Below are 41,293 nucleotides of genomic sequence, written 5' to 3'. Positions count from 1 at the left end.
CGGTCTGTTATTGGGTGCTTACAAAGCTATCAATCAATTTTCCATTACAATTTAGTAAAAAATAGGAGTTGAGGTAAACTAAATTAATCCTCAACTCCTATTTTACTACTTTTTGTATATTTAACTTCTAACCACTTTTTTAATTAATTCGGGATCAAAGTTTCCGCTCTTAAGCATGGCAATTTCCAGTTTATATGGAGAATGCTTCTTACCATCTTCGTCCTTAACTAAGGGCGTTTCAAGAATTTTAGGAACCTTTTGCAAGGCTGGAAAATTTGCAATATAGTTTAAAGCATCAAATCCAATGGTTCCAAAACCTAAATTATCATGGCGATCTTTATGGCTACCCATCTCATTTTTTGAATCATTTAGATGGACTACGCCGATTCGTTCAATGCCAATTACTTGATCAAATTCTTCAGCTACCTCATCAAAATGGTTTTTGACATCATAACCAGCGTCGTTGGTATGACAAGTGTCAAAGCAAACTGAGATTTTATCCTTTAAGTTAACCCCATCAATGATTTGCTTAATTTGTTCAAAGCTAGTTGCAACTTCAGTTCCCTTACCAGCCATGGTTTCGAGTGCAACCTTGACTCGTTGTTCAGGGATCAAAATTTGATTTAACCCCTTAACAATCGAATCAATCGCAGCGTCTACTCCTGCTCCAACATGAGCACCCGGATGCAGTACCAATTGTGATGCACCTAAAGCATCCGCCCGTTGAACTTCACTTTTTAGGAAATTAACTGCAAACTCAAAGCTTTCTGGTTTAAAAGTATTCCCAAGATTGACAATATAAGGTGCATGCACCACGGTATCCTTAAAGTTGAACTCTTTAAGCAACTTTTGCCCCTCATCAATTCTTAGTTCCTCAATTGCTTTTCGACGGGTATTTTGGGGAGCACCCGTGTAAATCATTAAAGCGTTGGCTCCATTTTCAACGCTTGTTTCTGCAGAACCTAAAAACATTTTTTTACCACTCATACTAACGTGTGATCCAATAATCATTTTACGATTCCTCCATATCCCACTTTTTGAATAACCTGCTTAGCAGCCGTCCCCTTCTCCCAACTGACAAACCGTTCGGCAAATTGATTAAACCGTTTAGGATCCGGTTCTTTAAAATCCGTTTTAACTAAAGATCTTATCTGTTCTAGAAGTTCATCCTCATTTTGAACAATTGGACCGGGTAGCTCTGTGTAATAGTCAAAATAAAAGCCACGTAAATCGTCACGATAATAGTCCAAATCGTACGCGAAAAAAAGCATTGGGCGTTTAAGGATTGAAAAATCAAACATGACAGAAGAGTAATCCGTAATCATTACATCCGTAATCAAATAGATTTCATTCATATCTGATTCAGAGTCAATGATTACCCGATCTTCGAAACCACTAATATCAATCTTGTCCGTCACTAAATAGTGTGGTCGGATTAACAAGATTGTATCATCTGGAAGAGCGTTCATTATTTTTTCTAATCTAAAGTGCCAACGAAAATGATAATGGCCCACGCTGATAAAATCATCCTCTCGCCAAGTTGGCGCATATGTAATTACCCGTAAATTTGGATTACCAACCATCCGTCTTTTTAGATTTTTGACATCAGTGGCGGTGTTTTTTTGAATTAACACGTCATTTCGTGGATATCCTGTTTCTAAAAATACATTCTGAAATTTAAACGCGCGTTTAAAAATCGTCTCGGAATATTGATTTGCAGCGATTAAATAATCCCACCGTTGGGCTTCTTTAACGAATTCCGTCAGATACTTTTCACGACTATTTCCGGGCAGCTTTACCTGTTCCATGTCCAATGCAAGATGTTTTAGCGGTGTTCCATGCCAGGTTTGGACATAAACCGTTCGCTTGTTTTTTTTCCACCACGTTGGCATTCTTGAATTAAAAATCCAAAACCTAGCCGTTGCTGAAATCCATATCCATTTCAAAGACCATCTTTTTACTATTTTAGCCTCGGGATATTTCCGAGTTAGATCACCGTATAGCTGTCCTTTAACACCCCAAAATAATTGTCCCGTGGCATCCGGAAAATCGTTAACCATCTGATCATAAATTGCCTTGGGATTATCCGTTAGTCCCTTCCCATTAAAACTTTCAAATAAAACCCGTTTCTCGTTAGTCGGAAGTAATGTGAGAATACTATTTAAACCGATTAAACCGTACCTAATCCAAATTTTAATCGTTTTTTTTAGACTATTCATTTAGTATCTCCTTAATTTGGCGAATTAATCGCGCACCCGATTTTCCATCATTAAGTGAATTCCAGTTTTGATTTAACTTTCGGATAACATTTTTAGCCGAACTATCGCGTTGAATAGCATAATTAAGCTGCGTAACATTTTTAACTAATTTATCTGCAAAAGCACGCTTAAAGTCTTGTTGAATTCCAACACTTCGTTCAAATTCATGTAAATCGTATGTAAAGAAAATCACAGACTGAGCATTTTTTAAAAGACTAAAATCAAAAGCAATTGAAGAATAGTCAGTAACCAAAGTATCTGTCACACACAGCAATTCTTGAGTTGTAATCGAATGCGGTAGTGTTACAACTCTTTTGGGAGCTAAGGATGCAATTTTTTGTTCGATCTGCTTTAAATGCGGATGTAGTCGAAGCACTAAAATTGCATCCTCCGGAACAACTAGTTCATCCCAATCCTCTGGCAGAGTGTACGTAACGTTTTTTCGATAAGTTGGTGCATACAGTATGACGCGCCGCTGATTAAGCTCAGGACAAACACTTTGAATTCGTGATTGTGATTTTTGAATCCATTCTTGATTGAAATATTTATCAGTTCGAGGATAGCCAATTTGATCAATCTTTTTGGAATCAACGTGCCAGCTTTTTTGAAAAACCTGCCCCATCTTTTTTGATCCAACTACAATTTGATCAAAACTATCATATACTTTTTGAAACCGATTTTGATCCTCCTTGGCGCGGTGATAAGTACTTGGATCTTCCCAGCCAAACGCCTTAATTGCACCATTAGCATGCCAAATCTGAAAGAAAAACTTACCACTCCTTTTAAAAATAGCACTCAGCTCTGGATAATAATTATCAAAAATTGCCACCCGCGACAACTGAACGCCTTTGACAAAATTAACTATTTGATATTTTTTAAACTCAATAGCATTAACAATGGTTCCAGCATTTTTCATCCGTGCAATATTGCTCTTTAAACCAGATTCATAAACGATTAATACTTGATCTGCTCCGAAGGTCGCACTTAGTTCTTCTAAAAAATCTTCATTGCCAGCAAAGCTCATAAAATAGGCCACTTTAAAAGGATTTTTTTTAAAACTAAAAACTAAGCTTACCAGTCGAACCAACAATAAATATATTCTTTTCAAAATTAAAGCTCCTTACAACGTTGGTTCATAAAAATGTCCCAAGATTCTAATTGTATCCGTGATACTTACGAAAGCATGTGGATCAGATACTTGCATTGCTGTTTCTAATTCCGGCATTTCATAGCGTGAAATAATCGTGAATAATACCGTTTTTTCCCTATGGTTATAGGCTCCCTCGGCTCCATGAACAATTGTTATTCCCCGCCGCATATTATTCTGAATACTATCAATCACACTTTTAGGTCGATCAGTAACAATCATGACCTGCATTTTTTGCTGTCTTGTATAGGTCATATCCATAACTTTAGCGTTAACAATTAATCCGATTGTTGAATAAAAGGCATACGGCCATCCATACAAGAAACCAGCGGCAGCGACAATTAATATGTTGAAAGCAATATTAATACTTCCAATACTGTGTCCGGTTTTACGTAAAATGGTAATCCCTAAGATATCTAACCCACCGGTTGAAATCCCATTTTTAAGTGCTAATCCAGTTCCGTACCCATTAACTGCACCACCAAAAATAGCGCAAATAATTGGATCCGTCGTTAGCGTCATTGGATGAATCACTTTCATCATGATACTAGCTAAACCAACTGAAACAATTGTAAAAACTGTAAATCTTGGACTGATTGCTTTCCAAGCTAAGACAAATAAAGGAACATTTAAAACAAATAAAAGTATTGCAACTGACACATTTAAGGACGCAAATCTTCCTAATACGGTTGAAACAACCTGCGCAGCTCCAGTGATTCCAGACGCATAGATGTGACCCGGAGACCAAAAAAAGTTCATAGCAATTGAAACAAGTATTGCATAGATAAATGATGTCGATATTCTAGCAAAATATTGGTGACGTTTTACAATTTTTTTTATTTGATGATCCAATTTATTATCAATCTCTTTCTTAGTTTATTTGACTTAATTAATATAACATTTTAAACACTAGGAAATGAAGTTTTCAGCTGATAAATCTTATTTTCCTTAAAAACTTTTCGATTATTTTTTACCAAGTTAGTGTTGTACTTTTCGGTTTAAGTCCAAGAAAAAAACATGAATCTGAGATTAGATTCATGTTCCTTTACCGTTAAACCCAAAGTATTTTAGTCTTCTGGTTTACGAATATCAATATCTAATGATAATTCTTCTAGTTGTTGCTCAGAAACCTTGGTTGGTGCTTCTGTCATTGGTTCAGAAGCCCTTGAATTCTTAGGAAACGCAATAACATCACGAATATTGTCTCGTTTCGCAAGAAGTCTAGCGAAACGGTCAAGTCCAATTGCTAATCCACCATGTGGTGGGAAGCCATAGTCTAACGCTGTTAAGAGATAGCCAAATTGATCATTCGCCTTTTCTAAACTAAATCCTAATGCTTTCAACATTTTTTCCTGTAATTCGCGTGTGTTAATTCTAATCGATCCCCCACCGAGTTCAAGACCATTTAAAATAATATCGTAGCTTTGCGCATGCGCTAAATGAGGATCCTCACCATCATTTAAATAATGCACATCTTCTTCATTTGGCATCGTAAACGGATGATGTGCTGCCACCCAGCGTTGATCGCCTTCATCGTAATCGAATAATGGCCAATCAACGACCCAGAGGAAGGCAAATTGATCCTCATCGATTAGATTAAATCTTTTCGCTAGTTCAACTCGAAGATATCCCAAAGTGTCACTAACAACTTTTGCTCGATCAGCCGCAAATAATAGCAAGTCGCCTACTTGGGCCCCAGTTTGTTTAATAACTTCCTTCTCAGTGTCCTCATCAAAGAATTTGGCAACTGGTCCGCTAAATCCGTCAGCAGTTATCTTGAGCCAAGCAAGTCCTTTAGCTCCGAAACGTTCCACATACTTACCCAGTTTATCAATATCTTTACGTGACATATTCGCTGCGCCATCCGGAACCGCAATAGCCTTAACAGTACCACCATTTTTAATTGCGCCACTAAAAACTTTAAAGTCTGAATCAGCAACAATCGAACTGATATCCTTCAATTCCATCCCAAAACGAACATCTGGTTGATCTGTACCAAAGCGATTCATTGATTCTTGCCATGAGATCCGTTTAAAAGGCAATTTAACGTCTATATCCAGTGTATCTTTCATGACCCGCGCGATGAGGCCTTCTGTAATATCTTGAATCTCTTCAGCGGTTAAAAAGCTTGTTTCTAAATCGATCTGAGTAAATTCTGGCTGACGATCTCCCCGCAAGTCTTCATCACGGAAACAGCGCGCAAGTTGATAATATCGGTCAATTCCCGCACCCATTAACAATTGTTTAAAGAGTTGTGGTGATTGAGGAAGTGCGTAAAAGTGTCCTGGATAAACTCGTGAAGGGACGAGATAGTCTCTAGCACCTTCTGGAGTTGACTTAGTTAGATCGGGTGTTTCAATATCTAAAAATCCCTGCTCGTCAAGATAACTGTGTACGGCTTGCGTAATTCGGTTACGAATTTTTAATCCCTTTAGCATTTCTGGACGACGAAGATCCAAATAACGATATTTCATCTTCAGCTCATCTGATGCGCTTACTCCATCCTCAATGTCAAAAGGAGGCGTTTTAGCAGTATTTAATATTTTAGCTTCTTGAACTTCAACTTCAATTTGTCCGGTCTTCATCTTGGGATTGACGTCTTTTTCTTGGCGCTGCTTAACCAATCCGGTAACTTCGATGACGTATTCATTTCTGAGTTGATCGGCCACTTTTAATGCTTCCGCCGAAAATTCGGAACTAAATACTAGTTGAACGATTCCTTCGCGGTCCCGAAGATCAATAAAAATTAGTTGTCCAAGGTCCCGTCGCTTTTGAACCCATCCCTTTAAAGTAACTTTTTGTCCAGTATATTGCTGATCCACTAGTCCAGCATACGTTGTTCTCTTCATTGATTTCCCCTCTTATTTAAGTAAATCTTTTAAAGTACGAATTTCTTTTAGTGCAATTGTTTGTTCGTCACCAGTCATCATGTTTTTTAGTTTGAAAACATGATCATTCATTTCTGATTCACCAACGGTTACCACAAATTTAGCGTTTAACTTATCGGCCGACTTGAATTGTGCCTTGGGTTTACGATCCAGATAATCTTGTTCTGTTGCGAATCCCATTTGACGTAGTTCATGCACAATTTTAAGTGTTTCATTTTGAACTGCATCACCAATCCCAACAACGTAAAAATCTAATTGCTTAGTCTGTAACATGTCTTGCGTTTCTTCATTTAGTAAAAGAAGCAAGCGCTCGACTCCTAAACCAAAACCAACCCCAGGTACTTCTGGGCCGCCCAGTTCTTCAACCAAACCATTATAGCGACCACCGGCACAAATTGTTACTTCTCCTTTGCCCAGTGGTGAATTTGCAACCATAATTTCAAAAATAGTGTGATTATAATAATCCAGCCCACGAACCATAGTCGAATCCACGATATATTCAATTCCGAGCGCTTCTAGTTGGTTTTTAACGCTCTCGAAGTGTTCTCTAGCGTTATCAGTTAGATAATCCAGAATTTCGGGTGCGTCTGCGACAAATTTTTGATCATTTTTATCCTTGCTATCTAAGACGCGCAATGGATTTTTATGTAAGCGTTCTTTAGAATCATCACTTAACTCATCATAGTGAGGTTCTAAATAATCAATTAGCGCCTGACGGTAATTATCACGGCTTTCTTTATCACCAAGTGTATTGATAACAAGTTTCAGTCCCGTTACCTTAACTTTTTTCAGAAAATCCATGGCCATGGCAATCGTTTCTACATCCATTTTAGGACTTACGCTCCCAAATGCTTCCACTCCAATTTGATGAAATTCGCGTAAACGTCCTGATTGTGGGCGTTCATAACGAAACATTGGACCCATATAGTATACTTTAACCGGTTTTTGATGTTCTGGACCATATAGTTTATTTTCAACAAAGGCCCGAACTACCCCAGCCGTTCCTTCGGGGCGTAATGCAATGTGTCGACCACCCTTGTCGTCAAAATCATACATTTCTTTGGTCACAATGTCTGACGTGTCTCCAGCGCTTCGTGAAAAAACTTCAAAACTTTCAAAAATGGGTGTCCTAATTTCATCGTAGTTATATAATGCAAATGTTTCCCGTGCATTTTTTTCAACAAACTGCCACTCGTTTGAATATGGTGGTAAGATATCGGCCGTTCCTTTTGGCTTTTGATATTTCATTTTCATTCACCTCAAATTTTTTTAAAGAAAATAATAAAAGACGCCCTTGCATTAACAAGGGCGTCTTTACGCGGTACCACCTTAGATTTTATACTCTACAGCACGTTTAAAGGGTGCCAACCAATCTCCGAGGTGTCTTCAATACGACCCATGTACTCTTTTTCATCAACCGAGTTCTCTGAAACATGTAATCAATATTTAATAGTCCTTTTCACCGATTTATATTAACTTTAGTATAAAAGTACTAAAAAAAATTCAATTAGTCAAGGCTGATTCTTCACAAAAATCCCCCATTATCTTTGATATAATGATTAACAGATATAAATAAATAAGTGAGATTAAATATGAATAAAGAAATTATTTTAAATTTTATTAAAAGAAATGTAATTCAAATTATTATTTCAATAGCATTTATAATTATTGCAGTTGCCTTGGTCACGCCGCTTTTTAATTCCAAAAAAGTTTATGTTGGTTTAGACCAAGTAGCCATTCGTTCATCAGCTAGTCGAACTTCTAAGAAGATTGGTGTTCTTGATCAATACCAAAGCGTCAGCGTTTTATCAGAAACAAATAACTGGTATCGCATTCGATATGATGATTCTAAAATTGGTTGGATTCCCTCGTGGATCACAAATCGATCATTTGCCAAGGGACAAAAGCAGACCCCACTTTCCGAATCGATTATCGTTATCGATCCCGGACATGGCGGGACGGACTCCGGAGCTCTAGGAATCGATCAGTCACATGAGGAGAAAAATTACACTTTAAAGACCTCTAAAGCGATCGAAACTAAATTAGATCAAGCCGGAGCAAAAGTTATCATGACCCGTAATAATGACAGTTTTGTGGATCTTGCTCCTCGTCCTCAAATTGCTAATAAGTCTAACGCAGATGCATTTATCAGTATTCATTATGATTCTTCGAACACAAACAACTCGGGTACCGGAGATACTACATATTATTACCATGACAATGGTTCCATTCAGTTGGCCCAAGCCATTAATAAGCAGCTGATTAACTATATACCGCTCTACAATCGAGGAGTTAAATTTGCCAATTATCAAGTTTTAAGGGACAACAAGCGTCCGGCAATTTTGATTGAAGGTGGATATATCAATACTGACTCTGATTTCAAGGTTCTTTCAAGTTCATCTTATCCTAAAAAAGTTTCAACGGCCGTCTATAAGGGTCTAACTAATTTTTTAACAAATAATTAGTGATTTCTAAAAATGTGGTTGCTTCAAACTCCGGATGACTGCTTACTTCAATTATTTGATCTGGATCAAAGAGGATTCCTTTAATACCAGCATTATGTGCGGCATCGATATCTAAGTTTCGATCGCCAATCATATATGCTGTTTTTTTATCAACATCATTACGTCGAATTAAATAATCGAGTGATGCTGGGTCTGGTTTCCGAGGGAATGTCATGTCCCCAGTCACAAAATCCGTGAATAACTCCTTCAGTCGAAATTGATCTAATAGTTCAATTGCCGCTTGATTACGGTGCGTCAATAAATAATTGCGGCCGCCGGTCTGTTTTACTCTCGATAATAATTCATCGACATACGCGAACGGTCGACTTTTTACGAGGATTTCAGACTCATGGTGGCGGAAAGCCTTTTCTACAATTACCTGGTCGACTCCATTTTCTTTTGAAAAAATTTTCAAAGCGTGCCCTAAGGAACCCTGACGCATTTGCCTGTACACTTGTTTTTCGTCAACTCTGACGTCAAATGTTGAAGCCATGGTGGCAAAAGCTTCAACCATTGCTGGGTATGTATCAAAAAGTGTTCCATCAAAATCATAAAAAATGTCCATTTATGTATTCCTCCATAATAAAAAAGCCGAGAATTAACCATCTCGACTCAAATTTTTATTCCTTATTTTGCGTATCTAAAAGAATCGTGACCGGTCCGTCATTAATTAATTCAACCTGCATATCCGCACCAAACTTGCCTGTTTGAACATTCAACCCTGCCTTCTGAACACTACTATTAAATTCATCAAATAATTCAGAAGCTCGTGCAGGGTTACCAGACTTGGTAAAACTAGGACGATTTCCTTTTTTGGTTGAAGCAAACAATGTGAATTGTGAAATTGACAGAATTGATCCCTCAACATCTTTGACAGAAAGATTCATTTTACCATCCGCATCTTCAAAAATCCGCATATTCACAATTTTGTGAGTTGCGTATTCAATGTCTGCAGACGTATCGTCATCATTAAATGCGACCAGGAGCATCAAACCCTGTTCAATACTTCCACTGGTCTCATTTGAAACTGAGACACTTGCTCGTGACACCCGTTGGATAACAACTTTCATAACAATTAGACCTCCGTTATTAATGCGTTGGACGTTTAACCACGTAGACGTCCTTCACGTTTTTAAGACTATCCATAACTCTTTCCAAATGAGCTAAGTTACGGACTCCAACAGTCATACTGATAACGACCATTCGATTATGATCTAATTTTCCGTTGACAGATGATAGTGTTCGAGTAGAGTTATTAACCGATTTTAATACATCATTAAGCATGCCGTTTCGATTATACCCTTGAACTTCAAGATCAGCTGAGTAATTTCCAGTTTCATCATCGGGATTTTCCCAACTAACTGAAATAATTCGTTCGCCTTGTTCCTCGGCATGTCGGACGTTAGGACATTCCGTTCGATGTACAGATACTCCACGACCTTTGGTAATATAACCAACAATCTCATCACCAGGAACAGGATTACAGCAATGGCTTAAGCGTACCAGTAAGTTATCTGCACCCTCGATGATAATTCCTTCCGAAGATGACTTCTTTTTCTTATTCCGGTTTTTGTTTTCATTTGAGATGGTTTCGTGGCTTTCCAAAAGTTGTTTTTGGGCCTCTCGTTGACGGTCTTCTTCAGCCTGTTTTCTGACATCCTTAGTTAAACGATTAGCCACCCCCACGGGCGCCAAATCTCCAAAACCAACCGCCGCAAGTAAATCGTCGACTTGTGAAAAGTTCAATTTATCTGCGATCACTTTTAAATGTGGTTCATCCATTAAAACTGCAGGATCATACCCCGTTTGTTCCAATTGTCGGGTTAAAATATCGCGACCCTTATCCACATTTTCCTCGTGATCTTCTTGACGGAAAAATTGCTTAATTTTATTTCGTGCTCGTCGCGTTGAAACGAGTTTTACCCAGTCTCGGCTAGGTCCGACGGAGCTTTTTGAGGTTAAAATTTCCACAATATCACCATTTTTGATGGTGTAGTCAAGTGGAACAATTTTTCCATTTACCTTTGCCCCAGTCGCGTGGTTCCCAACCTCGGTGTGAATTGTATAGGCTAAATCAAGCGGTCCGGCTCCCTTTGGCAACTCATAAACATCACCTTTTGGAGTGAAAGCATAAACTCGATCCCCAAACAAATCACCCTTGACGCCTTCCATAAAGTCGGAAGCATCATTACTCTCATCCTGAAGTTCAACAATTTCTTTAAACCAATTCAACTTTGCATCAGTGGAATTTTGTGACAGTTCATCAGTAATACCTTCTTTGTAGGCCCAATGTGCTGCAACACCATATTCTGCGACCCGATGCATTTCTTCGGTTCTAATCTGAATTTCAAGTGGTCGCCCTTCCGGACCAACAACCGTTGTGTGTAATGATTGGTACATATTAGCCTTTGGCATCGCAATATAATCTTTGAAACGACCGGGGATTGGTTTCCATTTAGCATGAATGGCGCCTAAAACGGCATAACAGTCCCGAACCGAATCCGTAATTACACGAATCGCTAATAAATCGTAAATTTGGCTAAATTGCTTATGCTGATCAACCATTTTGCGATAAACAGAGTAAATGTGTTTTGGTCGACCATAAATTTCGGTGTGTTCCAGCTGTAAATCTTTAATAGCACTTTTTAATTCGGTAATTGCTGAATTAATATATCCCTCTCGTTGATTACGCCGTGAATTCATGAGATGAACAATTCGATAATACTGTTGCGGATTCAAATATCTCAGTGAAATATCTTCTAGCTCCCACTTAATCGTACTAATTCCCAAACGTTCAGCTAACGGCGCATATATCTCTAAAGTTTCATTTGAAATGCGACGCTGTTTATCCGGTCGTAAATGTTGTAGTGTTCGCATGTTGTGTAAACGATCGGCTAATTTAACAATGATTACCCGAATATCACGCGACATTGCTAACAATAACTTTCGATGATTTTCAGCTAATTGTTCCTGATTTGACTTATACTTAATTTTACTAATTTTTGATACACCATCAACGATTACGGCAACATCTTTGCCAAATAGTTCCTCAATGTCACCGAGTGTGATCAACGTATCTTCCACTGTGTCATGTAAAAATCCAGCGGATACTGTTTCCGGGTCCATTTTTAGGTTAGCTAAAATGCCGGCTACTTGGATCGGATGCATAATGTAAGGCTCGCCGGATTGCCGATACTGATCCTTATGGACATAAGACGCAAAGTCACATGCCTTTTGCACAAATGCAATGTGTTGATCATTCATATATTGACGACACATGTTCATAACATCATTTGCTGATAGTACTGGTTCTTTGGACATTAAAATCACCACCAACCTTTAAATACAATAAAAGCACGAAATCAAATGACTACGTGCTTAACTTTTATTAAATTTAAGTATACTTTTATTACAACTTAATTGCAATATTTAGCTGTTTGAGAGGTTATATGACAATAACTCGATACAAAAATAAACAATCGTAAAGTAATATGAATATCTTGGTAGGATGATGATTGCCCCAATCAAAAACAAAATTGGAAAAACAAATAAAAACAAAAAGTGTAGTCCATTTGATTTGATTAGATTACCAAAAGCATAACTGGCTAAAACATTAAAAACAATTAATAACCACAACACAATCATTACCGATGGTGTGTGACATAATTTTAAGATAATCGGTAATACCACTCCAATTAAAAATGCAAACAAAATATAACGCCAATGGGCTGAAAGAGCCATCACATTTAACTTTTTCATAATCATTTTCTCCACTATCTTAATTCAAATTGGTATGACAATGTTGCCATTACATACATTGGTGCCGTCTCGGCACGCAGAATTCTGGGACCGAGTCCAGCTAGGGTAAAACCACTTTGGGCGAATTTATCAACTTCTTCTTTAGAGAAACCGCCCTCTGGTCCAAAAACAGCTACTAATCGATCGCCTGGTGCAAGATTCGAAATAACTTTCTTAAAATTTGATTGTTCTCCTTGCTTAGCCGATTCTTCATAGGCAACCAAACGGTCATCAAAATCCATTTCAAGGAGTTGACTTTCTTCAACAATCTCAACGGTTGGAATCATTTGTCGATGCGCTTGTTCGGCGGCACTTTTAGCAACTTCCCCCAGTCGCTTTAACTTGCGTGCAGTTTTTGACTTAGCCCACTTAGCAACCGAATATCGTGACTCAAAAAACAAAAAATGTTGAGCGCCCAGTTCCGTCGCTCGTTTGATAATTTGTTCATTTTTATCACCTTTTGAAATTCCACAAGCGATGGTTACTTCAATTGGTAATTCGACAGCTTTGGTAATATCTTTAGTTGCCGTCAAAATTGTATTCGTCTGAATGTCAACAACCTTAGCTAAAAAAACGTGTCTTTTTGAATCAACGATTTCAACTTCATCCCCAATTGAGGAACGCAGCACTTTCACTAAATGATGCGAATCGTCAGAAGCCATCTGAAATTCATCATTGACGGTCAACGGGTGATCAATAAAATATCTTTGCATAACTTTTTAATCCTCTCGCCGATTGGTGGCAATGACCCCGCGCCATTCACCATAATATAAAACTTCCTCAACTTTAAGCCCATTTTCCTGAACGGTCTGTAAAATCAAATCAAGTTTATCATCAATAATTCCAGACATAATTAAGTATCCGTTTTGATTCAATAAATTTTTAGATTGCGGAATTAGCGGTACCAGTACTTCTGATAGAATATTTGCAACGATAACATCAACTGAACGACTAATCCCTTTTAATAAGTCATTTGGTCGCACAAGAATATCCTTTGCAATCGGATTTAAATCAAAATTTTCTTGGGCGGATTGTACTGCTACATCATCGACATCAAAGGCCTCCACCTCTTTTGCACCAAAATGCTTAGCTGCAATGCTTAAAACGCCGGATCCGGTTCCAACATCATACACACTTTCCTGACCTCGTAAATACAGTTCCAATGCTTGTAGACAAAGCCTGGTCGTCGGATGGGTTCCAGTTCCGAAAGCCATTCCAGGATCCAAACTGATAACTTTTTCATCCTGATCAACCGGTTTATAGTCACTCCAACTGGGCTTAACGGTTAAATATCGAGTGAGACGCACCGGATGGTAGTACTTTTTCCAAGCCGTCGCCCAATTATCATCTTGAACTGCGACCGTTGTCACACTTGCTTCACCAATATCGAGTCCGAAAGACTTTAATTCTTGAACTTTATTTTTTAATTCAGTGACAAGGGCTTTAATATCTGTCGAGTCGGGATAATATGCAGAAATAATGGCTCCTTCTGTAATATGTGGAATATCTTTTAATTCAAACAATTCACTTGGATTGCTCGCACGATAGTTTTCAAAATCTAAGGCGTCCTCAATTTTTACACCAACGGCACCGAGGCCGTCGAAAATGCTGCTTATTGCTTCGACGGCCTCGTTGGTTGTTTTAACGTTTACTTCGGTCCATTCCATGTGAAATCAGCTCCTATAAATATCTCATGTTAGATACTATGATACCATTTCAACGAAATTTTCGAAAAGTAAATTATTTTTCACTTAAAGCTTGTTGTGGGAGAATCAAGTTTAGAGCCACTCCCAACACGGTTGCCACGGCTAGTCCCGAAAAACTTAAGTTTCCAACATTGAAACTAGCATTACCAATTCCAATCACAAGAATTGATGCAGCAATCATTAAATTTCTTTTCTTATTAAAATCAACTTTTTCATCAATTAAAATTCTTAATCCATTAGCGGCAATTGTTCCAAATAGTAAAAAGCTAATTCCACCAATTACTGGGCTGGGAATGCTTTGGATCAGTGCGCTTAATTTACCAACGAAACTGAAGATAATGGCACTAACAGCTGCACCCATTAGAACGTAGACACTGTGAACTCTAGTCACAGCTAACACACCGATATTTTCACCATAACTCGTAACTGGCGGTCCTCCAATGAATCCGGCTACAATGGAAGCTAGTCCATCACCCGAAAGAGTTCGATGAAGTCCCGGATCTTTAAAGAAGTTACGATGCGTCAGAGTGTTTAAAACCATTATATGTCCCGTATGCTCGGTCATCGTAACAAACGCCAACGGCATCATACTAAGAACCGCACCGATATTAAAATGTAACTTATAATTTATAAATGGAATTTCAAATGCCGGAGCGGTTAGCCATTTGGCCTGCTCAACGCCTGATAGATCGACCACTCCCATCATTAATGCAAACAAATACCCCACTATTAGACCAAGTAGGATTGGAATTAAACTAATAAATCCTTTAAGGTACATGTTAAAAGCAATTGTTACTAGCAACGTAACCAATGCAATCATAAAGTATTTAATATCATAAACACTAGATTTACCAACTGTACGCATCGTGGCATCTGTGGCTGCCGTACCGGCTAAAGAAAGACCTATCACCATGATTATTGGTCCCACCACAATCGGTGGTAAAATTTTATCCAGCCAATCTGATCCCAATTGACTAATAACCAAAGCCACAACTAGGTAAACAACCCCAACTGAAATTGTTCCTTGAGCGATCCCTTCGTACCCTGTCGTTTTCATCAGCGCCATCATTGGAACGATGAATGTAAAACTTGATCCCATGTACGCGGGAATTTTAGCTTGGGTAATCAATATGTATAGTAACGTTCCCACCCCTGAACTAAATAATGCAATTCCGGGGTTTAACCCAACTAGGATTGGAACCAAAACCGTTGATCCAAACATCGCAAACATATGCTGGATGGACAACCCTAATAAATGCGGGAACGTCGGTTTATCATGAATATCCAATATTGCTTCTGGATTACGGTATTCCTCATGCTTTGACATAAATTTCGCACTCCTTTTCATAAATAAAAGCCTCTCAGATCGAATGTGATCCAAGAGGCTTCAGTAATCCCAGTTTTTTCGTTTATAAAACGAAATCTATACCGAACAATGAGCCTTTTGGCCTCACGGGACCAGCTTAAGGTTTCTTTAACTAATAATGATACTCATTATATTTAAGACCGTCAACAGTTTTATTTTACTTTTTGGTCTTCTTCGAATGATGCTTGCGACGACGTGTGATATTTGTCACGCCGTCTTCTTCGGTTAGATGTTTCTTTAAATATGTTAATAAATCACTTTCACGATGAAAAATTCGAGGGTGCTTTTGTTTATGCAAGCGTAAATCAATTTCATTAATTTTAATTCGTCCAGTCCACGTATGCGTATAATTAATGATAATTCGATTATTTAGTTCATCCTTGCCAAATTTAAAAACATAAACACTCTCTGGTGTCATCATTGGTCGAATATATTTTTTACTATATTGGAGCTGGTTACTCCTTAAAAATTGTTTTGTTTTTTTTAAAATCTTCAATCACCTCGACTTATTCAATCTATTAATTCCGCTATGTATGATTATTAATTCTATCCCATTCAATCATAAAAGTAAAATTAATTGACGCCGATTTAACAGTTATTATCTATCTTTTTAAACCCGTTAAAAAGTCCACAAAAAATGGTTATCGGTAACGGATTAAATTTCTTTAAATGCAATAATAATTCTTTTTTTATCTAAAATTCCTATTACATAAATAACGTTACAGTGGTCGCTTCATTGAAAAACTTTCACCAAGAGTGGCATAGTTAGGTCCCGCGATCCGAGCAAGTGGATTTAATTGTTTAATATTAACGTGTAAACTTTCTTTATCCAATATCTTTTCGTCGAAATAAAAATCAGTTATACGCATAACCAATAAATCCGTCATAATTCGAGCTTCTTCATCTTTAATTGGGAAATGGTCATACAGTTTTGTTTCAAATCTAACCTTCGGCTCCACCATAGCCGGAACTTCAATAGTATTACTTTTAATCAATGACAAATTGATCAAATCCAGCTCACTTTGATCTTTTTCTAACGTAGCTGCCGTTTGATTCATCGGTTGTGCCAGCTCCTCACCGACTAGATGAATCACCGCTTCCTTACGATCTATCACGTTTTGAGCGGTATCTTTAGGTTGTTCGTCGGCTTTTCTTCCGATAGCTAACGTGACTAGAGGAATTGAAGTTGGCATTGTTGAAAAATAGCTAAAAGGTGCAACATTTAAAATGTCCTTTCTTGATAAGGTATTGACCCAGGCAATTGGTCTAGGAACCAAGCTTCCTGAAATTAGTTTGTAATTTTCGGCCGGCGTCAAACTGTCGCTCTTTAAATGAATCATAATTAACTTGTCTCCGTAAAATTTTTTTGTAAAAAGATTTTGAATAACTGTAGCATTCGAGCATCACTTCTTTGCTGCATTTCTGGATGCCATTGATAAGCCGTGATCTTTTGGCTGTCATTTTTAAAAGCTTCAACAACCCCATCAGCGGCAACTGCCGTTATGGTTAATCCCTTACCGATCTTTTTTATCGCTTGATGATGTAACGAATTCACTTTAGTCGAATTTCCTAAAACTGATTGTAATTCTTCATCAACTATTTTAATCATATGACTAGGAATCTCGTTTTTTATCGCAAGTCGAGTTTGATCGTGCTCAATGCGAACTTTGCCTTTAATTAGTGACTCATCTTGATAAAGTGTTCCGCCAAAATAAACATTTACTAATTGTGCACCTCGGCAGATAGCAAATATCGGCTTTTTTTGTTGAATAGCAATTTCAATTACTTTTAATTCAAAGCTGTCCCTCGATGCTGAGGTCACCCCCAACAAATCACTTTCAGGTTCTCCATAAAGTTTAGGTTGAACATCTTGTCCTCCTGGTAAAATCAATCCATCAACCTGGGACAAATACTGAGTTGCATCTCCGGGATCCGTAATTGGAATTAATATCGGTAACGCCCCTGACTCAATAACTGCGGCTACATTTCCCTGCATCGTATACGTTAACTCTTCATTAGCAAATGCCGGCTCTTTCTTTAAAAAACGATTTGCAACAATTCCTATCCTAACTTTCTTCATACTCAACGCCTCACTCATGCTTTGCTATTTTTATCGTTCCGGCTATTATAGTATGTATTTTTGAAAAAAGCACTCGGAAACGATTTAAAGAGGCGTTGGATTACGCTCTATTTTATGATCTTGCCGCTTCTAATAAAAATGTGACCTAAATTAAAGGCAAGTTACCATGTACATTCATTATATTAAATTTTTTAGTTTGCAGATAAAACTAAAAATATTAATGCGGTTAAAATTATTTTACCCTTTTAGTACTCGAAAAATTTGTGCCATAAATCCATTGATCAAGACGATTTAGCGTACATAACTTGTAAGAATAAATAATTTTCACAAACTACTTAATAATTTGGTACGTATATTGATATAATGTTAAGATAACATTCATTTAATTCAGCGATTCAAACCCCTTTTAATTTTGTTTTTTGGTTTAAACATTCGGATACACGAATGAATACATTGTTAAAAGCATTTACCCTACGACCAAACTCTGATCGTCGTTAAAAGCTGTACATATATTTTGGAGGAATTATTTATGAGTAAGAAAATCAAAGATGAGAACGGAAATGTTTACGTTCAGAAAAAACCGTTCTACAAACGTGTTTGGTTTTGGATTTTAGCAATTATTGTAGTTATTGGTGTTGGTGGAGCCATCGGCGGAGGTACAGATGATAATGGCGGTACAAAGGTCAGCTCTTCTAAAACAAGTAGTAAAAAAGCCACGCCTAAGTATTATAAGCTTGGTGATACTGTTAAAGTTGGAGACGTAACATACACACTTAAGTCTGTTGAAACAACTCAAGAGCGTAACGAGTTCGAGGATGAAAAACCGGCTAACGTCATTAAAGTTGTGTATCATGTTAAAAATAATAGCGATGATGATTTGCCTGTAGGCGCTGATTTAGATGCTTATGATGCAGATAACAATAAAATGAAGACTTATCCTGTCGATGGTGTGACCATGGACGCCGTTGCAGCTGGAAAAGAAATGGATGTCACAGAAGGATTTGGATTGAAAAAGTTAGGAAAAGTTGAACTACAATTTGCTCCACTTGTTTCAATCAAAAAAGCGGCTAAATTTCAGATTGATGTAAAGTAATTCAATATACATTTGAAGGAGTTATCCATGTTTAATTTTTCAGTTAGTATATTACTCCTTCAGATTTAAATTCATGTAAAAATAGATTCACGTTTTAATAAGGCCAAAATTCCTAATGTTGTTTTTTGATATATTCCACCGGGTGTTGTTAGAAACAGTACCTGGTTAAAAAACGTTTTGGACGTTGGAATCGATTCAAAATTTAGGGTTTGGCCTTTACTTATTGCCTTCATTTATTTTAATGATATCCGTACCAGACTTAAAACGTCCTGCAGCAAAAGAAAATAATTTATTATTACTCTCGTTCGTCTTGGCAACAAGATTAATACGACCAAACTTATCTGATCGTCGTTAAAAGCTGTACATATATTGGAGGAATTATTTATGGAAACTTTCTTAGCTTTTACATTTTTGGGAGGATTAATCGTACTACTAGTTGGAGCAATTATATTCTTTATTGATTATGCCCAAAAAAGAGAGAAGAAAAAATCATTAACTATTGTTGTAGTCGGCATGGCTTTGACCGTCCTATCTTTTGGCGGTGAGGCATTAATAATTCAACACAACACTAAAGTCGCTCAAGTGCGAAAAGATGAACTGCTGGTAGAGAAAAAGAAGAAGGATAAAAAGTTTAAAAATACCGCATCAGATTTGCTGGCTAAATACTACGTCATATGGGGAGATTCAGAAGATTTAGGCAATTCCGTTAATAAAGACTGGGAAAACGCCATTGACGATGATCCTGAAGGTTTTGATGTTGAAAAAACTATTGATGATATCGAGAATAAGAACGATGATAAAATCACCGCAATTAATGATGGCATAGATGAATTAGATACATATTTAGATATACTAAAGAAAAATGACACTGGAAGGTATAACTATAAAGACTTTGAAAAAGCCAACGATAATATATCCACTTTATCAGATTTGGTAACCTCTCCCTCTGGAAGTTATTCGAGTTTCGGAACTAAATTTTCAGATGATGATGATGCAGTATCTAAAAGTTTCGATGATATACAAAAAATTGTTGAGCAATGATTAGTAATTAATAGTCATCCTATCTCACCTCAGTACCAAGGTAGAGTTCGTCACTGTGGTTTAGTGGTTGTTTCCAAAATAGAAATAACCATAAAAAGCACATTCTCATCCCCGACCAAAGTTTTGAGAGGTGCTAACCCAATAAAAATAGCCTAACACCTTGATACGACAGGTGTTAGGCTGTTTTTATAACTAAGTTGCGTTTTTCATATTACCTTCTAATAACATACAAATAAGGAGAGTACAGGATTTGAACCTGCGCGCCGGTATTAGCCGGTTCGCCGGATTTCGAGTCCGGTGCATTACCACTCTGCCAACTCTCCATAACAGAATAATTTTAGCAAAAAAAATTACATAATGCAATATTAACCGTAATTTCATCGCAAAATTATTGTGCAAATTTAACTTAGTATTCCATTAGTCGCAGCATATCATAGTCTTTAATTTTTTCGCGACCATTTAAATCTTTTAGTTCAATTAAGAAGGCCGTCCCTACAACAATTCCTCCCAGCTGTTCTACCAAACGAATCGTTGCGGCAATTGTTCCCCCAGTCGCCAATAAATCGTCTGTAACAAGTACCTTTTGGCCAGGTTTAATGGCATCCTTTTGTAGATATAGTGCAGATTCGCCATATTCTAAATCATACGTTGCTTTAACCGTTTCACGAGGTAATTTACCTTTTTTTCTGGCCGGTGCAAAACCTACCCCTAACGCATAAGCGACTGGACATCCAACGATAAATCCACGTGCTTCAGGTCCTACAATCATCTCAACGCCCTTATCTCTTGCAAACTTAATAATTTCATCGGTTGCTTGATGATAAGCCTCACCATCCCCCATTAGAGGTGAAATATCTCGAAAAGTAACACCCTTTTCTGGAAAATCTTGGATACTTGCAACATAGTCACGTAAATCTAATGCCATTTCACGACACTCCTTTGTTATCAAACATTAATCAGTTGCTCCAGGATGGCCGAAAGCTCATTGCCATTACTATAAAGTAACTTCTCCTGGGTTTTAATTAATTCTTCTCGCTTCTTATATGCTGGTGCCTCATCCAATTGATGTTGTTGCACATCACTATTCACAAAAAGAAGTCCGTTTTCTATTTTAACAAAATTCAACTCAAAAAACACTTTAATCATAAAGTTGACTTTTTCTTGATTGATTTTCAATTCACTACCTAATTTTTTTACCGCTTCTTGGCTTAGTTTCTGCGTTGAAATGAGAGCAAAAACTTGCTTGAACTCGGTTCTAGACGGCATCCCGTCCGCATAAAAGTCGATTTGGTGAAAAAAATATGCAACAATTTGCTGCGGTTGATTGAATTTAATTACCCGGCTTAATTCTTCAAAGTTTGAAGGACAATCCACCAACGTAATCGCATCGTTTTTCTTTATGTCATCTGAATCAAATAGATACAAATTCCGGTCAATATCCTGATTTTTGATTAACTGCATCAACTTTTGGTTAAAAAATACGTATTGAGTATCTTTTTCGAAGAGATTTTTGTTTAAATTTGATGTTCGCTTATCAATCACCTGTAGTCCTTTGATTTTGATATCATCTGCCATAAATTGAAGAGAAACATTTCCTCGCCACTCATTCGTATTAACCGTCCCTGCAATACTTATCGGGTTTGAAATATTGTTTAAAATGTCCGTTATTTCGCCCCGCTTAAATGCTATTGCGTTAATGGTTTCCGCACCATCAGCAACGGTAAATTTTAGATGGGAGGAATCTTTTCCAATCGCTTTTGCTTCTTTAACACGAACTTCTTCCAATTCAAACCTCGGAATCGGATTGTTGGTGCCAAAGGGGCCAATCGTTTTAATTTCCTCAACTAACTCTTTTGAAAAATCACTAATTTGAGCTTTTACATCGATTAAAAATTCGGGTTGATCTCTAAAATTAAGCTTATTTTCTAATGCGGCCTTTTCGAGCTGATTTTCTAATATCACTAGTTCATCGCCCTTGATTGTGATTCCGATCGCCATGTGATGCCCACCAAAGGCAATAAATTGTTCTCGCACGGGATTAATAGCTTGAAATAGATTCAATTTTTGAACACTCCGCCCGGAACCCTTATAGACTTCGTTATGCTCCTGATCACTTAAAACAATTGTAGGCTTATTTGTTAGTTCAACAATTCGACTTGCGACGATTCCCAAAACACCTTGATGCCAATCGTGTCCAATAATCACAAGCGTTTGGCTTTTGGCATGATCTTGATCTTTAGCAATCTTTACGGCAGAATCAAAAATTGCACTAACCAATCCTTGTCGTTCAGAATTAACATCATTAATTTTTTTAGCAAGTTGTGTCGCTCGATCTTCGTCAAAGGTTATAAGCAATTCGACCGCCTGATTGGCATCTCCTAAACGTCCAATGGCATTAATTCTAGGCGCAATCGTAAAACCAATATCCTGTTCATCAAAGTGGACCGGATCGACACCAGAAATATCAATTAATTTTTGTAATCCAATTCTTTGAGTTTCTGGAATTAAATTAAGCCCCGCTTTAACCAGGAAGCGATTTTCATCAGTCATTGACACAAGATCGGCAACAGTTCCAATTGCGTATAAGTCCAAAAACTCTTCAGGAATTTCTTCTAAAAGCGCTGTTGCAACCTTAAACGCCACTCCAACCCCAGATAAGTCACCAAACGGATAATCTCCTTGTGGATGGCGTGGATGAACGATTGCGAACGCATGAGGTAACTCTGCTGGTAATTCATGGTGATCAGTAACGATCACGTCAACCCCATTCTCCTGGGCATAGTCAATTGCTACGTTTCCAGCGACACCGTTATCAACGGTTACAATAACTTGCACGCCTTCACCAATAAAGTGTTGATACTCTTCCAGATTAGGCCCATAACCATCTTTAAACCGATCTGGAATAAAATATTGAACGTTTGCACCAAGCTGATCTAATGTTTCAAACATAATGGTTGTGCTTGTTACTCCATCGGCATCATAATCACCATAAATCAAAATCTTTTCATCATTTTCAATTGCCTTAAAAATCCGATCAACCGCTGTTTGCATGTCGTGAAGTAAAAACGGGTCGTGAATAATTTGAGGATCATCATTAATAAAATTTAAAATTTCATCTGCCGATTTCATGCCACGAGCAACCAATATTTTAACTAAAACCGGGTTTATTTTTGTTTCAGTAGCAAGCTCCTCGATATCCACGTCAGATGTATCTTTAATTTTCCAATTATACCTGTTATCTTTCATTAACTACTCCGTTATTTTCGATTTATTAATGGGCTATTAACAATTTGATCACCCAATTTAGGAAAAAGGGTATATAGAATTGATCCAATTGCCATAATTTTCGGTACGTTGATTTCTCGAATATTTTGATCTACAGCTTTGACCGACAACGCGGCTACCTTTTCTGAACTTATAATAAATTGTTGAATTCCTTTTAAGTACTTACCGCTAGGATCCGCAATATTAAAGAAGTTTGTATCCATTGGGCCTGGATTAATAGTATGAACATTAACGTTTCGATCTTTAAGCTCCAACCGAAGCGCGTTTGAAAAACCAACAACCCCGAATTTTGCTCCGGCATAGGTTGTGGTTTTTGAAGTGGCTATTTTCCCCGCAATTGAAGCAATATTTATAATATCCGCCGCTTGTCCAACATGGTCCAGCATTAACGGTAACATGAGCCGCGTAAATTTGATCATGCCCGTTAAATCCGTTGCAAATGTTCGATTAATTTGTTCAAAACTTTGATTCAATAATTCTTCAAAATAACCCAATCCTGCATTATTTACGAGTAAATCAACCGATTTCAAATGTGAGGTAATCCAGGCCCCCGTTTCATATATTTCTTCATCCTGGGTTAAATCGCACATTAAACAGTAGACGCGTTTGGCTCCTTTTGAAAAGCACTCTCTGGCAGTCTGGTTTAGCCTTTTAGAATTTCTACCAATCAAAACAATGTTATCGTACCGAGTGCTATTTAGAATTGCAACTTTACGTCCCAATCCACTTCCCGCACCAGTAATTACAGCGGTTGTCATCATCATCACTCCTTCTAAGGTAATGGAATATCAACTATGTCAAAATCTCGAACAACTTTTGTTTGTGGAAATATTTCACGCGCCTCTTTTTCAAGTTGATGCTCCAACTTTCCCGTGTAACGCGCCGAAATATGAGTTAGTAATAACTGCTTAGCATGAGACTTCCTAGCGATTCGGGCGGCTTGAACATTAGTAGAATGATAATAATTTCGCGCAAGATTGCCCTCCTGCTTTCCAAAAGTACTTTCGTGAACTAAAGCATCTGCGTCTTTAGCTAATATCTCAATGTTATTTGTTTGCCGTGTATCACCGAGTATTGTAACTACTCGGCCAGGCTGTGGCCGGCCGATGAAATCTTTACCTTCGATAATCGTCCCATCCGCAAGGGTAACTTGTTTGCCTTGTTTAATTTCGCCATAAATTGGGCCCGATGGAATTGCTAATTCCTTTAACTTTTCGACTAGTAGTTCTCCTGGATGGTCTTTTTCGCTCACCCGAAATCCGTAACTTTTAATTCGATGATCAAGTTCTTTCGCTTTTACAATGTAATTTTCATTTTCAAAAATTATACCATCTTTAATGTCGATAAAGTTTATCCGATATGATAATTTAGTTTCTGAGACACGTAAGGAAGTCATCACGAAATCCTTAATGCCTGTTGGACCATAAATCGTCAATTCCGAGTTTCCGCCTTGGTTAGAACGGCTACTTAAAAAACCAGGCAATCCAAATATATGGTCACCATGTAAGTGGCTAATAAAGATTTTATCAATCTTTCTCGGCTTAATATTTGTTTTAAGAATTTGGTGTTGCGTTGCCTCACCGCAATCAAAAAGCCATATTTCATTGGTCTCATCTAACAGTTTTAATGCTACGCTAGTAACATTCCGGAACTTACCTGGGCTACCTGCTCCAGTTCCTAAAAATTCAAGTTGCATATTTCCACCTATAATTATATCCTAGCAATTAATTCACACCGGCTTTTATTGTACCACTAGCGCTAGTTTTAATTCTAAGATATCCTTGTTTGTATACATATTCATTGAGAAGGTGATCCTTTGAACCTAAAAAATTTTATAAAATCAACAGCAGAACTTGATCCAAGCCTAATTTTAAAAGGCGATCAGGATCAAGTTAGTTTTATTTCAAAAATTTTGGTTGACTCAGAAAACCAAATTATTTTATTGACTTTGTCATTAACAAAGCCCACTTCTCCATTAAGACTTTTTGATTTACGAAAGCAAACCTCCAGTGCACCCTCTGGATTTAAATTTTATCTTTTTAATCCTCAAAAACAGCAAAAGACCTACACTTTCGGTTACTACCTTCGTGATCAATATTTAGTCATTAAGTAAAAAAATCAGTGATTATCCAGAATCATATTGATGAATCATTTTTCTGATCATATCACTGACTTTTATTCAATTATTCAACAAATTCAAACACAAAATCTAAGATTTGAACGCTGTCTCCATTTTTAGCACCTAGTCGGCGGAGTTCATCATCAATTCCCATTCCGCGCATCTGGCGTGCAAAGCGAAGTAAACTTTCGTCATGCGTGGTGTCCGTCATCTTAAATAATTTTTCAATTTTTTCACCGCTGATTACCCAAACATCATCAACATTTTCGATGCTGAATTCCTTATCAGTATTAAACTCATAAGTTTTTTCGGTTTCCTCATCCATAGCAACCAATGAATGTTGCGGAATTTCTTCTAAAACGTCTACCGTTCTGGAAATTAGTTTTTCTAGCCCATTATGCGTAATTGACGAAATTGGGAAAATTTCAAAATTTGCATAACGGTCGTCTGCAGAAACTTTCTTTTCAAACTCCTCAAGTTGTTCCTTTGAACCTGGTAAATCCATTTTAGTTGGCACAATGATTTGACGCCGTTCCATTAATTCAGGATTATATTTTTTTAATTCTTCATTAATCTGAATAAAGTTTGTAAACGGATCTTCTTCTGTTAATCCACTCATGTCCACTAAATGGAGTAATACTCGTGTTCTTTCCACATGTCGAAGAAATTCAAATCCCAATCCAACACCTTGTGAGGCTCCCTCAATCAATCCTGGAATATCAGCAATAACAAAATCGCGTCCATCATCAAGCTGAACCATTCCAAGGTTAGGAACTAGCGTTGTGAAGTGATATTCTGCGATTTTAGGTTTTGCACTAGTAACAACTGAAAGCAGTGTTGACTTCCCGACAGAGGGGAATCCTAACAATCCAACGTCTGCTAACACTTTAAGCTCTAATTGCAGCTCTACTTCTTCTCCAGGCTCACCATTTTCTGAAATTTCGGGCGCTGGGTTACGTGGACTAGCAAAACGCATATTACCGCGGCCGCCACGACCACCTTTAGCAACAATTAGTTCTTGATTATTATCGGTCAAATCCCCGATCACTCTACCCGTAGTTAGATTACGGACAATTGTCCCTCCCGGAACTGCAATCACTAAATCTTGTGAACTTCGACCTGTCATTTGCTTATTCATTCCATTTTTACCAGAATCTGCTTTAAACTTATGACGATATCTAAAGTCCATTAAAGTTCTGAGACCCGGATCAACCCGTAATACTACGTTACCACCGTGTCCGCCATCACCGCCGGCAGGACCACCATTTGGCACGTATTTTTCACGACGAAAGGCAACAATTCCATTTCCGCCATTTCCGGCCTTTACATTAATTTTAACCTGATCTACAAACATTATTTTCTCCTACATTTTATCTACTTTTATGTTTACCATTGTAAGTTTACCTTATTTTCCATGCACAGATAAGGAAACTTTGATCGTTTTTGCAACTTTTTCGGGAACCCCCGCTTTGATGATTTCTTCAACGCTTGCATCACGAATTTTGTTTAAAGACCCGAAAGATTTTAATAACTTGTTTCTGGTTTTAGGACCCACACCTTGAATTAAATCGAGTTGAGAAGCCAATGAATTTTTGGCATGTAACTGTCGATGAAATGTAATCGCAAAGCGGTGAACCTCGTCTTGAATCCTTTGGACCAGATAAAAGCCTTGACTTTTAGGGTCCAATTGAACCCGTTGATCCTGACTACCAAAAACTAAATCCGAGGTCTTATGCTTATCATTCTTGACCATTCCAGCAACTGGAATATGCAGACCTAACTCGTTAACTAATACGTCACGAGCTGCATTCAACTGAATATCCCCACCGTCCATTAAAATTAAATCCGGAAGCGATTGTTTCTCCTTTAACAGTCTAACATATCGTCTTCGAATAACTTCTCTTGTACTGGCGGCTTCATCGGCGTGATCAACGGTATTCAACTTAAATTTTCGGTACATTTTTTTATCTGGCTTACCATCCGTAAAAACAACCATAGCAGAAACCAAATCTGCTCCTTGAATATGTGAATGATCAAATGCTTCGATTCGATGTCCTTCGGGGATTCCAAGCGCGTCAGTTATTTCCTTCATTGCCCCAATGGTCTTTCCTTCATCCAATTCCATTAATCGGAATTTTTCTTCAAGCGTAATTTGGGCATTTTCTTTTGCCAATTCCAACAAATTACGTTTTTCACCACGCAATGGTGTTCGAACCGGAATGCCCAAAATTTCTGAAATAACTTTATTATCCAATCCTTTGGGTACCAATATTTCGTTTGGCAGTACTTTATTTTTATTATTGTAAAATTGTAAAATAAATGAAGATAATTCATCCACAGCATCTGTTGCAATTGGAAACAATCTCTTTTCACGTTTCATTAATCGCGATTGACGAATAAAAAAGATTTGGATTGAAAGCCAACCCTTATCTAAATAAAAATTAAAAAGGTCACGAGGTGTACTATCATTAGAAATAATTTTCTGCTTTTCAACCGTCACTTCGATGTAATGAATTTGATCTCGGATATCCGCCGCGCGTTCAAATTCCATCTCATTTGATGCCTTTTGCATCTTTTCTTGTAAAGTCTTCTTAACTTTAGAAACATTACCACGTAAGAAAGATTTAATTTTAACAATTTGACGATCGTACTCCTCTTTAGGAACGTCCCTAAAACAAGGACCTAAACATTGCCCCATATGATAATAAAGACATGGGCGTCCCTGGTATCCGTTACAACGGCGTAAGGGATAAACTTTTTCAAGGAAATGGAGGGTTTCTTCCGCAGCATAGACGTTCGGATACGGTCCAAAATAAAAACCCCCATCCCGTCGAACGCTGGATACAATTTCCATCTTAGGATCTTTTTCGTTAGTAATTTTAATATAAGGATACCCTGTACCCTTTTTTAACTTAATATTATAGTAAGGCTGAAATTTCTGGATTAAAGTAATTTCGAGTAAAAAAGCTTCCTTATCACTAGAAGTCACAATGTAATCAAAATCAGCAATTTCACTCACCAATTTGGCCGTTTTACCTTCGTGGCTGCTCTTAAAGTACGAACGGACACGATTTTTTAAGTTTTTGGCTTTTCCAACATAAATAATCTGACTGTTCAAATTTTTCATTTGATAGCAGCCAGGCTTATCTGGTAACAACGCTAATTTATGTTCAATATGTTCCGATGCCAAACCAAGCCCCTCCTAGTTTACATAATACCTCAATCCATTATACTCTGACATTACTAGTTTCATCAACCGAAATGAAAATACCCAATCATATTAGGATAACATAATAATAAAAACTCGCGAAACCATCTTTGAGATCACAAATTGTGACTATCCATCAACGATTCCCGAGTTCTATTTACTATTTAACAAGTATTTTAGATAAAAATTCTTTCGCACGATCAGTTTTAGGATTACTGAAAAAGTCACTAGGTGCCGCTTTTTCCTGAATATCAGCGTTATCCATGAACCAAATCTGATTTGAAACTGATTGAGCAAAACCCATTTCGTGCGTAACAACAACCATTGTCATTCCTGATTTAGCCAATTCACGCATTACGTCAAGCACTTCTCCAACCATTTCCGGATCTAAAGCAGAGGTTGGTTCATCAAATAACATAACATCTGGCTTCATTGCTAATGCTCTCGCAATCGCCACCCGTTGCCTTTGTCCCCCAGATAAATTATCTGGATATGCATCGGCTTTGTCTGATAGCCCTACCTGCTTCAATAATTCTAAGGCCTGCTTTTGGGCTTCATCTTCCGTTAGACCTTTAACACGAACAGGTGCCAATGTGATATTTTTCAAAACTGTCATATTCGGAAATAAATTAAAATTTTGAAATACCATTCCTACTTTTTCCCGAACATGTTCAATCTCTTTTTGGGTTTTTTTAGTCAGATCCTCTCCCTCAAGAAAAACGGTCCCAGTAGTGGGTTTTTCAAGAAGCGTTAGACATCTCAAAAACGTACTTTTTCCAGCTCCTGATGGGCCAATGATACTAATGATGTCACCATCATTTACCTCAGCGGAGATATCTTTAAGAATTGTATTTTCACCATACTTTTTTGTTAATTGATCAATTTTTAAAATTTCTTTAGTCATTAGTTAAACTTCCTTTCGTAAAACTTGAGCAAACGTGATAGTGAATACGTCATTATGAAGTATAAAATCATTGCTACAACAATTGGAGCGACTCCACGATACGTGTCTGATTGAACAATCTTTAGCTGATAAATCAAGTCCGTTACACCGATAATGGAAACAATCGAACTTTCCTTAATGAGCGAAATAAATTCGTTACCTAATGCGGGCCAAATGTTTTTCAACGCCTGTGGCATAATTACATAACGCATTCGATCTTTTTTATTTAGACCCAGACTTTCAGCTGCCTCTAGTTGTCCTCCATCAACAGAGTTAATCCCGCCACGAATAACTTCCGCAATATACGCGCCACTGTTTAGTGACACGGCAATCATTCCGGCCGTTAATGCAGGTAAGTTAACAAATAGTCCTAAACCAAAATAAACAAACATTAGTTGTACCATTAACGGGGTTCCACGAACGAATTCAACATATGCTGTTGAGATCATTCTTAGTATTTTACTATTACTCAAGCGAAGCAGTGCCAATAACGTTCCAGTAATAAAACCAAAGATTACACCAACTAGTGAGATTAAAATTGTGTAACCAACACCCATCGCAAAGTATTTCCAATAATGTAGCATTGAGGTGTTTGCCGTATTGCCTTTTAGATACGTTCCAGCTTCCTTTAAGTATTGCGGAATTAAATTTTTAGAATTGATTTTTGCAATCGTTCCGTTGATCTTTTTCTGAAGAACTGGTGAATTTTTAGGCATCGCGACGGCTGTGCTTGTTTCGTCATCATTCAATTCAAAGCCACCGTTAATAACTTTAATACCGCTATTATTTGATGCGTAAGCTTCTGCGGTTGGTTTTTCCATAACAACGCCATCCACTTTGTTCGTTTGAAGAGCTAAAATTAGATCCGTTCCTTTTTCAATTCCGCTAACTGTAGCTCCTTTAATTTGCTTTTTGGCTAAATTATATTGAATTGATCCCGTTTGCGCAGCGATCTTTTTATTTTCAAAAGAACTCTTATCTTTATAAATTCTAGAATCCTTTTTATTTATAATAATACTTTGTCCACCTTTATAATAAATATCCGAAAAGTCAACTGATTTTCGTCTAGCGGCACTTGGATTCATTCCGGATAAAACCATGTCGACCTTACCAGTTTGCAAAGCAACCAGTAGTGAGTCAAAATCCATGTTTTTAATCTTTAACTTAACACCCAGATCATCCGCAATATCTTTCGCTATACTTATGTCCATTCCAACGTCTTTACTTTTTCCATTAGACGTTGTTTGAAATTCATAGGGCGCATAATCCGGGCTCGTTCCAAGGACGATATACCCTCTTTTTACTATCTTTTCATATGTAGCATCTTTTTCATCAGCCTTAGTGCCTTCTTGTGCAAAAATAGTGCCAAAAGTCATTAAACTGACTAATACTATCAAAACTAAACTATATATTTTCTTCATGTTGCTCCCCTTTATTCAAGTTAATGTTAATAATATACAACATAAGACTCTATATTAAAAGAGTTTTACGTTAATTTTGAATTTTTATTCTGTATATGCAGTATATTCAAGTCGATAATGAATATTTTTAAATTCTGACAAATGTGTCTTTATTTGTTATGATAATTCTCAAAGAGGTGATTGATTTGGGACTCACAGTGAAAAGAACAACTGATCTTGAAAAGATGCTTGGTCAATTTACTACAAAAGCAACTAACGCCGATGAAGAAAAAAAGAAAAAAGATAAATTTTTAGCTAAAGATGGATCTAAAAAAGATCAAAAAAAATAACCATAATTCAACGGTTGAAAAACTGTTGGATTATGGTTTTATTTTTATTTAAAGTTGCCTGGATATCTTTTTTCTAAGGTTGTTATATTTTTTCGAGCCACATCATCAAAAGGAATGTCTGCCCATTCTGCAACTTGTGACAGATACCAGAGTACGTCGCCCATTTCTTTGGTCAGTTGTTCTTTATCAAGATCCGCTCCGCGAAAAGTGTAGTTCTTAACGAGATTAACCACTTGACCACTTTCTCCTGCCAAGCCGAGGGCACAGTTAGTTAATACTTGTTCATTACCAAATAAAGTTTTATTTGCAGTACGCTGATACTCGTTAAATTCCATCTACTCTACCATCCTATCTTCGATCCATTGCCAAATATTCTCTTTACCCATTTTAGTTTGAGCAGAGAACATTTGAAAGTCACTATCTTCATCAAAATTAAGAGCTTTCTTTATTTTGCTTTCATGCTGGTTCCATTTACCTCTAACAATTTTATCGCTCTTGGTTGCTACCACTAGAACCGGAATTTCATAGTATCGTAAATATTGATACATTGAAATATCATCTTCCGTTGGCTCATGTCGAGCATCAACCAGTGAAATTACGCCTTTAAGTTCTTTACGAGAGGTTAAATATTTTTCAATCATTTTACCCCATTTTTCGCGTTCCTTTTGAGAAACTTTTGCATAACCATAACCCGGAACATCAACAAAAAAAAGCTGATCTTCAACCCGATAAAAGTTCAATGTTTGGGTTTTTCCTGGCTGTGACGATGTTCTAGCATAAGATTTACGATTGATAAGTGTATTCGTCAAAGAAGACTTTCCAACGTTTGACCGGCCAACCATCGCAATCTCAGGATATCCTTGTTCAGGATACTGTTCCGGTTTAACAGCACTAATTTGTAATTCTACATTATGGACTTCCATAGTTCTCCACCTTTCAATTCCGTTTTTAATAATACCACGGATCTACAAAAAAAGAACCAGACATTGTCACCATCTGATTCTTTTAATTTAAAAATTATGATGCTTGCTCACTTATCAATTTTACTTCAGGTTCATCTCCATTAGTTACCGTTCTCTTGTTAACCGTAACTTTTGCCACGTCATTTCGAGATGGTATCTCAAACATAATATCACGCATTACATTTTCAATAATCGACCTCAAACCTCGTGCACCTGTATTTCGGCTAATTGCCTGATTAGCAATTGAATGCAGTGCCTGTGGTGTAAACCTTAATTCAACTCCATCTAAGTTCAAAAGAGCCTCATACTGCTTAACTAAGGCGTTTTTAGGTTCAGTTAAGATGTGCACCAAATCTTCCTCAGTTAACTTTTCCAATGCCGTCAGGATTGGTAAACGACCGATGAATTCTGGAATTAATCCGAAGTTCAACAAATCTTCAGGGATCACCTGCTGCATTAAACTCTTATCTTCATCAATTGTTGTGCTGGCATTGGAACCAAAACCAATCGTCTTATCGCCTAGGCGGTTCTTAACAATTGTTTCGATTCCATCAAATGCTCCACCAACAATGAATAAAATATTAGTTGTATCAATTTGGATAAATTCTTGTTGCGGATGCTTCCGGCCACCCTGAGGCGGAACGTTTGCAATGGTTCCCTCAAGAATTTTCAATAGGGCTTGTTGAACTCCTTCACCTGAAACATCGCGTGTAATTGAAACATTCTCACTTTTCTTAGCGATTTTATCAATTTCATCGATGTATATAATTCCTCGTTCAGCAGCTTCAACATTGTAATCTGCATTCTGTAACAACTTCAGTAAAATATTTTCAACATCTTCTCCAACATATCCTGCTTCTGTTAGAGTTGTCGCGTCAGCAATTGCAAATGGTACATTCAATATCTTAGCGAGACTTTGAGCTAAAAATGTCTTACCCGAACCCGTTGGTCCAATTAAGCTGATATTACTCTTTTGTAACTCTGGTTCGTTATCATCCGGCTTACTTTCGGCCATTTTATTAATTCGCTTATAGTGATTATATACCGCGACGGATAAAGTTTTTTTAGCCTCTTCTTGACCGATAACATACTGATTAAGGTAATCCACAATTTCTGCAGGTGTTGGGATATCAGTAATTGCTACCGGTTTATTTTCGGCAGCAAGCTCTTCATCAATAATTTCCTTGCAAAGGTCAACACATTCGTTACAAATATAAACGTCCGGACCAGCAATAATTTTTTTTACTTGATCTTGGGTCTTACCACAAAAAGAACAAGCAATTGGTTCAGTGGTCTGTTGATCATCAAACAATCCTGTCACCTCTCAAATGATTTATACCATCATCATAGCAAAATAAGTGGTTATTAGCCAATTCTACGTTTTTTGATGGTTACAAACAAAAACGATTTTGAGGGAAACCTCAAAATCGTTAAGTATAGTTATAAGATAAATTATCTAACTATTAATTATTTTTTAGCAGCCTTTGATTTTGGTTCTTCAATTGCTGAATCCTTAATTAAGTCAACTGCTGCCTTAATTGCAACATCGTGCTTAATCATATCTTCTGAAAGAGCTGAGCGAACAGCTGCTTCTTCCATTCCGTATTGTTCAGCTAAATCTTTAATTTCAGCATTAACTTCATCTTCTGAAGGAGCAATCTTTTCAGCATCGACAATTGCTTCTAATACAAGAGTTGTCTTAACGCGGTTTTCAGCGCCTTCACGAAGTTGGTCACGAAGCTGGTCTTCTGACGAGCCTGTTAATTGGAAGTACATCTCAGGGCTGATGCCTTGTTGTTGCATATTAGCAAGATATTGATTTACTTGACGATCAACATCTTCATTTAACATTGCAGCAGGAATTTCGGCAATTTCAGCATTATCAACTGCAGCTTGAATTGCTTCAGTTTCTTTAGAATCGTCAGCAGCTTGAATCTTACGAGACTTAATTTCGTCCTTAGTCTTGGCCTTTAATTCTTCTAGTGAGTCGACATCTTCATCAACGTCCTTTGCAAACTCGTCGTCAAGTTCAGGAAGTTCTTTTGTTTTAATTTCATGAATTTTAACTTTGAAAATTGCTTCCTTACCTTGAAGATCTTCAGCTTGATAGTCTTCAGGGAAAGTAACTTTAACGTCAACATCGTCATCAGTATTATGACCGATCAGTTGATCTTCGAATCCTGGAATAAACGAATTCGAACCTAAAACAAGGTCATAATTATCAGCTTTTCCACCGTCGAAAGCTACACCGTCAACTGAACCATCAAAGTCGATAGTAACTGTATCGCCGTCTTCAGCTGGTTTGCCTTCTTTAAGTACTAATTCAGCTTGTTGTTCGCGTTTCTTTTCAATTTCTTCGTCAACTTCCTTTGAAGTAACGCGTGTGCTTTGCTTGATTACTTTAACACCCTTGTATTCGCCGAGTTTTACTTCAGGCTTAACAGTTACAACAGCGCTAAGAACCCATGCTTGTCCCTTTTCCATACTGTCTACATCAACTTGTGGTTGATCTACTGGTTCAATTCCAGCTTCCTTGATAGCAGCTTCGTATGCTTCTGGTAACACGATGTTTAAAGCATCTTGATAAAGTGCTTCTTCGCCATACATTTTATTGAAAATTTGGCGTGGTACATGTCCCTTACGGAATCCAGGAACGTTTAATTGTTTCTTAGTTTGATTAAACGCTTTGTCAACGCCCTCTTTAATTTGATCAGTACCAATTTCGAAAGTTAGCTTTCCTTCATTAGTACCTGTTTTTTCCCATTTTGCAGTCATTGTGTTCCCTCCGACAGATGATTTATTTCATTACAATTCTGAATTGCATACGCTTATAATCTTAACGTATATGTCTAGAAAAGTAAATATGATTACAACAAAAAAACCCGCAATCAGCGGGTTTTTAGGTTAAGCAATTTGCTTATTAGTCGTCGATTTCTGATACAACACCAGCACCAACAGTGTGTCCACCTTCACGAACAGTGAACTTAGTACCTTTTTCAATAGCAACTGGTTCGATAAGTTCTACAGTAAATGTAACGTTATCACCAGGCATAACCATTTCAACGTTGTCAGGTAATTCAATAACACCTGTTACGTCAGTTGTATGGAAATAGAATTGTGGACGATAGTTTGAGAAGAATGGAGTATGACGTCCACCTTCTTCTTTAGAAAGGATATAAACTTCACCCTTGAACTTCTTGTGTGTTTGGATTGAACCAGGAGCAGCCAAAACTTGACCACGAACAACATCTTCACGGTTTACACCACGTAAAAGTGCACCGATGTTATCACCAGCTTCACCAACATCAAGAGTCTTACGGAACATTTCAATACCAGTAACAGTTGTCTTTGTAACGTCTTCTTTAAGACCAACAATTTCAACTTCGTCACCAATCTTGATTTCTCCACGGTCAATACGACCAGAAGCAACAGTACCACGACCAGTGATTGTAAATACATCTTCAACAGGCATCAAGAATGGCTTGTCTGTTGAACGTTCTGGTGTAGGAATGTATTCGTCGATTGTGTCCATAAGATCCATGATAACTTTTTCTTGTTCTGGATCGCCTTCAAGAGCCTTCAAAGCTGAACCGCGAAGTACAGGAACATCGTCACCAGGGAAATCATATTCAGAAAGAAGTTCACGAACTTCCATCTCAACAAGGTCAACTAATTCGTCATCGTCAACAAGATCAGTCTTGTTTAAGAATACAACGATGTAGTCAACACCAACTTGGTGAGCAAGAAGAATATGTTCACGTGTTTGTGGCATAGGGCCATCAGTTGCAGCTACAACTAAGATAGCACCATCCATTTGAGCAGCACCAGTGATCATGTTCTTAACGTAGTCAGCATGTCCTGGGGCATCAATATGAGCATAATGACGCTTTTCAGTTTCATATTCAACGTGGGCAGTGTTGATTGTAATACCACGTTCCTTTTCTTCTGGAGCAGCATCGATATCAGCATAATCTGAAGCCTTAGCTAGTCCTTTTTCTGACAACACTTTTGTAATAGCAGCTGTCAAAGTAGTTTTCCCATGGTCAACGTGGCCAATTGTACCAATATTTACATGGGGTTTTGTTCTTTCGTAATGTTCTTTTGCCATTAATACGAACCTCCTGTATGTCGTAAGAATCACTCAGCATTCATCCAATGAATAACTAGATCCTTTAATAAATATTATACTACATCCTCCACGAAAGGCAAAGCACCGTCAGAGAATCCTCTAGTATTGTATAATAACCAAGTTTATTTTGTAAACCAAAATATGGTATTAATTCCCTTTTTTATCATTGTTCAATGATTGACTTCATAATTTGGTTTAATTGATCAAATTTTTTAACATCCGTCTGTTCCAAAATTTGTTTTCTAATTCCCTGTTCCCATTCGGATGCAGTTTCAAAAATTCGTTTTGGAAACGGACAAGCTAAATCATACATTAAATTCACCTGTTGTACCAGCATTTCGGCTTGAATTGGATCGTTATTTTTTCGAACCAAGGCATCAATTTCGATTTTTAAATCAACTTGATTGGTCAGTTCAATTGGTTTTACTTTATACCGAATTCCGTCAATCCATTGGAAATCAACGGTTTCCTTAACTTTTAAAAACGCCAACTCTTTTAAAATCGATACTCGTGTTACTTGGTTCAAAAAAGGATCAACCAAATTATATTTAGCAATTTTAGCATAACTTTCGAGCGGTAACTTTGTGGCGTCATCAAGTATCTTGGATTGTTTAATAAATTTTTGGTCACCGATATGATAGAAATTCCGCTCTTCCTCTACTATTGTTTGAGGATAATTCTTTTTAAAGTATTCTTCCCTCTTATCTAAAGCTTTAACCAATCCATCTCGGTTAAAAGCATCCAAAGTTTTATGATTTAATAGTTCTTTTCTTGCTAAAATAAATCGGTCATTTTCGATCAAAATCTTAACGTAAGTTTCAAAAAAATCTTCCGCATAAATTAGTTCTTCGTTCTGATCATTAACCAGACGCAGGGCTTCTTTATAAAACCCGTCCTCAACGTAAAAATGAACCAAAGTAACGATAACTTGGTTATCCTGCTTCAATTCATTTTCGACTTCTAGGATACGGATGGCCTGCTCATGATGACCATTTTTCCACAGTTTTTTTGCTTCTTCAATGCTATTTCTATTCATTTTCATTCTTTTTTTTGCTAACTTTTTTTGTTTTTTTATGGTGCTGGTTAACTTCCATAATTACGGGAAGAATGACTGGACGTCGCTTAGTTTGATCATATAGAAACTTTCCGAGTTTATCGCGAACGTCCTGCTTTAGATGTCCCCAGTCAAATTCCTTATTATCGAGGTTTGCTTGAACCGCATTTTTAACTAATTCTGCACTTTCTTGAATTAAATCCCGGCTAGCTTTAACGTAAACAAACCCCTTCGATGTGATTTTAGGTTCTTTTATAATAATTTTTTTCTTTCGATCAATAGTTACTACGGCAACGAAAACCCCATCCTCAGAAAGAATTTTGCGGTCCCGTAACACGATATTACCAATATCGCCGACACCGATCCCGTCAATCATCGTATTTCCAACTTCAATTCCCTTACCCTGGAACATTTCTCCATCTTTGTACTCCAAGACGTCGCCCTTAGAAGCAATAAAAATTTGGTTATCATTTAAACCAACCTGCTTAGCTAATTCCCGATGGGCAGCTAGTAACCGATACTCACCCTGAATTGGTATTAAAAACTCAGGCTTGATTAGATTTAACATTAGTTGTAAATCATCTTGGCTGGCATGTCCTGTGGCATTTCCACGATCAGAAATTGACTTAACCTCCGCTCCAGCACGATAAAGCATGTCCTTTGTCTTTGCAAAAGTTGTCTCCATCGCATGCGACGGATTAGTGGCAATCACTACTAAATCACCGTTTTGAATTCTTAAACTTCCCTTATTTTTGGAAGCCATTTTTTGAAGGGCCTTAATTGGTTCACCCATCTTGCCGGTTTCTAAAATAATGGTCTTTTCGGGATCTAGCTTCTCTAATTTATTCAATGGAACAATTAAATTGTCATCTGGAATATTTAATTTGTTCAGTTTGATCGCCGTGTTAACAATTTTTTCGAGATCGTGTCCTGTCAAAACGACTTTTCGATCTGATTCAATTGCCGCATCGATAACTTGCTGGATCCGTAAGATATTTGATGCAACAGATGCGACAATAATTCTTCCATCATGATATTTAATTGTTTCCGCCATTGAGTCCGCAATATCCGTCTCATTGGATGACCTCTCAGGATTTTCGGCGTTTGCAGAATCACTTAACAATGCGATAACTTTTTTACTTCCAATTTGTGCCAGTCGACCGAAATCTGTTGCATAGCTTTCCGTCGCCGTCTGATCGAATTTGAAATCTCCGGTGTAGACAACCTGGCCTTCTTGGCAACTTAAAACTACTCCTAATGTTTCTGGAATTGTATGTGTCGTTTTAAAAAACGATACCGAAACATCCCCAAAGTCAATTTCTTTTTTCTCATCAACAACATGAAAATTATTGAATTTCTTTAGTTTAGGGTCATCATTAACTGTAATTTTTGCAAGAGCAATTGTCATTTCTGAACCAAAAACGGGAACATTGATCTCTTTCAAGAAATAAGGCAACGCGCCAATTGCATCGGCATGCCCATGAGTTAAAAATACTCCTACAATTTTTTCTTTGTTTTCAATTAAGTACGAAAAATCCGGAATTACAATATCAATTCCTAACAATTCGTTTTCTGGATACTTCAGCCCACAATCCAAAATGTAAATATCATCATGAATTTGAACCGCATACATATTCTTCCCATTTTCACGAACTCCGCCAAATGGGATTATCTTTACTGTGTTACTCATTTTTTCACCTACACTAATTTTTTATATTCCGCACAATATACATTGCTTTAATTCTAGCATAGATTAAACATTAAAAACAAAAAAGCCTTTCGAGACCCTTAAAGTACTTCAAAAGGGTTGGCTTTAAAACCAAATACCGATTGAAACTCTCAGGTACCGAAAGACTTTTTATGGATACAAATATTAGCGACGAAGACCAAGGCTCTTGATCAATTCTCGGTAACGTTGAACATCTGTCTTACGTAAGTAAGCAAGAAGGTTACGACGATGACCGATCTTCTTCATCAATCCACGTTGTGAATGATAATCTTTACGATGAACACGTAAATGATCGTTAATTTCGTTAATATCTGCTGTCAAAACTGCGATTTGAACTTCTGCTGAACCCGTATCGCCTTCATGACGAGCATATTTTGCAATAATTTCATTTTTCTTTTCTTGTGAAATTGCCATTATAAAACACCTCATAATCTATATATTACCCAAGACTGAGTAGATCGTCGGCAGATCGAAAGACTAAGTAGTGGGTTTGCTTTAACAAGCAATACTTAGTTTAACGAAAATGACGATATTTTTCAAGTATATTCGAGCATTGCAATAATGCGGGGGTTTCTGTATAATACTATTGTTGTATTAACCATATTCTGGAGGTGAATAATATGCCAGTTATTAAATCAGCTATGAAACGTGTTCGCACTAGCGAAAAGGCTGCTGCTCGTAACCGTTCGCAAATGAGTGCTATGCGTACAAGCATCAAAGCATTTGAAATCGCTGCTAAAAACAACGCCGAAAACGCTAATGAACTTTTACAATCAGCTTACAGTCACATCGACAAAGCTAAGTCAAAGGGCTTAATTAAGGCTAACAATGCGGGACGTAAGAAATCTCGTTTAGCAAAACAACTTGCTAAATAAAAAAACACCGGATATCCGGTGTTTTTTTATTTCCAAAAGATTCAAAATTCCCTTTTATAAGGGTTTTACAAAATAATACTTCGTTTTCTAGCTCCAACCATTTCTAAATTTAACCAAAAATAGTTCAAACAATTCTTTGGGGTCCCTTTGAGTAGTTTTTAGTTGTTCTTCTAAATTAATTAGTCCCAAATAAGCTCGCTGCAGGCTTTCAATCTTAAACTTTCGGGCTGATTGCATCGCAAGCTTTATCCGATATGGATGCGCCTTTAATTCTTGGGCTAATTTACCTTGTGAAAAACCTCTCTCCATCAATATTTTAACCTGCAATAGTAACCGAAATTGACTGACTAACGCCGCATTGATTCTCAATGGCTGTTCTTGATTTAAAATTAAAATTGAGTAATCGTCAATTGATTGCCTAATGTTTCCTTGCATCAATACATTAATTAAATCAAATACATTTTGGTTTAAACTACGAGGAACTAATTTTTGAACAGCATTGAGATCGATCATTTCGTTTCCAGAAGCATATAATGTTAATTTTTTGAGTTCATTAATAATTTGGGACAAGTTTCCGTCCGTCCGTAATATTAGTTCTCCAATTGCATCATCGGTGATTTGGGACTCTTTCTCACTAACGTATTGTAGCACTAGCTTTTTTATATCATTTTCCTTAGGAGCACTAGCATCAATTGTTTCTGCAATTTTTTTTAAGTCTTTAACAATCTTTTTGCGTCCATCAAGTTTTTCATATTTTGCTGAAATTAATAGGATTGTTGTTGGCTCTGGATCTTTTATATAATTTAAAAATCCATCTAAGTTAAATTTCAGCTTAGTTTTTTCACCCGTTAGAAATACCGGGTTGTTTAAAACAATTAGTCGATAATCACCAAAAAACGGAGCCGATCGTGCATCATCAAGTACTGTCCCTAAATCAACTGTTTCAAGGTCATACGTTCCTATGTTCATGACTCTTTGATCTTCAGGAATAACTGTCATCAAACTCTTTTTAACCGTCTCTTGAATATAACCGTCTACTCCGTCTACAAGGTAAATGGGGCTTAATTCGCGCTTTTTTAATTTGCTTTTTAAATCTGTTAATTTCATTGAACTATATTTTCCCCTTCATTTATTCCTGTAATCCATCTTCCCACACCGTTAGGGAAAAATCTATATGATATCATTCCACGATCTTGCGTTGAAACACTATGTATACGCAATCGCTTTAAACGCTCGATTACTTCTCGATTAGGATGACCGTATCTGTTGTTTCTCCCAGCAGATATTATCGCTAGTTTAGGCCTAGCTACGCTTAAGAGCTCATCTGAATTTGCCGTCTTACTACCATGATGTCCCAA

The 41,293-nt window shown here is 37.2% G+C and carries 40 protein-coding genes and 1 tRNA gene (1 of these 41 running past the window's edge); 6 read left to right on the top strand and 35 right to left on the bottom strand.

The genetic code is table 11. The annotated features are described in order from the left end of the window. Nucleotides 1-120 precede the first annotated feature (120 nt). From IV81_RS04950 to hisS, 6 genes are all read right to left on the bottom strand, one after another. Nucleotides 121-1,011 (bottom strand): deoxyribonuclease IV, encoded by an 891-nt coding sequence (locus IV81_RS04950; protein WP_057802739.1) that lies wholly within the window; start codon nucleotides 1,009-1,011, stop codon nucleotides 121-123. Then, nucleotides 1,008-2,219 carry a CDP-glycerol glycerophosphotransferase family protein gene (locus tag IV81_RS04945; protein WP_057802738.1) on the bottom strand — a complete coding sequence of 404 codons (1,212 nt, stop codon included), beginning with the start codon at nucleotides 2,217-2,219 and terminating at the stop codon, nucleotides 1,008-1,010. The genes IV81_RS04950 and IV81_RS04945 overlap by 4 nt, the downstream gene beginning before the upstream one ends. Beyond that, a complete protein-coding gene (locus IV81_RS04940; protein ID WP_057802737.1) occupies nucleotides 2,212-3,366 on the bottom strand; it encodes a CDP-glycerol glycerophosphotransferase family protein in 1,155 nt (384 codons plus the stop codon). Before IV81_RS04940 ends, IV81_RS04945 begins: the two co-directional genes overlap by 8 nt. Nucleotides 3,367-3,378: 12 nt before the next feature. Then, complete coding sequence (locus IV81_RS04935; RefSeq protein WP_057802736.1) at nucleotides 3,379-4,257, bottom strand: YitT family protein; 879 nt, start codon at nucleotides 4,255-4,257, stop codon at nucleotides 3,379-3,381. Nucleotides 4,258-4,472: 215 nt separating this feature from the next. Continuing rightward, the gene (gene aspS / locus IV81_RS04930; protein ID WP_057802735.1) at nucleotides 4,473-6,254 is read right to left on the bottom strand and encodes an aspartate--tRNA ligase; all 1,782 of its coding nucleotides are present in this window, start codon (nucleotides 6,252-6,254) and stop codon (nucleotides 4,473-4,475) included. 12 nt (nucleotides 6,255-6,266) lie between these two features. After that, on the bottom strand, nucleotides 6,267-7,541 hold the full coding sequence (gene hisS / locus IV81_RS04925) for a histidine--tRNA ligase (protein ID WP_057802734.1): 1,275 nt from the start codon (nucleotides 7,539-7,541) through the stop codon (nucleotides 6,267-6,269). Nucleotides 7,542-7,885: 344 nt separating this feature from the next. On the opposite strand from hisS, the gene IV81_RS04920 reads away from it, so the two are divergent. After that, complete coding sequence (locus IV81_RS04920; protein WP_057802733.1) at nucleotides 7,886-8,758, top strand: N-acetylmuramoyl-L-alanine amidase family protein; 873 nt, start codon at nucleotides 7,886-7,888, stop codon at nucleotides 8,756-8,758. Here the strand turns inward: IV81_RS04920 and IV81_RS04915 are convergent. From IV81_RS04915 to IV81_RS04870, 10 genes are all read right to left on the bottom strand, one after another. Continuing rightward, on the bottom strand, nucleotides 8,736-9,362 hold the full coding sequence (locus IV81_RS04915) for an HAD-IA family hydrolase (protein WP_057802732.1): 627 nt from the start codon (nucleotides 9,360-9,362) through the stop codon (nucleotides 8,736-8,738). The two genes, IV81_RS04920 and IV81_RS04915, sit on opposite strands and share 23 nt — an antisense overlap. Nucleotides 9,363-9,417: 55 nt before the next feature. Further along, on the bottom strand, nucleotides 9,418-9,867 hold the full coding sequence (gene dtd / locus IV81_RS04910) for a D-aminoacyl-tRNA deacylase (protein WP_057802731.1): 450 nt from the start codon (nucleotides 9,865-9,867) through the stop codon (nucleotides 9,418-9,420). 19 nt (nucleotides 9,868-9,886) lie between these two features. Beyond that, nucleotides 9,887-12,118 carry a RelA/SpoT family protein gene (locus IV81_RS04905; protein WP_057802730.1) on the bottom strand — a complete coding sequence of 744 codons (2,232 nt, stop codon included), beginning with the start codon at nucleotides 12,116-12,118 and terminating at the stop codon, nucleotides 9,887-9,889. Nucleotides 12,119-12,226: 108 nt separating this feature from the next. Continuing rightward, nucleotides 12,227-12,556, bottom strand: coding sequence for a hypothetical protein (locus IV81_RS04900; RefSeq protein WP_057802729.1), 330 nt, complete (start codon nucleotides 12,554-12,556; stop codon nucleotides 12,227-12,229). A gap of 14 nt (nucleotides 12,557-12,570) precedes the next feature. Then, nucleotides 12,571-13,308: a 16S rRNA (uracil(1498)-N(3))-methyltransferase gene (locus IV81_RS04895; protein ID WP_057802728.1), complete on the bottom strand. Its 738-nt coding sequence runs from the start codon at nucleotides 13,306-13,308 to the stop codon at nucleotides 12,571-12,573. Nucleotides 13,309-13,314: 6 nt separating this feature from the next. Further along, nucleotides 13,315-14,262, bottom strand: coding sequence for a 50S ribosomal protein L11 methyltransferase (gene prmA, locus IV81_RS04890; RefSeq protein ID WP_057802727.1), 948 nt, complete (start codon nucleotides 14,260-14,262; stop codon nucleotides 13,315-13,317). Between the two features lie 73 nt (nucleotides 14,263-14,335). Further along, the gene (locus IV81_RS04885) at nucleotides 14,336-15,628 is read right to left on the bottom strand and encodes a uracil-xanthine permease family protein (protein ID WP_057802726.1); all 1,293 of its coding nucleotides are present in this window, start codon (nucleotides 15,626-15,628) and stop codon (nucleotides 14,336-14,338) included. A gap of 196 nt (nucleotides 15,629-15,824) precedes the next feature. Further along, nucleotides 15,825-16,157 carry a hypothetical protein gene (locus IV81_RS04880; RefSeq protein ID WP_057802743.1) on the bottom strand — a complete coding sequence of 111 codons (333 nt, stop codon included), beginning with the start codon at nucleotides 16,155-16,157 and terminating at the stop codon, nucleotides 15,825-15,827. Between the two features lie 229 nt (nucleotides 16,158-16,386). Beyond that, a complete protein-coding gene (locus tag IV81_RS04875) occupies nucleotides 16,387-17,007 on the bottom strand; it encodes a flavin reductase family protein (RefSeq protein ID WP_057802725.1) in 621 nt (206 codons plus the stop codon). Nucleotides 17,008-17,009: 2 nt separating this feature from the next. Beyond that, nucleotides 17,010-17,747 carry a gamma-glutamyl-gamma-aminobutyrate hydrolase family protein gene (locus tag IV81_RS04870; RefSeq protein ID WP_057802724.1) on the bottom strand — a complete coding sequence of 246 codons (738 nt, stop codon included), beginning with the start codon at nucleotides 17,745-17,747 and terminating at the stop codon, nucleotides 17,010-17,012. Nucleotides 17,748-18,276: 529 nt separating this feature from the next. On the opposite strand from IV81_RS04870, the gene IV81_RS04865 reads away from it, so the two are divergent. Continuing rightward, nucleotides 18,277-18,840 carry a DUF4352 domain-containing protein gene (locus tag IV81_RS04865; RefSeq protein ID WP_057802723.1) on the top strand — a complete coding sequence of 188 codons (564 nt, stop codon included), beginning with the start codon at nucleotides 18,277-18,279 and terminating at the stop codon, nucleotides 18,838-18,840. A 384-nt stretch (nucleotides 18,841-19,224) separates the two neighbouring features. Continuing rightward, nucleotides 19,225-19,881, top strand: coding sequence for a hypothetical protein (locus tag IV81_RS04860; protein ID WP_057802722.1), 657 nt, complete (start codon nucleotides 19,225-19,227; stop codon nucleotides 19,879-19,881). A gap of 235 nt (nucleotides 19,882-20,116) precedes the next feature. Here IV81_RS04860 and IV81_RS04855 read toward each other — a convergent pair. The 5 genes from IV81_RS04855 to rnz form a co-directional block, all read right to left on the bottom strand. After that, nucleotides 20,117-20,204, bottom strand: a tRNA-Ser gene (locus IV81_RS04855). 83 nt (nucleotides 20,205-20,287) lie between these two features. Next, the gene (locus tag IV81_RS04850; RefSeq protein ID WP_057802721.1) at nucleotides 20,288-20,806 is read right to left on the bottom strand and encodes an adenine phosphoribosyltransferase; all 519 of its coding nucleotides are present in this window, start codon (nucleotides 20,804-20,806) and stop codon (nucleotides 20,288-20,290) included. Between the two features lie 20 nt (nucleotides 20,807-20,826). Next, complete coding sequence (recJ, locus tag IV81_RS04845; RefSeq protein WP_236696827.1) at nucleotides 20,827-23,127, bottom strand: single-stranded-DNA-specific exonuclease RecJ; 2,301 nt, start codon at nucleotides 23,125-23,127, stop codon at nucleotides 20,827-20,829. An 11-nt stretch (nucleotides 23,128-23,138) separates the two neighbouring features. Continuing rightward, the gene (locus IV81_RS04840) at nucleotides 23,139-23,924 is read right to left on the bottom strand and encodes an SDR family NAD(P)-dependent oxidoreductase (RefSeq protein ID WP_057802720.1); all 786 of its coding nucleotides are present in this window, start codon (nucleotides 23,922-23,924) and stop codon (nucleotides 23,139-23,141) included. Nucleotides 23,925-23,938: 14 nt separating this feature from the next. Continuing rightward, a complete protein-coding gene (gene rnz / locus IV81_RS04835) occupies nucleotides 23,939-24,862 on the bottom strand; it encodes a ribonuclease Z (RefSeq protein WP_057802719.1) in 924 nt (307 codons plus the stop codon). Between the two features lie 120 nt (nucleotides 24,863-24,982). Here rnz and IV81_RS04830 point away from each other — a divergent pair, with 120 nt between their 5' ends. Beyond that, complete coding sequence (locus tag IV81_RS04830; protein ID WP_057802718.1) at nucleotides 24,983-25,279, top strand: hypothetical protein; 297 nt, start codon at nucleotides 24,983-24,985, stop codon at nucleotides 25,277-25,279. A 70-nt stretch (nucleotides 25,280-25,349) separates the two neighbouring features. Here IV81_RS04830 and obgE read toward each other — a convergent pair whose 3' ends face one another. The 4 genes from obgE to IV81_RS04810 form a co-directional block, all read right to left on the bottom strand. Next, on the bottom strand, nucleotides 25,350-26,639 hold the full coding sequence (gene obgE / locus IV81_RS04825; RefSeq protein ID WP_057802717.1) for a GTPase ObgE: 1,290 nt from the start codon (nucleotides 26,637-26,639) through the stop codon (nucleotides 25,350-25,352). Nucleotides 26,640-26,690: 51 nt separating this feature from the next. Next, nucleotides 26,691-28,475 (bottom strand): excinuclease ABC subunit UvrC, encoded by a 1,785-nt coding sequence (uvrC, locus tag IV81_RS04820; RefSeq protein WP_057802716.1) that lies wholly within the window; start codon nucleotides 28,473-28,475, stop codon nucleotides 26,691-26,693. Between the two features lie 178 nt (nucleotides 28,476-28,653). Beyond that, nucleotides 28,654-29,397 (bottom strand): amino acid ABC transporter ATP-binding protein, encoded by a 744-nt coding sequence (locus tag IV81_RS04815; protein WP_057802715.1) that lies wholly within the window; start codon nucleotides 29,395-29,397, stop codon nucleotides 28,654-28,656. Then, on the bottom strand, nucleotides 29,397-30,857 hold the full coding sequence (locus IV81_RS04810; RefSeq protein ID WP_057802714.1) for an ABC transporter substrate-binding protein/permease: 1,461 nt from the start codon (nucleotides 30,855-30,857) through the stop codon (nucleotides 29,397-29,399). Before IV81_RS04810 ends, IV81_RS04815 begins: the two co-directional genes overlap by 1 nt. A gap of 158 nt (nucleotides 30,858-31,015) precedes the next feature. Between IV81_RS04810 and IV81_RS09580 the strand changes: the two genes are divergently transcribed. Next, nucleotides 31,016-31,186, top strand: a complete 171-nt coding sequence (locus IV81_RS09580; RefSeq protein WP_269083935.1) for an SPJ_0845 family protein — start codon at nucleotides 31,016-31,018, stop codon at nucleotides 31,184-31,186. A 44-nt stretch (nucleotides 31,187-31,230) separates the two neighbouring features. Here the strand turns inward: IV81_RS09580 and IV81_RS04805 are convergent, their stop codons facing one another. The 8 genes from IV81_RS04805 to rpsO form a co-directional block, all read right to left on the bottom strand. Beyond that, nucleotides 31,231-31,521 (bottom strand): nucleoside triphosphate pyrophosphohydrolase family protein, encoded by a 291-nt coding sequence (locus IV81_RS04805; protein ID WP_057802713.1) that lies wholly within the window; start codon nucleotides 31,519-31,521, stop codon nucleotides 31,231-31,233. Continuing rightward, nucleotides 31,522-32,109, bottom strand: coding sequence for a ribosome biogenesis GTP-binding protein YihA/YsxC (yihA, locus tag IV81_RS04800; protein WP_057802712.1), 588 nt, complete (start codon nucleotides 32,107-32,109; stop codon nucleotides 31,522-31,524). A 94-nt stretch (nucleotides 32,110-32,203) separates the two neighbouring features. Further along, nucleotides 32,204-33,460, bottom strand: coding sequence for an ATP-dependent Clp protease ATP-binding subunit ClpX (gene clpX / locus IV81_RS04795; protein WP_057802711.1), 1,257 nt, complete (start codon nucleotides 33,458-33,460; stop codon nucleotides 32,204-32,206). A 155-nt stretch (nucleotides 33,461-33,615) separates the two neighbouring features. Continuing rightward, a complete protein-coding gene (gene tig, locus IV81_RS04790; protein WP_057802710.1) occupies nucleotides 33,616-34,923 on the bottom strand; it encodes a trigger factor in 1,308 nt (435 codons plus the stop codon). Nucleotides 34,924-35,068: 145 nt separating this feature from the next. After that, nucleotides 35,069-36,256 carry an elongation factor Tu gene (tuf, locus tag IV81_RS04785; protein ID WP_057802709.1) on the bottom strand — a complete coding sequence of 396 codons (1,188 nt, stop codon included), beginning with the start codon at nucleotides 36,254-36,256 and terminating at the stop codon, nucleotides 35,069-35,071. Between the two features lie 184 nt (nucleotides 36,257-36,440). Beyond that, nucleotides 36,441-37,313, bottom strand: coding sequence for a hypothetical protein (locus IV81_RS04780; protein WP_057802708.1), 873 nt, complete (start codon nucleotides 37,311-37,313; stop codon nucleotides 36,441-36,443). After that, nucleotides 37,306-39,021 carry a ribonuclease J gene (locus IV81_RS04775; protein ID WP_057802707.1) on the bottom strand — a complete coding sequence of 572 codons (1,716 nt, stop codon included), beginning with the start codon at nucleotides 39,019-39,021 and terminating at the stop codon, nucleotides 37,306-37,308. Before IV81_RS04775 ends, IV81_RS04780 begins: the two co-directional genes overlap by 8 nt. A 183-nt stretch (nucleotides 39,022-39,204) precedes the next feature. Next, nucleotides 39,205-39,474, bottom strand: a complete 270-nt coding sequence (rpsO, locus tag IV81_RS04770) for a 30S ribosomal protein S15 (protein WP_057802706.1) — start codon at nucleotides 39,472-39,474, stop codon at nucleotides 39,205-39,207. A 206-nt stretch (nucleotides 39,475-39,680) separates the two neighbouring features. On the opposite strand from rpsO, the gene rpsT reads away from it, so the two are divergent. Then, nucleotides 39,681-39,935, top strand: coding sequence for a 30S ribosomal protein S20 (gene rpsT, locus IV81_RS04765; RefSeq protein WP_057802705.1), 255 nt, complete (start codon nucleotides 39,681-39,683; stop codon nucleotides 39,933-39,935). Nucleotides 39,936-40,022: 87 nt separating this feature from the next. On the opposite strand, the gene holA is transcribed toward rpsT, so the two are convergent. Together holA and IV81_RS04755 are read right to left on the bottom strand one after the other, a co-directional pair. Then, nucleotides 40,023-41,042, bottom strand: coding sequence for a DNA polymerase III subunit delta (gene holA / locus IV81_RS04760; protein WP_057802704.1), 1,020 nt, complete (start codon nucleotides 41,040-41,042; stop codon nucleotides 40,023-40,025). Next, nucleotides 41,039-41,293: the final stretch of a DNA internalization-related competence protein ComEC/Rec2 gene (locus IV81_RS04755; RefSeq protein WP_236696826.1), read on the bottom strand. Its footprint extends 1,890 nt past the window's final position; only the last 255 of its 2,145 coding nucleotides appear in the window; the start codon falls outside the window, past its right edge; its stop codon occupies nucleotides 41,039-41,041. Before IV81_RS04755 ends, holA begins: the two co-directional genes overlap by 4 nt.

It is taken from the genome of Pediococcus stilesii, assembly GCF_001437075.1.
GTDB classification, from domain to species: Bacteria; Bacillota; Bacilli; order Lactobacillales; family Lactobacillaceae; genus Pediococcus; species Pediococcus stilesii.
Note: the sequence above shows the minus strand (reverse complement) of the source record. Positions and strands in the feature narration are given on the sequence as shown.

Bases quoted from the DNA above. Each gene is read 5' to 3' on its own strand.
- yihA (WP_057802712.1), bottom strand. From the start codon at position 32,109: ATGGAAGTCCATAATGTAGAATTACAAATTAGTGCTGTTAAACCGGAA.
- IV81_RS04780 (WP_057802708.1), bottom strand. From the start codon at position 37,313: ATGAATAGAAATAGCATTGAAGAAGCAAAAAAACTGTGGAAAAATGGT.
- IV81_RS04915 (WP_057802732.1), bottom strand. From the start codon at position 9,362: ATGGACATTTTTTATGATTTTGATGGAACACTTTTTGATACATACCCA.
- IV81_RS04870 (WP_057802724.1), bottom strand. From the start codon at position 17,747: ATGAAGAAAGTTAGGATAGGAATTGTTGCAAATCGTTTTTTAAAGAAA.
- prmA (WP_057802727.1), bottom strand. From the start codon at position 14,262: ATGGAATGGACCGAAGTAAACGTTAAAACAACCAACGAGGCCGTCGAA.
- obgE (WP_057802717.1), bottom strand. From the start codon at position 26,639: ATGTTTGTAGATCAGGTTAAAATTAATGTAAAGGCCGGAAATGGCGGA.
- IV81_RS04885 (WP_057802726.1), bottom strand. From the start codon at position 15,628: ATGTCAAAGCATGAGGAATACCGTAATCCAGAAGCAATATTGGATATT.
- IV81_RS04775 (WP_057802707.1), bottom strand. From the start codon at position 39,021: ATGAGTAACACAGTAAAGATAATCCCATTTGGCGGAGTTCGTGAAAAT.
- IV81_RS04900 (WP_057802729.1), bottom strand. From the start codon at position 12,556: ATGAAAAAGTTAAATGTGATGGCTCTTTCAGCCCATTGGCGTTATATT.
- IV81_RS04860 (WP_057802722.1), top strand. From the start codon at position 19,225: ATGGAAACTTTCTTAGCTTTTACATTTTTGGGAGGATTAATCGTACTA.
- IV81_RS04805 (WP_057802713.1), bottom strand. From the start codon at position 31,521: ATGGAATTTAACGAGTATCAGCGTACTGCAAATAAAACTTTATTTGGT.
- rpsT (WP_057802705.1), top strand. From the start codon at position 39,681: ATGCCAGTTATTAAATCAGCTATGAAACGTGTTCGCACTAGCGAAAAG.
- aspS (WP_057802735.1), bottom strand. From the start codon at position 6,254: ATGAAGAGAACAACGTATGCTGGACTAGTGGATCAGCAATATACTGGA.
- holA (WP_057802704.1), bottom strand. From the start codon at position 41,042: ATGAAATTAACAGATTTAAAAAGCAAATTAAAAAAGCGCGAATTAAGC.
- rnz (WP_057802719.1), bottom strand. From the start codon at position 24,862: ATGCAACTTGAATTTTTAGGAACTGGAGCAGGTAGCCCAGGTAAGTTC.
- recJ (WP_236696827.1), bottom strand. From the start codon at position 23,127: ATGAAAGATAACAGGTATAATTGGAAAATTAAAGATACATCTGACGTG.
- dtd (WP_057802731.1), bottom strand. From the start codon at position 9,867: ATGAAAGTTGTTATCCAACGGGTGTCACGAGCAAGTGTCTCAGTTTCA.
- IV81_RS09580 (WP_269083935.1), top strand. From the start codon at position 31,016: ATGATAATTCTCAAAGAGGTGATTGATTTGGGACTCACAGTGAAAAGA.
- tuf (WP_057802709.1), bottom strand. From the start codon at position 36,256: ATGGCAAAAGAACATTACGAAAGAACAAAACCCCATGTAAATATTGGT.
- IV81_RS04920 (WP_057802733.1), top strand. From the start codon at position 7,886: ATGAATAAAGAAATTATTTTAAATTTTATTAAAAGAAATGTAATTCAA.
- IV81_RS04945 (WP_057802738.1), bottom strand. From the start codon at position 2,219: ATGAATAGTCTAAAAAAAACGATTAAAATTTGGATTAGGTACGGTTTA.
- IV81_RS04815 (WP_057802715.1), bottom strand. From the start codon at position 29,397: ATGACTAAAGAAATTTTAAAAATTGATCAATTAACAAAAAAGTATGGT.
- hisS (WP_057802734.1), bottom strand. From the start codon at position 7,541: ATGAAATATCAAAAGCCAAAAGGAACGGCCGATATCTTACCACCATAT.
- IV81_RS04950 (WP_057802739.1), bottom strand. From the start codon at position 1,011: ATGATTATTGGATCACACGTTAGTATGAGTGGTAAAAAAATGTTTTTA.
- IV81_RS04840 (WP_057802720.1), bottom strand. From the start codon at position 23,924: ATGACAACCGCTGTAATTACTGGTGCGGGAAGTGGATTGGGACGTAAA.
- IV81_RS04810 (WP_057802714.1), bottom strand. From the start codon at position 30,857: ATGAAGAAAATATATAGTTTAGTTTTGATAGTATTAGTCAGTTTAATG.
- IV81_RS04895 (WP_057802728.1), bottom strand. From the start codon at position 13,308: ATGCAAAGATATTTTATTGATCACCCGTTGACCGTCAATGATGAATTT.
- IV81_RS04850 (WP_057802721.1), bottom strand. From the start codon at position 20,806: ATGGCATTAGATTTACGTGACTATGTTGCAAGTATCCAAGATTTTCCA.
- rpsO (WP_057802706.1), bottom strand. From the start codon at position 39,474: ATGGCAATTTCACAAGAAAAGAAAAATGAAATTATTGCAAAATATGCT.
- IV81_RS04865 (WP_057802723.1), top strand. From the start codon at position 18,277: ATGAGTAAGAAAATCAAAGATGAGAACGGAAATGTTTACGTTCAGAAA.
- tig (WP_057802710.1), bottom strand. From the start codon at position 34,923: ATGACTGCAAAATGGGAAAAAACAGGTACTAATGAAGGAAAGCTAACT.
- IV81_RS04905 (WP_057802730.1), bottom strand. From the start codon at position 12,118: ATGTCCAAAGAACCAGTACTATCAGCAAATGATGTTATGAACATGTGT.
- IV81_RS04875 (WP_057802725.1), bottom strand. From the start codon at position 17,007: ATGATTCATTTAAAGAGCGACAGTTTGACGCCGGCCGAAAATTACAAA.